Source organism: Mycobacterium sp. SMC-15 (assembly GCF_045310925.1).
Lineage (GTDB): Bacteria > Actinomycetota > Actinomycetes > Mycobacteriales > Mycobacteriaceae > Mycobacterium.
The window spans coordinates 114,657-171,375 of sequence record NZ_JBJIAJ010000012.1; the positions used below are offsets into that span (position 1 = coordinate 114,657).

At 68.0% G+C, this 56,719-nt stretch carries 55 protein-coding genes (2 of these 55 only partly in view); 38 read left to right on the forward strand and 17 right to left on the reverse strand.

The window, feature by feature from the left end; translation table 11 throughout:
• The 5 genes in view from ACJH71_RS17860 to whiA are tightly spaced (at most 10 nt apart) and all read left to right on the forward strand, a layout consistent with a single transcriptional unit that may run on beyond the window.
• Window positions 1-76: the end of a PH domain-containing protein gene (locus tag ACJH71_RS17860; protein WP_406759321.1), read on the forward strand. 347 nt of this gene lie to the left of the window's left edge; 76 of the gene's 423 nt are visible here — the last part of the coding sequence; its start codon lies off the left edge, out of view; the stop codon is at window positions 74-76.
• A gap of 10 nt (window positions 77-86) precedes the next feature.
• On the forward strand, window positions 87-2,045 hold the full coding sequence (gene uvrC / locus ACJH71_RS17865; protein WP_406759322.1) for an excinuclease ABC subunit UvrC: 1,959 nt from the start codon (window positions 87-89) through the stop codon (window positions 2,043-2,045).
• Complete coding sequence (gene rapZ / locus ACJH71_RS17870) at window positions 2,042-2,977, forward strand: RNase adapter RapZ (protein WP_406759323.1); 936 nt, start codon at window positions 2,042-2,044, stop codon at window positions 2,975-2,977. Before uvrC ends, rapZ begins: the two co-directional genes overlap by 4 nt.
• Window positions 2,974-4,053: a uridine diphosphate-N-acetylglucosamine-binding protein YvcK gene (gene yvcK / locus ACJH71_RS17875; protein WP_406759324.1), complete on the forward strand. Its 1,080-nt coding sequence runs from the start codon at window positions 2,974-2,976 to the stop codon at window positions 4,051-4,053. Before rapZ ends, yvcK begins: the two co-directional genes overlap by 4 nt.
• Window positions 4,050-5,027: a DNA-binding protein WhiA gene (gene whiA / locus ACJH71_RS17880; protein WP_024443533.1), complete on the forward strand. Its 978-nt coding sequence runs from the start codon at window positions 4,050-4,052 to the stop codon at window positions 5,025-5,027. The genes yvcK and whiA overlap by 4 nt, the downstream gene beginning before the upstream one ends.
• A 26-nt stretch (window positions 5,028-5,053) precedes the next feature.
• On the opposite strand, the gene ACJH71_RS17885 is transcribed toward whiA, so the two are convergent.
• Window positions 5,054-6,586, reverse strand: coding sequence for a glycosyltransferase family 39 protein (locus ACJH71_RS17885; protein ID WP_406759325.1), 1,533 nt, complete (start codon window positions 6,584-6,586; stop codon window positions 5,054-5,056).
• Window positions 6,587-6,791: 205 nt separating this feature from the next.
• On the opposite strand from ACJH71_RS17885, the gene ACJH71_RS17890 reads away from it, so the two are divergent.
• Entirely contained in the window at window positions 6,792-8,570 is a 1,779-nt protein-coding gene (locus ACJH71_RS17890; protein ID WP_406759326.1) for a DUF3556 domain-containing protein, read from the forward strand.
• On the opposite strand, the gene ACJH71_RS17895 is transcribed toward ACJH71_RS17890, so the two are convergent.
• Entirely contained in the window at window positions 8,514-9,017 is a 504-nt protein-coding gene (locus ACJH71_RS17895; RefSeq protein WP_406759327.1) for an STAS/SEC14 domain-containing protein, read from the reverse strand. The genes ACJH71_RS17890 and ACJH71_RS17895 overlap by 57 nt on opposite strands.
• 123 nt (window positions 9,018-9,140) lie before the next feature.
• Between ACJH71_RS17895 and gap the strand changes: the two genes are divergently transcribed.
• From gap to secG, 4 genes are read left to right on the forward strand one after another with little or no spacing between them, the layout of a single operon-like run.
• A complete protein-coding gene (gene gap / locus ACJH71_RS17900) occupies window positions 9,141-10,163 on the forward strand; it encodes a type I glyceraldehyde-3-phosphate dehydrogenase (RefSeq protein ID WP_406759328.1) in 1,023 nt (340 codons plus the stop codon).
• A 13-nt stretch (window positions 10,164-10,176) separates the two neighbouring features.
• Complete coding sequence (locus ACJH71_RS17905; protein WP_406759384.1) at window positions 10,177-11,415, forward strand: phosphoglycerate kinase; 1,239 nt, start codon at window positions 10,177-10,179, stop codon at window positions 11,413-11,415.
• Window positions 11,412-12,197, forward strand: a complete 786-nt coding sequence (tpiA, locus tag ACJH71_RS17910; protein WP_046283014.1) for a triose-phosphate isomerase — start codon at window positions 11,412-11,414, stop codon at window positions 12,195-12,197. Before ACJH71_RS17905 ends, tpiA begins: the two co-directional genes overlap by 4 nt.
• A 46-nt stretch (window positions 12,198-12,243) precedes the next feature.
• Complete coding sequence (secG, locus tag ACJH71_RS17915) at window positions 12,244-12,477, forward strand: preprotein translocase subunit SecG (RefSeq protein WP_308483296.1); 234 nt, start codon at window positions 12,244-12,246, stop codon at window positions 12,475-12,477.
• A gap of 130 nt (window positions 12,478-12,607) precedes the next feature.
• Here secG and ACJH71_RS17920 read toward each other — a convergent pair whose 3' ends face one another.
• Genes ACJH71_RS17920 through tkt form a run of 6 tightly spaced genes read right to left on the reverse strand, consistent with a single transcriptional unit; the run spans window position 12,608 to window position 19,468 of the window.
• Entirely contained in the window at window positions 12,608-13,006 is a 399-nt protein-coding gene (locus ACJH71_RS17920) for an ATPase (RefSeq protein ID WP_406759329.1), read from the reverse strand.
• A 13-nt stretch (window positions 13,007-13,019) separates the two neighbouring features.
• A complete protein-coding gene (gene pgl / locus ACJH71_RS17925; protein WP_406759330.1) occupies window positions 13,020-13,757 on the reverse strand; it encodes a 6-phosphogluconolactonase in 738 nt (245 codons plus the stop codon).
• On the reverse strand, window positions 13,754-14,665 hold the full coding sequence (gene opcA, locus ACJH71_RS17930) for a glucose-6-phosphate dehydrogenase assembly protein OpcA (protein ID WP_406759331.1): 912 nt from the start codon (window positions 14,663-14,665) through the stop codon (window positions 13,754-13,756). The genes pgl and opcA overlap by 4 nt, the downstream gene beginning before the upstream one ends.
• The gene (gene zwf, locus ACJH71_RS17935) at window positions 14,662-16,218 is read right to left on the reverse strand and encodes a glucose-6-phosphate dehydrogenase (protein ID WP_406759332.1); all 1,557 of its coding nucleotides are present in this window, start codon (window positions 16,216-16,218) and stop codon (window positions 14,662-14,664) included. The genes opcA and zwf overlap by 4 nt, the downstream gene beginning before the upstream one ends.
• 4 nt (window positions 16,219-16,222) lie before the next feature.
• The gene (gene tal, locus ACJH71_RS17940; RefSeq protein WP_406759333.1) at window positions 16,223-17,335 is read right to left on the reverse strand and encodes a transaldolase; all 1,113 of its coding nucleotides are present in this window, start codon (window positions 17,333-17,335) and stop codon (window positions 16,223-16,225) included.
• A gap of 33 nt (window positions 17,336-17,368) precedes the next feature.
• Window positions 17,369-19,468, reverse strand: a complete 2,100-nt coding sequence (gene tkt, locus ACJH71_RS17945; RefSeq protein ID WP_406759334.1) for a transketolase — start codon at window positions 19,466-19,468, stop codon at window positions 17,369-17,371.
• 206 nt (window positions 19,469-19,674) lie between these two features.
• Between tkt and ACJH71_RS17950 the strand changes: the two genes are divergently transcribed.
• Window positions 19,675-20,598, forward strand: a complete 924-nt coding sequence (locus ACJH71_RS17950) for a heme o synthase (RefSeq protein WP_406759335.1) — start codon at window positions 19,675-19,677, stop codon at window positions 20,596-20,598.
• Window positions 20,599-20,614: 16 nt separating this feature from the next.
• Here ACJH71_RS17950 and ACJH71_RS17955 read toward each other — a convergent pair whose 3' ends face one another.
• Window positions 20,615-21,013, reverse strand: a complete 399-nt coding sequence (locus tag ACJH71_RS17955) for a hypothetical protein (protein ID WP_406759336.1) — start codon at window positions 21,011-21,013, stop codon at window positions 20,615-20,617.
• Between the two features lie 366 nt (window positions 21,014-21,379).
• Here ACJH71_RS17955 and ACJH71_RS17960 point away from each other — a divergent pair, with 366 nt between their 5' ends.
• Entirely contained in the window at window positions 21,380-22,930 is a 1,551-nt protein-coding gene (locus ACJH71_RS17960; RefSeq protein ID WP_406759385.1) for a PPE domain-containing protein, read from the forward strand.
• Window positions 22,931-22,992: 62 nt separating this feature from the next.
• Window positions 22,993-24,585: a PPE family protein gene (locus ACJH71_RS17965; RefSeq protein WP_406759386.1), complete on the forward strand. Its 1,593-nt coding sequence runs from the start codon at window positions 22,993-22,995 to the stop codon at window positions 24,583-24,585.
• Between the two features lie 119 nt (window positions 24,586-24,704).
• Here ACJH71_RS17965 and ACJH71_RS17970 read toward each other — a convergent pair whose 3' ends face one another.
• Window positions 24,705-25,688, reverse strand: coding sequence for a quinone oxidoreductase family protein (locus ACJH71_RS17970; RefSeq protein WP_406759387.1), 984 nt, complete (start codon window positions 25,686-25,688; stop codon window positions 24,705-24,707).
• A 31-nt stretch (window positions 25,689-25,719) separates the two neighbouring features.
• Between ACJH71_RS17970 and ACJH71_RS17975 the strand changes: the two genes are divergently transcribed.
• Window positions 25,720-26,430, forward strand: a complete 711-nt coding sequence (locus tag ACJH71_RS17975; RefSeq protein ID WP_406759388.1) for a hypothetical protein — start codon at window positions 25,720-25,722, stop codon at window positions 26,428-26,430.
• Here the strand turns inward: ACJH71_RS17975 and ACJH71_RS17980 are convergent.
• The 4 genes from ACJH71_RS17980 to mptB are packed head-to-tail and all read right to left on the reverse strand — an operon-like array spanning window position 26,386 to window position 30,847.
• Window positions 26,386-27,321, reverse strand: a complete 936-nt coding sequence (locus ACJH71_RS17980) for a COX15/CtaA family protein (RefSeq protein ID WP_406759389.1) — start codon at window positions 27,319-27,321, stop codon at window positions 26,386-26,388. The two genes, ACJH71_RS17975 and ACJH71_RS17980, sit on opposite strands and share 45 nt — an antisense overlap.
• Window positions 27,322-27,378: 57 nt before the next feature.
• Window positions 27,379-28,167, reverse strand: coding sequence for an ABC transporter permease (locus ACJH71_RS17985; RefSeq protein ID WP_406759337.1), 789 nt, complete (start codon window positions 28,165-28,167; stop codon window positions 27,379-27,381).
• A complete protein-coding gene (locus tag ACJH71_RS17990) occupies window positions 28,164-29,102 on the reverse strand; it encodes an ABC transporter ATP-binding protein (RefSeq protein WP_406759338.1) in 939 nt (312 codons plus the stop codon). Before ACJH71_RS17990 ends, ACJH71_RS17985 begins: the two co-directional genes overlap by 4 nt.
• On the reverse strand, window positions 29,099-30,847 hold the full coding sequence (gene mptB / locus ACJH71_RS17995) for a polyprenol phosphomannose-dependent alpha 1,6 mannosyltransferase MptB (RefSeq protein WP_406759339.1): 1,749 nt from the start codon (window positions 30,845-30,847) through the stop codon (window positions 29,099-29,101). The genes ACJH71_RS17990 and mptB overlap by 4 nt, the downstream gene beginning before the upstream one ends.
• A 207-nt stretch (window positions 30,848-31,054) precedes the next feature.
• Between mptB and ACJH71_RS18000 the strand changes: the two genes are divergently transcribed.
• From ACJH71_RS18000 to ACJH71_RS18040, 9 genes are all read left to right on the forward strand, one after another.
• Window positions 31,055-31,807, forward strand: coding sequence for a helix-turn-helix transcriptional regulator (locus ACJH71_RS18000; protein ID WP_406759390.1), 753 nt, complete (start codon window positions 31,055-31,057; stop codon window positions 31,805-31,807).
• Window positions 31,808-31,874: 67 nt separating this feature from the next.
• On the forward strand, window positions 31,875-33,320 hold the full coding sequence (gene sufB / locus ACJH71_RS18005; RefSeq protein ID WP_308483282.1) for a Fe-S cluster assembly protein SufB: 1,446 nt from the start codon (window positions 31,875-31,877) through the stop codon (window positions 33,318-33,320).
• 60 nt (window positions 33,321-33,380) lie between these two features.
• A complete protein-coding gene (gene sufD, locus ACJH71_RS18010; RefSeq protein WP_406759391.1) occupies window positions 33,381-34,502 on the forward strand; it encodes a Fe-S cluster assembly protein SufD in 1,122 nt (373 codons plus the stop codon).
• A 34-nt stretch (window positions 34,503-34,536) separates the two neighbouring features.
• On the forward strand, window positions 34,537-35,319 hold the full coding sequence (gene sufC, locus ACJH71_RS18015) for a Fe-S cluster assembly ATPase SufC (RefSeq protein WP_406759340.1): 783 nt from the start codon (window positions 34,537-34,539) through the stop codon (window positions 35,317-35,319).
• A 3-nt stretch (window positions 35,320-35,322) separates the two neighbouring features.
• A complete protein-coding gene (locus tag ACJH71_RS18020; protein WP_406759341.1) occupies window positions 35,323-36,585 on the forward strand; it encodes a cysteine desulfurase in 1,263 nt (420 codons plus the stop codon).
• Window positions 36,548-37,087: a Fe-S cluster assembly sulfur transfer protein SufU gene (gene sufU / locus ACJH71_RS18025; protein WP_406759342.1), complete on the forward strand. Its 540-nt coding sequence runs from the start codon at window positions 36,548-36,550 to the stop codon at window positions 37,085-37,087. The genes ACJH71_RS18020 and sufU overlap by 38 nt, the downstream gene beginning before the upstream one ends.
• Window positions 37,084-37,425 carry a metal-sulfur cluster assembly factor gene (locus tag ACJH71_RS18030; protein ID WP_024443391.1) on the forward strand — a complete coding sequence of 114 codons (342 nt, stop codon included), beginning with the start codon at window positions 37,084-37,086 and terminating at the stop codon, window positions 37,423-37,425. The genes sufU and ACJH71_RS18030 overlap by 4 nt, the downstream gene beginning before the upstream one ends.
• Before the next feature lie 2 nt (window positions 37,426-37,427).
• The gene (locus ACJH71_RS18035) at window positions 37,428-38,252 is read left to right on the forward strand and encodes an MBL fold metallo-hydrolase (RefSeq protein WP_406759343.1); all 825 of its coding nucleotides are present in this window, start codon (window positions 37,428-37,430) and stop codon (window positions 38,250-38,252) included.
• 124 nt (window positions 38,253-38,376) lie between these two features.
• On the forward strand, window positions 38,377-40,086 hold the full coding sequence (locus ACJH71_RS18040) for an amidohydrolase (RefSeq protein WP_406759344.1): 1,710 nt from the start codon (window positions 38,377-38,379) through the stop codon (window positions 40,084-40,086).
• Window positions 40,087-40,110: 24 nt separating this feature from the next.
• Here ACJH71_RS18040 and ACJH71_RS18045 read toward each other — a convergent pair whose 3' ends face one another.
• Window positions 40,111-40,686 carry a DUF5666 domain-containing protein gene (locus tag ACJH71_RS18045; protein ID WP_406759345.1) on the reverse strand — a complete coding sequence of 192 codons (576 nt, stop codon included), beginning with the start codon at window positions 40,684-40,686 and terminating at the stop codon, window positions 40,111-40,113.
• 456 nt (window positions 40,687-41,142) lie between these two features.
• On the opposite strand from ACJH71_RS18045, the gene ACJH71_RS18050 reads away from it, so the two are divergent.
• From ACJH71_RS18050 to ACJH71_RS18075, 6 genes are all read left to right on the forward strand, one after another.
• Window positions 41,143-41,322 (forward strand): DUF6131 family protein, encoded by a 180-nt coding sequence (locus ACJH71_RS18050; protein WP_406759346.1) that lies wholly within the window; start codon window positions 41,143-41,145, stop codon window positions 41,320-41,322.
• A 171-nt stretch (window positions 41,323-41,493) separates the two neighbouring features.
• Entirely contained in the window at window positions 41,494-41,664 is a 171-nt protein-coding gene (locus tag ACJH71_RS18055; RefSeq protein ID WP_406759347.1) for a CsbD family protein, read from the forward strand.
• Window positions 41,665-41,781: 117 nt separating this feature from the next.
• A complete protein-coding gene (gene trxA, locus ACJH71_RS18060; RefSeq protein WP_406759348.1) occupies window positions 41,782-42,156 on the forward strand; it encodes a thioredoxin in 375 nt (124 codons plus the stop codon).
• A 26-nt stretch (window positions 42,157-42,182) separates the two neighbouring features.
• Entirely contained in the window at window positions 42,183-43,004 is an 822-nt protein-coding gene (locus ACJH71_RS18065; protein WP_406759349.1) for an enoyl-CoA hydratase, read from the forward strand.
• A 26-nt stretch (window positions 43,005-43,030) separates the two neighbouring features.
• Window positions 43,031-44,668 carry an ABC-F family ATP-binding cassette domain-containing protein gene (locus ACJH71_RS18070; protein WP_406759350.1) on the forward strand — a complete coding sequence of 546 codons (1,638 nt, stop codon included), beginning with the start codon at window positions 43,031-43,033 and terminating at the stop codon, window positions 44,666-44,668.
• A 130-nt stretch (window positions 44,669-44,798) separates the two neighbouring features.
• Complete coding sequence (locus tag ACJH71_RS18075) at window positions 44,799-44,999, forward strand: helix-turn-helix domain-containing protein (protein WP_046282993.1); 201 nt, start codon at window positions 44,799-44,801, stop codon at window positions 44,997-44,999.
• Window positions 45,000-45,105: 106 nt separating this feature from the next.
• On the opposite strand, the gene ACJH71_RS18080 is transcribed toward ACJH71_RS18075, so the two are convergent.
• Both ACJH71_RS18080 and acnA read right to left on the reverse strand, forming a co-directional pair.
• Window positions 45,106-45,669: a TetR/AcrR family transcriptional regulator gene (locus ACJH71_RS18080; protein ID WP_406759351.1), complete on the reverse strand. Its 564-nt coding sequence runs from the start codon at window positions 45,667-45,669 to the stop codon at window positions 45,106-45,108.
• Window positions 45,670-45,683: 14 nt separating this feature from the next.
• Window positions 45,684-48,518, reverse strand: a complete 2,835-nt coding sequence (acnA, locus tag ACJH71_RS18085; protein ID WP_406759352.1) for an aconitate hydratase AcnA — start codon at window positions 48,516-48,518, stop codon at window positions 45,684-45,686.
• Window positions 48,519-48,649: 131 nt separating this feature from the next.
• Between acnA and ACJH71_RS18090 the strand changes: the two genes are divergently transcribed.
• From ACJH71_RS18090 to ACJH71_RS18130, 9 genes are all read left to right on the forward strand, one after another.
• Window positions 48,650-49,201: a DUF6676 family protein gene (locus tag ACJH71_RS18090; protein WP_406759353.1), complete on the forward strand. Its 552-nt coding sequence runs from the start codon at window positions 48,650-48,652 to the stop codon at window positions 49,199-49,201.
• Between the two features lie 262 nt (window positions 49,202-49,463).
• A complete protein-coding gene (gene ripA / locus ACJH71_RS18095; RefSeq protein WP_406759392.1) occupies window positions 49,464-50,894 on the forward strand; it encodes an NlpC/P60 family peptidoglycan endopeptidase RipA in 1,431 nt (476 codons plus the stop codon).
• Between the two features lie 10 nt (window positions 50,895-50,904).
• On the forward strand, window positions 50,905-51,606 hold the full coding sequence (ripB, locus tag ACJH71_RS18100; RefSeq protein ID WP_406759354.1) for an NlpC/P60 family peptidoglycan endopeptidase RipB: 702 nt from the start codon (window positions 50,905-50,907) through the stop codon (window positions 51,604-51,606).
• Window positions 51,607-51,738: 132 nt separating this feature from the next.
• A complete protein-coding gene (locus ACJH71_RS18105) occupies window positions 51,739-52,857 on the forward strand; it encodes a MoxR family ATPase (protein WP_308483268.1) in 1,119 nt (372 codons plus the stop codon).
• Between the two features lie 62 nt (window positions 52,858-52,919).
• The gene (locus tag ACJH71_RS18110) at window positions 52,920-53,831 is read left to right on the forward strand and encodes a DUF58 domain-containing protein (protein WP_406759393.1); all 912 of its coding nucleotides are present in this window, start codon (window positions 52,920-52,922) and stop codon (window positions 53,829-53,831) included.
• Window positions 53,832-53,859: 28 nt separating this feature from the next.
• Complete coding sequence (locus ACJH71_RS18115; RefSeq protein ID WP_308483267.1) at window positions 53,860-54,867, forward strand: VWA domain-containing protein; 1,008 nt, start codon at window positions 53,860-53,862, stop codon at window positions 54,865-54,867.
• A gap of 93 nt (window positions 54,868-54,960) precedes the next feature.
• Entirely contained in the window at window positions 54,961-55,710 is a 750-nt protein-coding gene (fabG1, locus tag ACJH71_RS18120; protein WP_046282986.1) for a 3-oxoacyl-ACP reductase FabG1, read from the forward strand.
• Window positions 55,711-55,743: 33 nt separating this feature from the next.
• Window positions 55,744-56,553 (forward strand): NADH-dependent enoyl-ACP reductase InhA, encoded by an 810-nt coding sequence (inhA, locus tag ACJH71_RS18125; RefSeq protein ID WP_067973144.1) that lies wholly within the window; start codon window positions 55,744-55,746, stop codon window positions 56,551-56,553.
• On the forward strand, window positions 56,554-56,719 hold the 5' portion of the coding sequence (locus ACJH71_RS18130) for a ferrochelatase (RefSeq protein WP_406759355.1). 875 nt of this gene lie beyond the right edge of the window; 166 of the gene's 1,041 nt are visible here — the first part of the coding sequence; its start codon is at window positions 56,554-56,556; the stop codon falls past the right edge of the window. It abuts the gene before it with no gap.

Below are 56,719 nucleotides of genomic sequence, written 5' to 3' on the forward strand. Positions count from 1 at the left end.
GCACGCCGTGCAGGCCATGCGGGAGTTGCGGGCCCTGGTCGTGCGCTACCGGCCCGCCCCACCGCCCGCCGGTTAGCCTTGTAGTCGTGCCAGACCCCGCGACCTATCGTCCGGCGCCCGGGTCCATTCCCCTCGCGCCCGGCGTCTACCGGTTCGTCGACCCGCACGGCCGGGTCATCTATGTGGGCAAGGCGAAAAGCCTGCGGTCGCGGCTGACGTCGTACTTCGCCGACATCGCCGGCCTGCACCCGCGGACCCGCCAGATGGTGACTACCGCCGCCAAGGTGGAGTGGACGGTGGTGGGCACCGAGGTCGAGGCACTCCAGCTGGAATACAACTGGATCAAGGAGTTCGACCCGCGGTTCAACGTCCGCTACCGCGACGACAAGACCTACCCGGTGCTGGCGGTCACCAGAGGCGAGGAGTACCCGCGGCTGATGGTCTACCGCGGGCCGCGCCGCAAGGGGGTGCGCTACTTCGGGCCGTACTCGCACGCCTGGGCGATTCGCGAGACCCTGGACCTGCTGCTGCGGGTCTTTCCGGCCCGCACCTGTTCGGCCGGTGTGTTCAAGCGTCACCAGCAGATCGGCCGGCCCTGCCTGCTCGGCTACATCGGCAAGTGCTCGGCGCCGTGCATCGGCCGGGTCAGCGCGCCAGAGCACCGGCGGATCGTGGACGACTTCTGCGACTTCCTCGCCGGCAAGACCGACCGGCTGGTCCGCAGTCTCGAGCAGCAGATGCTGGCGGCCTCCGATGAACTGGACTTCGAGCGGGCCGCACGCCTGCGCGACGACGTCGCCGCGCTGAAACGCGCCCTGGAGAAGCAGGCCGTGGTGCTCGGCGACGGCACCGACGCCGACGTGGTTGCATTCGCCGACGACGAACTGGAAGCAGCCGTTCAGGTGTTTCACGTGCGCGGCGGACGGGTGCGCGGCCAACGCGGCTGGATCGTTGAGAAGCCCGGCGACCCCGGCGATGCCGAGAGCTCGCTGGAACAGCTGGTCGAGCAGTTCGTCACCCAGTTCTACGGCGACCAGGCCGAATTGGAAGGCGCGGCCGACGAGCCGACCAACCCGGTACCGCGCGAGGTGCTGGTGCCCTGCCTGCCGGCAAACGCCGACGAGCTGACCAGCTGGCTCTCTGAGCTGCGGGGCTCACGGGTCTCGCTGCGGGTGCCGCTGCGCGGCGACAAGCGGGTGCTGGCTGAGACCGTCGAGCGCAATGCCAAAGATGCGCTGCAGCAACACAAGATGAAGCGGGCCGGGGATTTCACGGCCAGATCTGCTGCACTGCAGAACATTCAGGAGTCCCTGGGCCTGCCCGACGCTCCGTTGCGCATCGAGTGCGTCGACATCAGTCATGTGCAGGGCACCGACGTGGTCGGGTCGCTGGTGGTGTTCGAGGACGGATTGCCCCGCAAGTCGGACTACCGTCATTTCGCGATTCGGGAGGCCGCCGGCGAGGGGCGCTCCGATGATGTGGCCTCGATCGCCGAAGTGACCCGTCGTCGGTTCCGTCGGCATCTGGACGCCGAAGTTCTTGCCCCGGAAGGAAAATCGCGTAAGTTCGCCTATCCGCCCAATCTCTACGTGGTGGACGGCGGCGCCCCGCAGGTCAATGCCGCAGCGGCGGTGCTGGCCGAGCTGGGCATCACCGATGTCGCGACCATCGGCCTGGCCAAACGGCTGGAGGAGGTGTGGGTGCCCTCCGAGCCGGACCCGATCATCCTGCCGAGACAGAGCGAAGGGCTCTACCTGTTGCAGCGGATTCGGGACGAGGCGCACCGGTTCGCGATCACCTACCACCGCAGTAAGCGGTCCAAGCGGATGACGGAGTCGGTGCTGGATGCGGTGCCTGGGCTCGGCGAGCATCGGCGCAAGGTGCTGATCTCCCATTTCGGTTCGGTGGCACGACTGAAAGGGGCTACCGTCGAAGAGCTCACCTCCATCCCGGGAATCGGTGCGGCGACCGCCGCCGCTGTTCTCGAGGCGCTGGGAGCTGACGGTGCGGCGGGTGCCGCTGAACAGCAACGGATGTCGGGATGACTACGGACTCACCGAACGGCGTGCGGGAGCGCGATGTTGGCGGCCCCGGAGACGGCGCCGGTATCGACGTTGTCTTGGTGACCGGACTGTCCGGAGCGGGGCGCGGCACCGCGGCGAAAGTACTGGAGGACCTCGGCTGGTACGTCGCCGACAACCTGCCACCGGACCTGATCACCCGCATGGTGGATCTGGGGCTGGCGGCCGGTTCCCGGATCACCCAGCTGGCGGTCGTGATGGATGTGCGCTCGGCCGGTTTCACCGGCGACCTGGACTCGGTGCGTACCGAACTGGCCACCCGCGGCATCAACCCGCGCGTGCTGTTCATGGAGGCCAGCGACGACGTACTGATCCGCCGCTACGAGCACAACCGCCGCAGTCACCCTCTGCAGGGTCAGCAGACCCTCACCGAGGGCATCGCGGCCGAGCGGATCATGCTGGCGCCGGTGCGCGCGGTCGCCGACCTTGTCATCGATACCTCGGTGCTCAGCGTGCGCGAACTGCGCGAGAGCATCGAGGAGATGTTCGGCGGTGACGCCGTCATCGCTCCCACGTCCATCACGGTGGAGTCCTTCGGTTTCAAGTACGGCCTACCGATGGACGCCGACATGGTCATGGACGTGCGCTTCCTGCCCAACCCGCACTGGGTCGACGAACTACGTCCACACACCGGGCAGCATCCGGCGGTGCGCGACTATGTGCTGAGCCAGCCGGGCGCCGATGAGTTCCTTGCCGGCTACCACCGGTTGCTGGCCCTGGTGGTCGGCGGCTACAGACGAGAGGGAAAGCGGTACATGACCCTGGCCATCGGGTGCACCGGCGGCAAGCACCGCAGCGTGGCCATCGCCGAGGCGTTGGCGCGGCTGTTGGATTCCCAGGACGGCAACGACGAGCTTTCGGTGCGGGTGCTGCACCGGGATCTGGGCCGCGAATGAGCGTTGAGCCCGCGAATGGCAACCCGAGCATCGTCGCGCTCGGTGGTGGGCACGGCCTGTACGCGACACTGTCGGCCGCCCGCCGGCTGACACCCCACGTCACTGCGGTGGTGACCGTTGCCGACGACGGCGGCTCCTCGGGCCGGCTGCGCGGTGAACTGGACGTGGTGCCGCCCGGGGACCTGCGCATGGCACTGGCGGCGCTGGCCTCGGACACCCCGACGGGCCAGCTGTGGGCGACCATCTTGCAGCACCGCTTCGGCGGCAGCGGCGCCCTCGCGGGGCATCCGATCGGCAACCTGCTGCTGGCCGGCCTCAACGAGGTGCTCGCCGACCCGGTCGCCGCACTCGACGAACTCGGCCGGATGCTGGGCGTCAAGGGGCGGGTGCTGCCGATGTGCCCGATCGCGCTGCAGATCGAAGCCGACGTGGCCGGGCTGGAAGCCGACCCGCGACTGTTCCGGCTGATTCGGGGGCAGGTGGCCATCGCGACCACCCCGGGGAAGGTGCGCCGGGTGCGGCTGCTGCCCGGCAATCCGCCGGCGACCCGCCAAGCGGTGGACGCCATCATGTCCGCGGACCTGGTGGTGCTCGGCCCGGGCTCGTGGTTCACCAGCGTGATCCCGCACCTGCTGGTCCCGGGATTGGCGTCGGCGCTGCAGAACACCACCGCCCGCCGCGCCCTGGTGCTCAACCTGGTGGCCGAACCGGGGGAGACCGCGGGGTTCTCCGTGGAGCGCCACCTACACGTATTGGCACAACATGCGCCCGGTTTCACCGTGGACCACATCATCATCGATGCAGGCCGGGTGCCCAGTGAGCGCGAACGCGAGCAGCTGCGGCGTGCCGCCACATTGTTCGCTGCCGAGGTTCAGTTCGTGGACGTGGCCCGACCTGGTACACCTTTACATGACCCAGGAAAGTTGGCAGCGGCGCTGGACGGGGTTCGGAGCATCGACGCATCGACGTTGACCGTTCCGACACCGGTCGCGACGCAGGCCGAGGGCGGGGGCCGGCAATCCGGCGTGAGTGGACCGAGCAGGCTCGGGCCGGGAGGTGACAAGCCGTGGCGATGACGGCCGAAGTCAAGGACGAGCTGAGCCGTCTCGTGGTCAGTTCGGTGAGCGCGCGTCGCGCCGAGGTCGCGGCACTGCTGCGATTCGCCGGCGGGCTGCACATCGTGGCCGGTCGAGTCGTGGTCGAAGCCGAGGTGGACCTGGGGGTCATTGCGCGGCGGCTGCGCAAGGACATCTTCGACCTGTACGGCTACAACGCGATCGTGCATGTGCTGACGGCCAGTGGGATGCGCAAGAGTACCCGCTATGTGCTGCGCGTGACGAAGGACGGCGAAGCGCTGGCTCGCCAGACCGGGTTGTTGGACCTGCGCGGTCGCCCGGTGCGCGGTCTGCCTGCCCAGGTCGTCGGCGGCAGTGTCGCCGACGCCGAAGCCGCCTGGCGGGGAGCGTTTTTGGCGCACGGATCCCTGACCGAGCCCGGTCGCTCGTCGGCCCTGGAGGTGGGCTGCCCGGGCCCGGAGGCTGCCCTGGCGCTGGTCGGCGCGGCGCGGCGGCTCGGGGTCAGTGCCAAGGCCCGCGAGGTGCGGGGCGCGGATCGAGTCGTGGTGCGCGATGGCGAGGCGATCGGTGCGCTGCTGACCCGGATGGGTGCTCAGGACACCCGGCTGGTCTGGGAGGAGCGCCGGATCCGCCGCGAGGTGCGGGCGACCGCCAACCGGCTGGCCAACTTTGACGACGCGAACCTGCGCCGCTCCGCGCGGGCGGCCGTGGCGGCGGCGGCGCGGGTGGAACGGGCACTGGCGATCCTCGGCGACACCGTGCCCGATCACCTGGCCTCGGCGGGAAAGCTGCGGGTCGAGCACCGGCAGGCCTCCCTGGAGGAACTGGGCCGGCTGGCTGACCCGCCGATGACTAAAGACGCGGTGGCAGGGCGCATCCGGCGGCTGTTGTCGATGGCCGACCGCAAGGCCAAGCAGGACGGAATTCCCGACACCGAGTCCGCGGTCACCCCGGAGTTATTGGAAGACGCCTAGCCAAGCTGGCGCCTCGGCGATAGCCGTCAGTGGAAATGACTGAGCGACGGCCACATTTCGGCCCAGCTACCGCGCGGCTGCTGACACAGATAGATCGTGCGGTCGGTTTCCCAGGTGTGTCTGCCGTCGTCTGCGATAACAGTCGCCAAGGGTGTGACCTGCGACCAGTAGTCCAGCAGGTAACTGCGCGGGAAGTCGCCGACGCAGACCACGGTGTCCGGGCGGCCTTTCGGCGGACCCCACAGGGCGTAGTTGTTATGTGCGCTGTAAACCGGGTGCCGAAGGTCGGCGGCGGGCCCGAGGATGGTCAATGCACCGGCTTCGGTGTAGTAACCGGTGAAGATCGGAACGCGGGCGGGCAGGGAGGACGTTGCGGCAACCACCTGTTTGGCGAACTGCGGCCAGCCGTAAGTCGAGGCAAGCCATGGGTTGATCTGGCGCAATGCCTGGGCTGTCGAGACCGGAAGCACCGGCAGGCACAGCAGCACCGCGCCCACGAAAGACACCGCGAGCGTGGCCGCCCATCGCAGTGGCGGCCAGGCGCTTTCGCCCGGCTGGTCGGGACGCGAGCGGGCCATACGTGCGGATTCGACATACACCGCCCCGGCCGCGAACAGCACCGCGAATACCGGGGCGGCGTAGTAGGGCCTGCCGCTGGTGCAGGTGAAGACGACCACGGCCACGGCGACCACCGCCAATGCCCACCGATGCTCACGCCGGGCCGGTGAAGCCAGCCACCGGATCCCCGATACCCACAGCACCACCAGCAGCGGGCCGGCCAGTCCGATGGTCAGCAGCGGCAGTTGAACCAGCGAATCCAGAGTGTCGCGCGAATGTTGCGAGATCATCCGTGCGAACTGCAGATTCGGCCACCCATGCGCGGCCATCCACCAAAGATTCGGAGCGGCCAGCAGCAACGTAACGCCGGCGGCAAGCCAGGGGCCCGGCGTACGCAGCGCCGCACGCCGAAACATCACCAGGCCCACGGCGATTCCGGCAATCAGTACTACGGCGGTGTGCTTGTTCTCCAGCCCGATGCCGGCGACCGCGCCGGCAAGCAGCCACGGGGCTGCGGTGCCCAGGCGCAGTGCTCGCGCGACCAGTGCGAGCGCGGCCAGCCAGAGCAGTTGATCGGTGACCGTCGGGCCGAAATACATGGACAGGCCGACGAATGCCGGACAGGCTGCCACCGCAGCGGCGGCGATGACCTGTGCCAGACGCCGGCCGCCGAATTCCGCCGTCAGCAGTGCCGCCGACACGATGCAACCGACGTGTGCGGCGATGGCGAACAACCGCAGCGTCAGCAGACCACCGCCCGGGACCGCTTCGGCGATGTGCGCCAGCAGGGGCACCAGCGGGGGTTGGTCGACATATCCCCACGCCAGGTGGCGACCGCAGATGACGAAATAGAACTCGTCGGGGAACCAGCCATATCTGGTCGCTACCGCTAGGTGCACTGCGGCGGCCGTGGCCGCGACGATCGCCACCGGCAGCCGGGCCATCTTCGGCACCGGCTGCTGCGTCACCGCCAGGGAACCCGCACTCGTTGAATCGCTCACTGACCTGCCGCCGTCGACTGATACAGCGCACATCAGAGGATGCCCGCGGATGGAAGAAATTCTCTGACGCCAGATCCTAAGCCGGATACCGGGGCCGATAGGCCGTGGCCGGGCGGTGCGCTTCGTCGAGCAAACCGAAACTCCCATCCCGCGGCTGCGCCGACCGCTATAACTGAACGCGGCACACGCAGGGAGTGAGGACAGTATGGGGTTCATCAAACCGTCGGTTCCCGACGTCGACCCCGAAACATGGCGCGCCACCGGTTGGGCGACCCGGATCCAGGTCTGCAGCAGGCACTGGGCCGAACAGGGCTTCGGCACCCCGTCGGGGGTCTACCTGATCTACCTGCTCAAGATCGCGGCCTACGCCGTGGGCGCCGCGGCGGTCATCGCCCTGACGCCGGGCCTGGGCGGGCTCGGCCGCATCGCCGATTGGTGGACGCAGCCGATCGTCTATCAGAAGCTTGTCGTCTTCAGCCTGCTGTTCGAGATTCTGGGCCTGGGCTGCGGCTCCGGTCCGCTGACCGCGCGGTTCTGGCCGCCGATCGGCGGCATCTTGTACTGGTTGCGGCCCAACACAATCCGGTTGCCGCCGTGGCCCGGCAAGGTCCCGTTCACCCGCGGCGACACTCGCACCGTGATCGATGTCGTGCTGTATGCCGCGGTGCTGTGCTCCGGTATCTGGGCGTTGCTGTCAGGCGGGCAGGGCGATCCCGGCCCGGTGGGTCTGCTTGACCCGATGCTGGTGGTGCCGATGATCGTCGCCCTGGTTCTGCTGGGCCTGCGGGACAAGACGATTTTCCTGGCCGCCCGCGCCGAGCACTACGGTCTGACGCTGGTCGTCTTCTTCTTTCCCTATGTCGACCAGATGGCCGCGTTCAAGCTCATCATCCTCGGGCTGTGGTGGGGTGCGGCCACATCCAAGCTCAACCATCATTTTCCCTACGTGGTCGCGGTGATGACGAGCAACAACGCCCTGCTGCGCTCGAAGATCTTCACCGGCCTCAAGCACCTGATGTACCGCGATCACATCAACGACCTGCGGCCCACCCGGATACCGCAGCTGATGGCACACGTCGGTGGCACCACGGCCGAATTCGTCGTGCCGGCGCTACTGGTGCTCGTCGCCGGAGATCACCCGTGGCGGTGGTTCCTGATCGCCTTCATGGTGATCTTCCACCTCAACATCCTGTCCAACCTCCCGATGGGAGTCCCGTTGGAATGGAACGTGTTCTTTCTCTTCTCCCTGTTCTTCCTGTTCGGACAGCACCCCGAAGTCAGCGTCTACGACCTGCGGTCGCCGCTGTTGGCGGCCATCCTGTTCGCCGGCCTGATCGCGATTCCGGTCGCCGGAAACATGTTTCCGCAGCAGATTTCGTTCCTTCCGGCCATGCGCTATTACGCCGGAAACTGGGCGGCGAGTTTCTGGTGCTTCCGCGCCGGTACCGAGGACATCGTGGAGGCCAATGTGGTCAAGAGCTCGGCACTGGTCATCAACCAGTTGGCGAAGTTCTACGACCAGGCCACCGCCGATCTGGTCGCCGACAAAGTCCCGGGGGCATTCCGTGCCATGCACCTGCAGGGCCGGGCGCTGAACGGCCTACTGCCCCGAGCGGTGGACGACGTGGCCGACTACAACATCCGCGACGGCGAGATCATCGCCGGTCCGCTGATCGGGTGGAACTTCGGTGAAGGCCACCTGCACAACGAGCAGCTGCTCGCGGCCGTGCAGCGTCGCTGCGACTTCGCCGAGGGGGACCTGCGGGTGATCGTGCTCGAAGGCCAACCCATCCATCGGAAAGAACAGGCCTATCGGATTGTCGACGCCAAATCCGGGCTGATCGAAGCCGGTTATGTGGCCGTGGCCGACATGCTCAGTCGCCAGCCGTGGCCCGAACCCGGCGACGAGCTCCCGGTCCGGATCACGTCACAGGGGGCGCCGCGGCGGCGAGCCACCGGGGTTATTGAGTCGCGAGAAAATTAGTGGGCCCAGGCTCGCGACCGCAGCTGCCACGCCACCGAGGTAGGCCTTCGTCATCGCGCCGATCGAAACAGGTGGGCACTCCGGAAGCGATGTCAGCCAAGTGACCGCAGCGTCGCGCTGCCGGTCCGGGTATACCCGGACCGGACAGGGCATGTACTCGCCGATGCGCCGGGCAGGCGTCGCGATCCAGCCGATGTCGCTGACCACCGCGCAACTGTCCAGCAGCTGCGCATAGGTCAAGCCCAGCCGGGTGTCGGCCCACAGCGCTCCCGGCGTGATGCGCGCGAAGTCCGGACCGAATTGGTAGAGCAGCCGCATTCGGCGTCCCGAAGTACGCGCCTGCTCAACCAGCGGCGCAAACACTCGTCGGTAATCGTCGGCCGTGACGGTCCCGACGGCTTCCAGAACGTCGATGGAGCCGGCGCGGACGGTGAGTTGTCTGAGCACAACAATCACCTCCCGCGCCACGCTACCTCCGGCAACTGGTCAGGGCCCGTGCGGTCGCGAAACGGTGCCCACTAGGCTGGCTGTCGGCGTACATCAAACATTGAGTGACACGAGGAGAGACCAGTGACGGTCCGGGTAGGCGTGAACGGCTTCGGCCGCATCGGGCGCAACTTCTTCAGGGCATTGGACGCACAGAAAGCCCTGGGCAACAACACCGACATCGAGATCGTCGCGGTCAACGACCTGACCGACAACGCCAGCCTGGCGCACCTGCTGAAGTTCGACTCGATCCTGGGTCGGCTGCCCCACGACGTCAGCCTCGAAGGCGACGACACGATCGTCGTCGGCAATACCAAGATCAAGGCCCTCGAGGTCAAGGAAGGCCCGGCGGCCCTGCCCTGGGGTGACCTGGGCGTCGACGTCGTCGTCGAGTCCACCGGCATCTTCACCAACGCCGCCAAGGCCAAGGGCCACCTGGACGCGGGCGCCAAGAAGGTCATCATCTCGGCGCCGGCCACCGATGAGGACATCACCATCGTGCTGGGCGTCAACGACGACAAGTACGACGGCAGCCAGAACATCATCTCCAACGCCTCGTGCACCACGAACTGCCTCGGCCCGCTGGCCAAGGTGCTCAACGACGAGTTCGGCATCGTCAAGGGCCTGATGACCACCATCCACGCCTACACCCAGGACCAGAACCTGCAGGACGGCCCGCACGGCGACCTGCGTCGCGCCCGCGCCGCCGCGGTCAACATCGTGCCCACCGGCACCGGCGCCGCCAAGGCGATCGGCCTGGTGCTTCCCGAGCTGAAGGGCAAGCTGGACGGTTACGCGCTGCGGGTGCCGATCCCCACCGGCTCGGTCACCGACCTGACCGCAGAGCTGGCCAAGTCGGCGTCGGTCGCTGACATCAACGCCGCCATGAAGGCCGCCGCCGAGGGGCCGATGAAGGGCATCCTGAAGTACTACGACGCCCCGATCGTGTCGAGCGACATCGTCACCGACCCGCACTCGTCGCTGTACGACTCCGGGCTCACCAAGGTCATCGACAACCAGGCCAAGGTGGTCTCCTGGTACGACAACGAGTGGGGTTACTCCAACCGTCTGGTCGACCTGATCGCCCTCGTCGGCAAGTCGCTGTAACGCGATCGTGGCTGTGTCTTCGGTCAAGGCTGTTTCAGAACTGATCGCCGAGGGTGTTTCGGGTCGGGGCGTGCTGGTGCGCTCCGACCTGAACGTCCCGCTCGACGATGGAAAGATCACCGACCTGGGCCGGATCACCGCATCGGTGCCCACCCTGCGTGCACTGGTCGACGCCGGCGCCAAGGTCGTGGTGACCGCCCACCTGGGCCGCCCCAAGGACGGCCCGGACCCCAAGCTGTCGCTGGCGCCGGTCGCTGCCGCGCTCGGCGAGCAGTTGGGCCGGCACGTCCAGCTGGCCGGAGACGTGGTCGGCACCGACGCCCTGGCCCGCGCCGAGGGCCTGACCGACGGCGACGTGCTGCTGCTGGAGAACATCCGCTTCGATCCGCGGGAGACCAGCAAGGACGACAACGAGCGCCTGACTCTGGCCCGGGCGCTGGCCGAGCTGGTCGCCGCGCCGGACGGTTCGCCGGGGGCGTTCGTCTCCGACGGATTCGGTGTGGTGCACCGCAAGCAGGCCTCCGTCTACGACGTCGCCACGTTGCTTCCGTCGTACGCCGGGACCCTGGTCGCGGCCGAGATCCAGGTACTGCAGCAACTGACCGAGTCCACCGAGCGGCCCTACGCCGTAGTGCTGGGCGGGTCGAAGGTCTCCGACAAGCTGGGCGTGATCAAGTCGCTGGCGACCAAGGCCGATTCCATCGTGATCGGCGGCGGCATGTGCTTCACCTTCCTGGCCGCCCAAGGCCTTCAGGTCGGGACCTCGCTGCTGGAGGCCGACATGGTGGACACCTGCCGGCAACTGCTGGATGACTACGCCGACGTGCTGCGGCTGCCGGTGGACATCGTCGTCGCCGACAAGTTCGATGCCGCCGCCACCGGCGAGACCGTCGCTGCGGACGCCATTCCGGACGGCAAGATGGGCCTGGACATCGGCCCGGGTTCGGTGGAGCGGTTCGCCGCACTGCTGTCCAACGCCAAGACCATCTTCTGGAACGGGCCGATGGGCGTGTTCGAGTTCCCGGCGTTTGCGGCCGGCACCAGGGGAGTGGCCGAGGCGATCGCGGCGGCCACGGCCAAGGGCGCGTTCAGCGTTGTCGGTGGGGGCGACTCTGCCGCGGCGGTACGGGCTCTGGGTCTGCCGGAGGACGGTTTCTCGCACATCTCCACCGGCGGCGGGGCGTCCTTGGAATACCTTGAGGGCAAAGCACTGCCGGGCCTGCAGGTCTTGGAAACCGGAGGAGCGTCATGAGTCGTAAGCCGCTGATCGCCGGCAACTGGAAGATGAACCTCAACCACTTTGAGGCCATCGCCCTGGTGCAGAAGGTGGCATTCGCGCTGCCGGACAAGTACTTCGACAAGGTCGATGTCACGGTGCTGCCACCGTTCACCGACCTGCGCAGCGTGCAGACCCTGGTCGATGGGGACAAGCTTCGGCTGACCTTCGGCGCCCAGGACGTCTCGCAGCACGACGCGGGCGCCTACACCGGCGAGGTCAGCGGGGCGTTCCTGGCCAAGCTGGGCTGCACCTTCGTCGTCGTCGGGCACTCCGAACGGCGCAGCTACCACGGTGAGGACGACGCGCTGGTCGCCGCAAAGGCCGCCGCTGCCCTCAAGCACGGCCTGACCCCGATCATCTGCATCGGCGAGCACCTGGAGATCCGGGAGGCCGGTAGCCACGTCGAGCACTGCCTGGAGCAGTTGCGCGGCTCGCTGGCCGGGCTGAGCGCCGAGCAGATCGGTGCGAGCGTCATCGCCTATGAACCGGTGTGGGCCATTGGTACCGGCCGGGTGGCCGGTGCGGCCGACGCGCAGGAGGTGTGTGCGGCCGTGCGTGCCGAGCTGGGCAAGCTCGCCTCGCCCAAGATCGCCGACACCGTCCGGGTGCTCTACGGCGGTTCGGTCAACGCCAAGAACGTCGGCGAACTGATCGGTCAGCCCGACGTGGACGGTGGCCTGGTGGGCGGAGCCTCGCTCGACGGTGAGCAGTTCGCGATGCTGGCGGCACTGGCCGCCGGCGGGCCCCTCCCTTGATGACCCGGCGCCGGGTCCGGCCCAGGGCGAACGGTAGGGTATCGACATGATCTTGACGCTGCAGATTCTCTTGGTGATCACCAGCCTACTGGTGATTCTGCTGGTGCTGCTGCACCGCGCCAAGGGCGGCGGCCTGTCGACCCTGTTCGGTGGCGGTGTGCAGTCCAGCCTCTCCGGCTCCACCGTGGTCGAGAAGAACCTGGACCGGCTGACCTATTTCGTCATCGCCATCTGGCTGATCTCGATCATCGCCGTCGGCCTGCTCATCAAATACCAGTAAGCCGGGCGAGCCGGCCCGCGAGGTTGTCCCCGAGATTGCATTGATGCAGGTTTTTCCTCGGATTTTCCTGCGTCAGTGCGATCTCGCGGCTCGACCAGCTCAACTCCGGCTCAACCAGCCCAACTTCGGCTCAGCGCACCACCCGGTTACGCATCGCGTTGAACATGCCGCGCACCGCATTCTCGGTCGCCGCCAGCGGTGACATGGCCGTCTCGCCGACTTCGACCAGGTAGTCGATCCGGTTGACGATGGCCTCCACCGGCTCGATCAGCGTGACCAGGCGACGGGCCAGATCATCCAGGCCCGCCATGGTCTCCTCAAGATGGTCCAGACCGCCGCCGAGGCGTTCGATCGTGGAGTTGAGATTCGCCAATGAGCTGTTGAGTTCATTCATGGTGTTACCCAGCCCGCCGAGCACATCCTCGAGCTGCCCGACCGTCACGTCGGCGTTCAGCGCCGCCTGAGCCAAGGTCTTGAGCCGTTTGCGTTCCGTGCCGGTGCTCGAGTTTCTGTCTGCCATAGCGCTCATTATGACGTGCGCACTAGCCGGGAAGCTGCGATGCGGCCGCTTCGTCGAGTAGCCACACCGTCTGTTCGCGCCCGGTCGCACCGGCGGCGGGCACCGCGACCGGGTCGGCGCCACCGACCGCTGCGGCGACCGCCTCGGCCTTGGACTCCCCGGCCACCACCAGCCACACCTCGCGGGAACGCCGGATAGCGGGCAGTGTCAGGGTGATTCGGCGCGGGGGCGGCTTGGGTGAATCGGGCACCCCGACCACCAGTCGGGTGCTCTCCTGGACCGCCGCGGTGTCGGGAAACAGCGAGTTGATGTGGCCCTCGGCGCCCATGCCCAGCAGGTGCACGTCGAAATCGGGCGCGGGCTGGCCCGGTTCGGCGTTAGCCGCCAGTACTTCCTGGTAGCCCTGCGCGGCGGCGTCGAGGTCGTCGCCGTATTCACCGTCGCTGGCCGGCATGGCGTGCACATTGGCGGCCGGGATCTCGATGCGGCCCAACAGCGCTTCGCGCGCCTGCTTGTCGTTGCGGTCGGCGTCGGCGGCCGGAACGAAGCGGTCGTCACCGAAGAACAGATGCACCTTTGTCCAGTCGATCCGCGCGGCATGCTCGCCGAGGCGATGCAGCAGCGCGATGCCGTTGCCACCGCCGGTCAGCACGACCAAGGCTCGCCCCCGGGCGGCGATGGCCGACTCGACGGCATCGGCCAGCCGGTCACCGGCGGCGGCGACCAGTGCGTCGGCGTCGGGGTAGGTCGCAACGATCACAGATACTCCACTTCTTCCAGGCCCGTCAGCGCGGCGCCGTATATGACGTCGGGATCCAGTCGGCGCAGATCTTCCGCCAGGCACTCCGCGGTCACCCGGCGAGGCAGCGGCACCAGGCCCGCGGGCTTCCCGGTGCGGCTCAAGGTGGCGGTGACCCCTTCCTGCGGCCGGCTCAGCGCCACGGTCTCACTGTCGCGGGTCAATTCGATCTTCAGCTCGCCGACCGCGCGCCGCACCGGACCGTCGATGCGACTGGCCAGCCAGCCGGCCAGGATGTCCAGGGCCGGCTCGGTGGCCAGCCCGGAGACCACCGCCGAGCGAACCGGCTCGTACGGCGGCTGATCCAGCGCGGAGGCGAGCAGGGCCCGCCAGTAGGTGATGCGACTCCATGACAGGTCGGTGTCGCCGGCGGTGTAGCCGTCGCGGCGGCTGTTGATCGCTGCCCGGGGATCGGGGGCGTTGGTGGCGTCGGTGATTCGCCGCAACGCCAGCGCCCCGAGCGGGTCGGTGGCCGGTGCCGCCGGTGCGACGTCGGGCCACCACGCGACCACCGGGATGTCGGGCAGCAGGAAAGGCACGACGACGGCGTCGGCGTGTCCGGCCAGCGGGCCGTAGAGCCGCAGCACCACCACCTCACTGGCGCCGGCGTCGCCGAACATCCGCACTTCGGCATCCAGGCGGGACTCACCGGCATCGGGGTCTCCGCTGACCACCGCGATCACCCGGCTCGGGTGTTCCTGGCTGGCGATGTTGGCCGCCGCGATGGATTCATCGAGCAGTGCATCGGTTTCCAATGCGATGATCAGCGTCAGCACCCGGCCCGTTGTCGCCGCGCCGACCTGCTCGCGGATCGCGTTGAGCTTCTTGTTGATCGCGGTGGTGGTGGTGTTCGGCAGCTCGATGATCATGGGCGCCGCCATTCCCGGCCGGAACGCGTGAGCATCTCGAACGCCGACTGCGGCCCCCAGCTTCCGGCCACATACGGCTCGGGCTTGCCGTGCTCGGCCCAGTTCTCGAGCACCGGATCGAGGATCTCCCAAGACAATTCGACTTCGGCGTTGACCGGGAACAGCGAGGGCTCACCCAACAGCACATCGAGGATCAGCCGTTCGTAGGCCTCGGGGGAATCCTCGGAGAACGCCGATCCGTAGGAGAAGTCCATGTTGACGTCGCGGACCTCCATCAGGTGCCCGGGCACCTTGGAGCCGAACCGCAGCGTGATCCCCTCGTCGGGCTGCACCCGGATCACCAAGGCGTTCTTGCCCAGTTCGTCGGTCATGGTGTCGTCGAAGGGCAGGTGCGGTGCGCGCTTGAATACCAGCGCGATCTCGGTCACCCGCCGCCCCAGGCGCTTGCCGGTGCGCAGGTAGAACGGCACGCCGGCCCAGCGCCTCGTGTCGACTTCCAGGGTGATCGCCGCGAAGGTCTCGGTCCGCGAATCGTGGGCGAACCCCTCCTCGTCGAGCAGTCCCACGACATGCTCGCCGCCCTGCCACCCGGCCGCGTACTGGCCGCGGGAGGTGGTCTCATCCAGCGGCTGCGCCAGCCGGGTCGCCGAGAGCACCTTGATCTTCTCGGCCTGCAGTTCGGCGGGGGAGAAGTTCACCGGCTCCTCCATCGCGGTGAGCGCCAGCAACTGCAGCAGGTGGTTCTGGATCACGTCCCGCGCCGCGCCGATGCCGTCGTAGTAGCCGGCGCGCCCGCCCAAGCCGATGTCTTCGGCCATGGTGATCTGCACATGGTCGACGTAGTGGGCGTTCCAGATCGGGTCGAACAGCTGGTTGGCGAAGCGCAGCGCCAGGATGTTCTGGACGGTCTCCTTGCCCAGGTAGTGGTCGATCCGGAACACCGACTCCTCGGGGAACACGCTGTTGACCACGCCGTTGAGTTCGACCGCACTGGTCAGGTCGTGACCGAACGGCTTCTCGATCACCACTCGGCTCCACCGGCCATCGCGCGGCCGGGCCAGTCCGGTGGAGTGCAGCTTCTCGCAGACCACCGGGAACGCACCGGGCGGGATCGACAGGTAGAAGGCGTGGTTGCCGCCGGTGCCGCGCTCGGCGTCGAGCTCCTCGAGGGTCTTTGCCAACCGGGCGAATGCCTCGTCGTCATCGAATGTGCCGGTGACGAAACGGAATCCGGACGCCAGCCGGTCCCATACCACCTGACGGAACGGGGTCCGGGCGTGCTCTTTGACGGCCTGGTAGACCACGTCGGCGAAGTCCTCGTCGGCCCAGTCCCGGCGGGCGAACCCGACCAGCGCAAAGGTCGCCGGCAGCAACCCGCGGTTGGCCAGGTCGTAGATGGCCGGCATCAGCTTGCGCCGGGCCAGGTCGCCGGTGACCCCGAAAATCACCACGCCGCAGGGGCCGGCGATGCGGGGCAGGCGTTTGTCTCGCTTGTCTCGCAGCGGGTTCTGCCACCCCGGGGGGGTGTTTCGCGCTGCCCCGGCGCCGGCCATCAGATCACTTGGCCTCTTCGAGCTGCGTTGCCGTAGCGTCCAGCAGTTCGCCCCAGGACGCTTCGAACTTCTCGACGCCCTCGTTCTCCAGCACCACGAACACGTCGGTCAGGTCGATGCCCACCGCGGCGAGTTGGTCGAACACCTGCTGGGACGCCGACGCGGTTCCGGCGATGGTGTCGCCGGTGATGTCCCCATGGTCGGCGACTGCGTCCAGCGTCGGTTCGGGCATGGTGTTCACGGTATGCGCCGCAACCAATTCGGTGACGTACAGGGTGTCCGGATAGTCCGGGTTCTTGACCCCGGTCGACGCCCACAACGGGCGCTGCACCCGGGCGCCGTCGGCCGCCAGGGCGGCGAAGCGCTGACCGCCGAAGACCTCTTCGTAGGCGGCGTAGGCCAGCCGGGCGTTGGCGAGACCGGCCTTTCCGCGCAGCGCCAGGGCCTCGGCCGAGCCGATCTGCTCCAGCCGGGCGTCGATCTCGGTGTCCACCCGGGACACGAAGAACGACGCCACCGAGTGGATCTTGGCGAGGTCATGCCCGGCGGCCTTCCCGGCCTCCAGGCCGGCCAGGTAGGCGTCCATCACCTCGCGGTGCCGCTCTACAGAGAAGATCAGCGTGACGTTGACCGAAATCCCTTCGGCCAGTACCGCCGTGATGGCCGGCAGGCCCGCTTTGGTGGCCGGAATCTTGATGAACAGGTTCGGCCGGTCGACGATCTTCCACAGTTCGACGGCCTGGGCCACGGTCTTGTCGGTGTCATGGGCCAGACGCGGATCGACCTCGATCGATACCCGTCCGTCCACGCCGTCGGTCGCCTCCCACGCCGCAGCGAGCACGTCGCAGGCGTTCCGGACGTCGTCGGTGGTGACGGTGCGGATCACCGCGTCCACGTCGGCGCCGCGAGCGGCCAGCTCGGCGAGCTGCTGGTCGTAGGCATGGCCCTTCTCCAGCGCCTTCTGGAAGATGGTCGGGTTGGTGGTAACCCCGACCACGCTGCGGGTGGCGACGAGTTCGGCCAGGTTGCCCGAGGTCAGCCGGTCACGGGACAGATCATCGAGCCACACCGACACGCCAGCGGCGCTGAGAGCGGCAAGCTTCGGGTTCTGAGTCATGTTGCGCTCCTTCTCAATCGGATTCGATTGACGTCAGTTTTCCAGGGTCCGCGTCGCGGCGGCGACGACGGCCTCCGCGGTCAGACCGAACTCACGGAACAGCGTTTGGTAGTCGGCGGATTCGCCGTAGTGCTCGATCGACACGATCTCGCCGGTGTCGCCGACGATCTTGTGCCAGCACTGTGCGATACCGGCTTCAACCGCCACCCGAGCGGACACCGACGGCGGCAACACCGCGTCGCGGTAGTCGGCCGGCTGCGATTCGAACCACTCCAGACACGTCATCGACACCACGCGGGCGTTGATGTCCTGGGCCGCCAACAGTTTCTGCGCCTCGACCGCGAGCTGGACCTCCGACCCGGTGGCGATCAGCACCACGTCGGGGTCGTCGGCACCGGCGGCGTCGAGGCCGCCCAGCACGTAGCCCCCGCGTGCGACACCTTCGGCGTCGGTGCCCTCGAGGATCGGCACGTTCTGCCGGGTCAGGATCAGTCCGACCGGCCCGCTGCTCGCCCCGCGGGCCAGCACGGTGCGCCACGCGTAGGCCGTCTCGTTGGCGTCCGCCGGACGCACCACCGACAGTCGGGGGATGGCCCGCAATGCCGCCAGGTGCTCGATCGGCTGGTGCGTCGGACCGTCTTCGCCGAGACCGATCGAGTCGTGCGTCCACACGTAGATCGGGTCGATGTCCATCAGCGCCGCCAACCGCACTGCGGGCCGCATGTAGTCGGAGAACTGCAGGAACGTGCCGCCGTAGGCGCGGGTGGGTCCGTGTAGCACGATCCCGGACAGGATCGAGCCCATGGCGTGCTCACGGATGCCGAAGTGCAGGGTGCGGCCGTACGGGTCGGCGGTGTACTCGCCGGTGGAGATCGACGCCGGTCCGAACGACTTCACGCCATCCATGGTGGTGTTGTTGCTGCCCGCCAGATCGGCTGAGCCGCCCCACAATTCGGGAAGCCTGGCGCCCACTGCGTTGAGCACCTTGCCGGAAGCGGCGCGCGTGGCCACGGCCTTGGAGCCGGGCTCCCAGTGCGGCAGCTCGGCGTCCCAGCCGTCGGGCAGTTCACCGGCGAGCAGGCGGTCCAGCAGCGCCTTGCGCTCCGGCTCGCGGGCGGCCCACGATTCGAACTGCGCCTGCCAGTCGGCGTGGGCCTGCTTGCCGCGCGCCACCAGGGCGCGGGTGTGGGTGATCACGTCTTCGCGGACGTCGAACGCCTTGTCCGGGTCGAACCCGAGCGCGGTCTTGGTGGCGGCCACCTCGTCGCCGCCGAGCGCCGAACCGTGGATGGCGCCGGTGTTCATCTTGCCCGGGGACGGGTAGCCGATGATCGTGCGCAGCGAGATGAACGACGGCTTGTCGGTGACGGCTTTCGCCGCCGCGATCGCCTCCTCGATGCCGGTCACGTTCTCGCCGCCCTCGACCTCCTGGACGTGCCAGCCGTAGGACCGGTAGCGGGCCGCGGTGTCCTCGCAGAGTGCGATCGCGGTGTCGTCCTCGATGGAGATCTTGTTGTGGTCGTAGAACACGATGAGGTTGCCCAGCTGCTGAACGCCGGCCAGCGAGGAGGCCTCACTGGTGACGCCCTCCTGGATGTCGCCGTCGGAGGCGATCACGTAGACGAAGTGGTCGAACGGGCTCTCGCCAGGCGCGGTGTCGGGGTCGAACAGCCCGCGCTCGTAGCGTGCGGCCATCGCCATGCCGACCGCCGAGGCCAGGCCCTGACCGAGCGGGCCGGTGGTGATCTCCACACCCTTGGTGTGGCGGAACTCCGGATGGCCCGGGGTCTTGGAACCCCAGGTGCGCAGTGCCTCGATGTCGGCCAGCTCCAGACCGAAACCGCCCAGGTAGAGCTGGATGTACAGGGTCAGGCTGGAGTGTCCGCAGGACAGCACGAACCGGTCGCGACCCAGCCACTCGGTGTCGGACGGGTCGTGGCGCATCACCCGCTGAAACAGCGTGTAGGCCAGTGGCGCCAGGCTCATCGCGGTTCCCGGGTGGCCGTTGCCGACCTTCTGCACCGCGTCAGCCGCCAGCACCCGGGCGGTGTCGACTGCGGTGGAGTCGATCTCGGCCCAGTCTGCGGGGTGGTGCGGTTGGGTAAGAGCGGAGATCTCTGCAGCAGTGGTCACGAACGTCGGGTCCTCATCTTCGAGATAGGTCTTCAAAACAAGCCGGGCTGATTCTCACCCTAATGCGGGCATGTGCAGTGTTGCAGGTCCGGTCGCCGTGTGGATTCGCCGTGAATTGACCCTGCGATTCGGACGACCTGGCCAGGCGGTCTACCATCGTCCGTAGTAGAAGCTGCCGTCGCAGCTGCCATCCTAGGAGTCTTCACGTGAGTATTCGCGAGCGCGCCCAGCCGCGCCGAATACGCGCTGTGCGCAACACGTTGTTGGCGTACCTGTCGCTGACCAAGCCGCGGATCATCGAGTTGCTGCTGGTCACGACCATTCCGGCGATGCTGTTGGCCGACCGCGGCACGGTGAATCCGCTGTTGATCTTCAACACGCTGATCGGCGGGATGCTGGCCGCCGCCAGCGCCAACGCGCTGAACTGCGTGGTCGACGCCGACATCGACAAGGTGATGAAGCGCACCGCGCGCCGTCCGCTGGCTCGCGACGCAGTGCCGACCCGCAACGCCCTGTTGTTCAGCCTGGCGCTCGGTGCCGGCTCATTCATGTGGCTGTGGCGTACCACGAACTTGATTTCGGGCCTGCTGGCCACGGCCACCATCGCGTTTTACGTGCTGGTCTACTCGATGATGCTCAAGCGGCGTACCTCCCAGAACGTGGTTTGGGGCGGGGCGGCCGGCTGCATGCCGGTGGTGATCGGATGGTCCGCGGTCACCGGCACCGTCGGCTGGCCCGCGCTGGTGATGTTCTTGGTGATCTTCTTCTGGACGCCGCCGCACACCTGGGCGCTGGCGATGCGCTACAAGGAGGACTACGCGGCGGCGGGGGTGCCCATGCTGCCGGTGGTCGCCAGCGAGCACGTGGTCACCCACCGGATCGTCGTCTACACCTGGGCGACGGTGCTGGCCACATTGGCGCTGGTGCCTGCCGCAGGCTGGCTGTATGCGGCGGTGGCCGTCCTGGCCGGCGCGTGGTTCCTGGCCATGGCCCACCAGCTGTACGCGGGCGTACGTCGCGGTGAGCCGGTCAAGCCGCTGCGGCTTTTCCTGCAGTCGAACAATTATCTCGCGCTGGTCTTCTGCGCGCTGGCGGTGGACTCGGTCATCGGCCTGCCCACGCTGTTCTGAGTCTGTTGTACAGCCGTCAGTAGCTGGGCGGCGGATAGGGCCACGGGACTTGAGCAGCGGTGATCCGTTGGTTGTGGTTGCTGGCCGCTGAGTAGGCCCAGATGATCCCGCCAACCCAGGTGAAGAACCCGAGCAACAGCCCAAGTCCGAGGGTGAGTACCCCGAGAACCACGATGACGAGGTTTGCGCAGAACATCGCCAACGCTCCAGGGACCGTGGCGTAGAGCATGCCGAGCGGCCCGAACAGGCCAGCTAGCAGGGCAGCTAACCCGGGGCTTTTCGCGGGGACCGCCGAAGCGTGCACAAGCTGTTGCGGAGGGTACGGATACGCGGCCGGTGCGGGCGGGGGCGCGCCCTGGGCCGCCCGCGGCGGATGCGTGGGGTGGTAGTGCGGGTGTTCGCCCGGATGCGTCATACGCCGTTCATCCCTTCGGCGGGTGGTCGGTGAGCAGGTCAGGAAGGGCAGGGTAAGCGGAATGCTAGCGCGGCGAACTGTGCTGCGCAGGCTGGCCGACGCAACGCATCGTCGTCGATCGTGCGCACAGGCCTCGCTCGTCCCGACACCAGCCACCGCGTCGTGACCGGTAACCGGCTGTCGCCCAATACGCACATGTGAATCATCGCGTGGCCTCGACTACTCGCCTCGCAGCATCAGTGCAGCTAACACAGGGGCGGAACTTCTTGTGCGGCCCGCCGCGACGGGTATTCAATCGACGATAATGACAATCATATTCAACAAGCGGCTGGGCGTCGGATCGTGACCGCCGCGTTGCCGGTGTGGATGGCATCTCCGCCGGAGGTGCACTCCGCGTTGCTGAGCGCCGGAGCGGGGCCGGGTCCGCTGCTGGCCGCCGCTTCCGCGTGGTCGGCGCTGGGAGTCCAGTACGCCGACGCCGCTGACGAACTGCGGGCGCTGCTGGGGTCCGTGCAGGCCGGGGCGTGGCAAGGTCCGAGCGCGCAGGCGTATGTCGCGGCTCATTCGCCCTACCTGACTTGGCTGACGCAGGCGAGCGCCGACAGTGCGGCGGCCGCAACCCAATACGAGACGGCCGCCGGGGCATACGTCAGCGCGCTGGGCGCCATGCCGACGTTGCCGGAGCTGGCCGCCAATCACGCCACCCACGGCGTACTGGTGGCCACGAATTTCTTTGGGATCAACACCATTCCGATTGCGCTCAATGAGGCCGACTACGTGCGGATGTGGGTGCAGGCTGCGGCGACGATGGCGACGTATCAGGCGGTCAGTGGTGCGGCGGTGGCTTCGGTGCCGCACACCGCGGCGGCACCCCCGATCCTCAAGGTCGATGCGCAACCCGCCGATGACGACGAGGGCACCGATCCCACCGTCAACGATTGGCTGGATCAGCTGATCGCCAAGATGCTGCAGACCGCTAGCAACGGGCAGATCAACTGGGGCCCCGCTCACGCGATGATGAACGGGATTCCCTATGACGAGTACGTCGATCCCAACCAGCCGATGTTCTGGCTGGTGCGGGCGCTGGAGCTGTTCGAGGACTTTCAGCAGCTCGGCGTGAATTTCCAGCAGAACCCCGCACTGGCGTTCCAGTACCTGGTCCAGCTCGCCGAGTTCGACTGGCCGACGCATCTGGCCGAGATCGGCTCCTGGCTGGCCCAGTCGCCTCAGTTGTTCGCCGCCGCGGTCGGCGTGCTGGTCGCCCCGGTGGGCGCGGTGGGAGGTTTGGCCGGGCTGGCCGGATTGGCCGGCCTTCCGCAGCCTCCCGCGCCGCTGCCGCTGGACGCCGCTCCCGATGCCTTTGCCGGTCTCGGATCGGCCTCGGCAGGGCCGCCGGCACCGGCGCTTCCGTCTGCGCCGGCCCCGGCTCCGGCTCCGGCACCGGCCCCCGCGACGGCGGGTGTCAGCGGCCCCGCCCCGGCGGCGCCGCCCCCGCCGCCGGGTGCAGCGCCGTTCTTCCCGCCCTATCTGCTCGGGCCGCCCGGCATCGGGGCGGGGTCCGGCATGCCCGCCGGCGCGGGAGCGTCGCGCAAGGCCTCCGAGCCGCGTAGTTCGGCGGCGGCCGCTGCGGCAACCGCCGCCGAGCGCGACCAGCGGCGGGCCCGGCGTCGCCGGCGCGCCACGCTGCGCCGGCCCGACGACGCCGTCATGGACCTCAACGTCGAGGTGACACCGGATTGGGCTGATCCGGCCGATCCGGGCGTGACGGCGTCGGCGCGCGGCGTGAACGGATTCGCCGGGACGCTGGCCCGCGACCAGGCACCGGCCGGGGGGCTGAGGGTGTCGTCCGGCGGCGCCTTTGACGACACGCCGCGTATGCCCTTGCTGCCGGGCGGCTGGCAGGACGAAAAAGGGTAGGAGTTCGGCAACCCGAAACTATTGATTCGCTAGAGTGAACTCTTGTGTTCGGGCCGATGTGGATGGCGTCTCCGCCTGAGGTGCATGCGACGCTGCTCAGTTCCGGTCCCGGTCCCGGACCGCTGCTCGCTGCGGCCGGCGCGTGGTCGTCGCTGAGCGCGGAATACGCCACAGCGGCGCAGGATCTGACCGCACTGCTGGCATCGGTGGCGGCCGGGCTGTGGCACGGTGTCGCCGGTGAGCAGTATCAGGCGGCGCATCTGCCGTATCTGGCGTGGCTATCTCGGGCCGGTGCCGACAGTGCCCGGATGGCGGCCGAGCATGAACAGACGGCGGCGGCCTATGCGGCCGCGCTGGCGGCGATGCCCACGTTGCCGGAGTTGGCCGCCAACCACGCCACCCACGGGGTATTGGTGGCGACGAATTTCTTTGGGATCAACACCATTCCCATCGCGCTCAATGAGGCCGACTACTTCCGGATGTGGGTGCAGGCCGCCACCACGATGGCGACCTATCAGGGGGTCAGTGAAGCCCTGGTCGCGTCGAGCCCTCGGGCCACGGCGGTGGCTCCGATTCAGAACCCGGCCGAAGACTCATCACAGCCTCCATCGTGGCAAAATCCGTTGCAAGGACTCCTGGATTTTCTCGAGCCGATTCTGAAGGCCCTGGGCATCCAAGACGGTGTGACCGCGCATGATCCGATGGTCTCCAACGCCTTGACCACGGCCGTCTCGAATTTTCTGCAGAACTTCGGGATCAATTGGAATCCCGCCGCCGGCACTCTCAACGGTCAGGTCTACGACTTCTACGTCAACGCCGCGGACCCAATATGGTACATGGCCAGATCCCTGGAGCTGTTCGAGGATTTCCTTTACATCAGCCAGGACCCCAGCCAGATCATTCCGGCGCTGCAGTACTTCGCGGCGCTGGCGCTCTTCGACTGGCCGACCCACATCGCCCAGCTAGCGACGACGATCAGCCAGTCTCCGGCGCTGTTCGTCGCCGCGGCGGGTGCCGTGGTCGCTCCCGCCGGCACACTGGGCGGCCTTGCCGGTCTGGCCGGGCTGGGTCTGCCAGCGCCCGGGCCGGCTGCGGCCCCGGCGCCGCCGGCTTTGGTCGCCGACGTGCCGGGCGCCGCGGTCGGTTCACCGGTGATGGCGCCACCGACCGGCCCGCCTGCCGGACCGCCGGCGTCCGCCCCGGCCGGTGCAAGCCCGCCGGCACCGGCACCCGCGCCACCGGCGCCCGTGCCCGCGAGCGCGCCGCTGATGCCCTACCTGATCGGCGGCGGGCCGGGGATCGATTATGGATCGGGTCTCGGCGCACACGTCGGGGCGCCGGCCGCTGCCAGCAGGAAGTCGCCCACTCCGTCCGCCGCTTCAGCGGCGGCGGCAGAGGCCGCTCGCCGGTCCAAGCGCGCGCGCCGGCGCAAGACCAGGCCGGGCCACGACGACGCGGTGATGGATCTGACGGTCGGAGTCTGCCCGGATTGGGGGCCGACACCGGCTTCGGATCACGGAGCCGGTGAGCTGGGACGCGCCGGGGTGGCCCGCACCGACTTATCCGCGCCGACCGGGCTGATCCGGTTGACGGGTGCCGAGTTCGCCGACGGTCCGCGGGAGCCGATGTTGCCCGAGACCTGGGGTGCGGGTTAGGCCGAACCGCTGGGCCGACGGCGGCGACCCGCTGCGCCCGGCTCCGCCGCGCTTGCGATCGCCGCTAGGCCAACGGCGGCGACCCGCTGCGCCCGGCTCCGCCGCGCTTGCGATCGCCGCTAGGCGTCCAGCACGATCGAGCCCACGGTGTGGCGGCCCTGCAGATCGCGGTGGGCTTGGGCCGCCTCAGCCAGCGGATAGTGCCGACTCACCGTCACCGTGATCGTGCCGTTGCCGATCGCTTCGAACAGTTCGCCCGCGCGCCAGGTGAATTCCGGTGCGGTACGGGTGAAGTGAGCCAGATTGGGGCGTGTCAGGTAAACCGAGCCCGCGGCATTGAGTCGCTGCGGGTCGACTGGCGGCACCGGACCGCTGGCCGCGCCGAACAGCGCCAGGGTGCCCCGGACAGCGAGACTGGCCAGGCTGGCGTCGAACGTCGACGCACCCACCCCGTCGTACACCGCCGCGACCCCGCCGCCGGTCAACTCCCGGACCCGGGCGCCGAAGGCCGCGGCGTCTTCAGGCGCCGAGCCGGGATAGTCGAGCACCTCGACGGCGCCGGCCTGCCGCGACAACTCGGCCTTGGACGGATTCGACACCGTGGTGATCACCCGGGCACCGAGCGCGGTGGCCCATTGCGTCAGGATCAGTCCGACCCCGCCGGCGCCGGCGTGCAACAACACGGTGTCGCCGGACTGAACGGGATACACCGACTTGATCAGGTAGTGCGCCGTCAAGCCCTTGAGCAGCGCGGCTGCGGCCACCCCGGCCTCAACGCCGTCGGGAATAGGTGCCGTCAAAGATGCTGGCGCCGTGCAGTATTGGGCGTAGGCGCCGGTCGCGGCCGCCGTCACCACGCGATCGCCCACAGCCAGTGCGGTCACACCCGCGCCCACCTCGGTGACCGTGCCCGCGGCCTCATTGCCGACCACGAACGGCAGTGCGGCGGGGTAGATCCCGGAGCGGAAATAGGTGTCGATGTAGTTGACCCCGACGGCATCAACACGGATCAGCACCTCACCGGACGCGGGGGAGGGCTGCGGTCTGTCGACAAGGTTCAAAACTTCGGGGCCGCCGGTCGCGGCCACTTCCACGGCGTACATGGTGACTATCATCTCCGAATATGAGGTCTGCATGAAGCTGGCCCGGCCCGACATCTTCCACCCGCGCATCGTGCTGGCGGTCGATCCGCGGCGCGGCCACCACCGCGGTGGGAAGGCGACCGACGCCGATGACGACGCCGGCCTGGTCGCGGCGCTGCGTCACCGTGGGCTGCACGCCCGCCAATTGCCCTGGGATGATCCGGAGACACTGGAAGCGGACCTGGTGATTCTGCGCACGGGCGGCGGTGACCCGGCCCGGCGCGCCGAATTCACGAAATGGACGACGCGGGTGGCCCATCTGCTGAACCCGCCCGAAGCGGTGGCATGGAACGCCGACGGGCGCTACCTGGCCGACCTACAGTGCGACGGGGTGCCGACGTCGGCGGGACGGCCACCGGCCGAGGTCAGCACGCTGGTGTTCTTCGGCGCCGGCCGATCGCACGCATTCGGTGCTGAAGGTTCCGATCCCGACTTCGAGCTGTGGGACGTCGGACGTGCCGCCCTGCGTTCGGCCGCCGAACGCTTGAGCATCCGGATCGAAGAGCTGCTCTACGCGCGCGCCGACGTAGCCGGAACCGGCGCCGATGCGCGCCTGGTCAGCTTGGATCTGATTGCGCCGCAACTGGGTTTCAGCGAGCTCGACGCCGACGAACGAGACCGGGCGCAGCGCCGCTTCGCCGTCGAGGTCACCGCGGCGCTAGAGCGACTCGGGTTGGGTCCGCTGGCGCAGCGACGCCCATAGTGCCGCGGTCGCGCCGGTGACCAGCACCGCGCCCGCCACGTGCAGGGTGACCAGCACGGCGGGAACGCCGGTGAAGTACTGGACGACCCCGATCAGCCCCTGAGCCAAGGTCAGCACGGTCACCACTGCCAGCCGGCGGATCACCGGCTGGGCCGCCTGTACCGCAGCCAACCCGAAGGCCAGGCCCACCAGCAGTCCAAGGAATCCGATCAGCAGCGACTCGTGCAGGTGGGCGAGTGTGGCAACCTCCACCTTGAGGCGGGCCACCGTGCGGGTCGCGCTCTTGTCGCCGGCGTGCGGTCCGGCGGCGGTCACCAGGGTGCCGGTCACCAGTACCGCGGCCAGCGTGGCGGCACACAGCGCGGTCAGCCCGCGTAACGGCGTCGGGACCCGGTAGGTCACCACCGCCGACTCGTCGTCGGTCTGGCGGACCTTCGCGTAGAACTGCACCGCCAGCCACACCATCAGCATGGAGACCAGCAGGTGCACGGCCACGGTCCACCACGCCAGCCCGGTGCGTACGGTGATCCCGCCGATCACCGCCTGCAACACCGTGGAGCCGGGCATCAGCCAGGCATAGACCAGGACTTCAGTACGCCGCCGGGCCCGAATCACGGCCAGCACGGCCAGCGCCGCCGTGATCACGACCGCGAAGGTGACCATGCGGTTGCCGAACTCGATGGCCTGATGAATCCGCGGAACTTCCGAGACCGCAACCGGGACGTAGCTGCCCGGGAAGCACTGCGGCCACGTAGGGCAGCCCAGTCCGGACGCGGTGACCCGCACGATCGCGCCGGTGACCGAGATGAATCCCTGGGTGAACACGACCGCGGCAGCCAGCCATCGCTGGGTCCGCAGGCCCGGTTCGGGCAGCAGGTCCACCAAGCGCATCAGGAACCGTCCCACGGGCCTGATCGTAGAGGATCGGTAACTACATTCCGTAGTAGGTCAGCTGAACCGGAACCACCGCACCGCGCCTATGGCGGCCAACACACCCCACACCGCCACCACCGCGATACCGAACCAATCAATCGAGACGCTCAGCGCCTGCGCCAGCGCCTCGGTGAGCGCCCCCGAAGGGGTCAGCCGGGCGAGCCAGCGGACTGTGCCGGGTACCAGGTCGGTCTCCACCGTCAGCGCGGAGAATCCACCGAACACGAACCACATCAGGTTGGCTCCGGCCAGCACGATCTCGGCGCGCAGGCTGCCACCGAGCAACAGGCCCAACGCCGCGAAACAGGCGGTTCCCAGCGCGATGACCACCGCACCCAGGCCGAGGCCGGCCAGTGTCGGCCGCCAGCCCAGCGCTGCGCCGATCGCCCCGAGCAGCACGGACTGCAGCAGAACGACCGTGGCGACCGACAGAGATTTGCCGGCGATAACGCCCCAGACCGGGAGAGCCGTGGCGCCCAGCCGTTTGAGCGCCCCGTAGCGCCGGTCGAATGCCACGGCGATCGCCTGGCCGGTGAACGCGGTGGCGATCACCGCCAGCGACATGATCACCGGCAGCACGGTGGTCGCGCGTTCGGCGTGTCCCTCGCCGAACGGTCCCAGCGGCAGCACCGTCAGGCCGATCAACAGTGTGATCGGAATGAACATCGTCAGCAGCAGCTGCTCGCCGTTGCGCAACAGCAGGGTCAGCTCCAACCGGTATTGCGCGGCGAGCATCGCCGGCACGCTGGCCGGACGAGGGTCGGGGGTGAAGGTGCCGGGAGCGAAGACCTGTTGGTTGCTCATGCGCGTAGCTCCCGTCCGGTCAGCTCCAAGAACACGTCCTCCAGGCTGCGCTGCTCGACCCGCAGTGCGGTGGCCAGCACATCCATGCGCGCGCACCAGGCGGTCACGGTCGCCAGCACCTGGGGGTCCACCGTTCCTTCGACGAGGTATTCGCCGGGCATAACCTCGCTGGCCCGATAGCCCTCCGGCAACGCCATGATCAGCAACGACAGGTCGAGTCGCGGCGGTGCGGTGAACCGCAGCTGCCCCTGGGCTCCGCTACGGGTCAACTCCGCAGGCGTGCCGGCGGCGACCACCGCGCCGTGGTCGATGATCAACAGTCGGTCTGCCAGCTCTTCGGCCTCGCGTAGGTGGTGGGTGGTGAGCACCACGGTCACGCCGTCGCGGCGCAACGCGTCGATCAGCTCCCACACCAGCAAGCGGGCGTGGGCGTCCATGCCCGCGGTCGGCTCGTCGAGGAACACCAGTTCGGGCCGGCCGACCAGGGCACAGGCCAAGGCCAGCCGCTGCTGCTGCCCGCCGGAAAGCCGCCGATAGGTGGTGCGTGCCGCGTCGGTCAGGCCCAGGGTGTCCAGCAGCCACTGCGGGTCCAGCGGGTTGGCCGAATAGGACGCCACCAGCTTGAGCATCTCCCCGGCGCGTGCGGCCGGGTAGCCGCCGCCGCCCTGCAGCATCACCCCGATGCGCTCCCGAAGCCGGTCATTGTCGGCGACCGGGTCCAAGCCGAGCACTTCGATGGTTCCGGAGTCCGGGCGGACGAAGCCCTCGCACATCTCGACCGTGGTCGTCTTCCCGGCGCCGTTGGGGCCGAGGAGGGCGAACACTTCGGCGGTCTGGACGTCGAAATCGAGGCCGGCGACCGCTTCGACCGCAGACGGACCGGTCCCGTAACGCTTGCGCACCCCGCGTAAGCGCACCGCGACAGCTGAGTTCACGGAGAATCAGCGTAAGCGTCGGTGGCGGCGGCCGGCCGTTGGGTGGGCTCCTCGGCCGGTGCACCGCCCGTCGGGTGGTCAGCTTCGGCCGGCAACTCGCGCCACGGCAGCCGTCGATAGGTCAGCAGGAACAACCCCGCCACCACCACGGCGCTCGCCAGGGTGGCGTCCACGATCTGGAACAGGGCGAAACGGTCGCCGTTGGCGGTCGGGCCGAAGATGCCCACCACCAGCGTCACCGCGATCACCGCGACCCGGAACTGCGGTCGGGTGGCCCAGGCGGCGAGCGGGATGATCGCCCACAGCAGGTACCACGGCTGGACCACCGGGAACAGCAGGACCGTGATGCCCAGTGCAACGCCGAGACCGCCGACCGGATGCAAGCGGCCGTTGAACACCACCAGCAGCAGCCACACCACCAGCACCGCGATGATCAGGACACCGATGGCGCGGGTCAGCGACAGCACCGCGGTGGTGTGATCACCCAGGCCCAGCAGGATCCCGACCTGGCCGGTGCCCAGGGCGATCAGCGTCGGGGGCGACATCCAGCTGCGCACCACGTTGGCCGTGCCCAGGGTGAAGACCCACCCGAAGCCCAGCCCGCTGGCCCACCCGATCAGGCCCGTCACAGCTGCGGCCAGAGCGGCCATGCCCGTGCCGGCCAGCAGAAATGCCCTCACATCGCCGCCCCAGCGCCAGCCCAGCGCCATGGCGACGAAACCGAGTGCCAACAGTGATGGCAGTTTGACCTGCGATGACATCGTGATCAGCACGGCGCCGGTGAGCAGCTCGGCCAGCGGTGCCCAATCCCGGCGGTTCAGCGAGGCTCGACGAAGGAGAGGTGAAGCTGGGACCGCCGCATGATCCTGCCGGTGCGGGCGCGGGCGCAGCGACGGCAGCAGGGGCTTCGCCGCGGTGACCCCGCGCAACGCGAACTCCGTGCCGGTCAGCATGAGTCCGAGCATCAGCGCCTCGTTATGGATGCCGGCGACCAGGTGCATCAGCAACAGCGGATTGGCCGCACCGAGCCACAGGGCGCTGACCTCGGCGACCCCGCAGCGCGCGGCCAGGCGCGGCACCGCCCACACGATCAATCCGACCCCAAGCAACACCACCACCCGGTGACACAGCACCGCGGTGACGATGTTTTCCCCGGTCAACGCCGAGATTCCGCGGCCGATCCACAAAAACAGCGGCCCGTAGGGGGCCGGCGTCTCCCGCCACAGGCTGGGCACCGACAGGGTGAAGACATGGTCGAGGCCCAGGGCCGGGGCCGGACCCACCCGGTAGGGGTCCAAGCCCAGCCGGGAGATCTGACTCTGCGCCAGGTAGGAGTAAACGTCCTTGCTGTACATCGGCGGGGCGACCAGCAGCGGCAGCATCCACAGCAGCAGGGTCCGGTCGAGCTGGCTGCGCGACATCCGTCGCTTGCCCAGGGCAAAGCGCCCCAGCATCAGCCAGGCCAGCGCCATCATCACCGCGCCGGTGGTGGTCATGGTCAGGGCGACGGTGGCCAGCCGCGACGGCAGATTCAGCAGCCGGACCCCGAAGGTCGGGTCTTGCACCACCGGCCGTGCGCCGGCCCCCAGGGCGCCGATGGCCATCAGCACCGTTCCGGTCGCACCAAACAGCCGGGTGCGCCGCAATGCGACCAGCTCAGCGGCATTAAGCGGGGAGCCGACGGTGCGCTCGTCGCCGTGCAGGTGCGCGATCGACGTGCTCAGCGAATGCCGGCGGAGGGCCATCCCAGCAGCGTAACGGCCGCTAGTTTTGCGGCCGGCGCACGCGCAGTGTGATCAGCGCAACGGCCGATCCGGGCTGAACTGAGGTAACCCTTTCTAGACCGTGCTCTGGAATTGCGTCACACTGGTGTTGTGAAATTCGAGGCCTCCGAAGTGGGGGAGGTGAAGGCCACCACCGAAGCCGCCGGGCAACGCCCCGGCGGTGCGGTTATGGCAGGCACCCCGCTGGCGGCCGAAGTCGGCAGCGGCCACGACACGCGTCATGCGGTGGTACGCCTGCTGATGGAATCCGGATCGATCACCGCGGGGGAGATCGGCGCCCAGTTGGGATTGTCGGCCGCCGGGGTGCGCCGCCACCTCGACGCGCTGATCGAGATGGGTGACGCCGAGGCACATGCGGCGGCATCCTGGCAGCAGGTGGGGCGTGGACGTCCGGCGAAGCGGTTCCAGCTCACCGATGCCGGCCGGGGCAAGCTCGGTCACCGCTATGACGACCTCGCGGTGGCCGCCATGCGCCAGCTGCGCGAGATCGGCGGCGAGGACGCGGTGGTCGACTTCGCGCGACAGCGCATCGACACCATCTTGGCCAAGGTCGCGGCCGTCGCCGCCGGCAGTGACACTGCCGACGACGGCGACCTGGAAGCGACCGCGCAGCGCATCGCCGGCGCGCTGTCGGAGGCCGGTTACGCCGCCACCACCGCGCGGGTGGACGGTGGCGTACCGGGGGTGCAGATACTGCAGCACCACTGCCCGGTGGCCAACGTCGCCAAGGAGTTCCCGGAGCTGTGCCGGGCCGAGCGGCAGGCGATGGCCGAAGTGCTGGGCACCCACGTGCAGCGGTTGGCGACCATCGCCGACGGCGGCTACGTCTGCACCACCCATGTGCCGCTGACCAACCGAAGCACCAAGGCCGCAAAGGCCGGCAAGTCCGGCGCCGCCGCGACCGCCAAAAAACAGCATTAGCAGCACCGACCGACCTTCGGCGCACACCCTGCGCCGAAGCCATCACGAAAACCGAAGGAGCGTCACCATGACACTCACGCCGGAGGCCACCGAAGCAACCGCGGAGCCGACCCAGGAAGAGACGATCGCGTCGCTGGGTCGGTACGAATTCGGGTGGGCCGACAGCGACGCCGCCGGTGCAGCCGCCCAGCGGGGTATCTCCGAGGCCGTGGTACGCGACATCTCGGCGAAGAAGAACGAGCCGGAGTGGATGCTCGAGGCTCGCCTGCGGGCCTACCGGACCTTCATGAAGAAGCCGATGCCCAACTGGGGCTCGGACTTGTCCGGCATCGACTTCGACAACATCAAGTACTTCGTGCGCTCCACCGAGAAGCAGGCCCAGACCTGGGACGACCTGCCCGACGACATCCGCAACACCTACGACCGTCTGGGTATCCCGGAGGCCGAAAAACAGCGCTACATCGGTGGCGTCGCCGCCCAGTACGAATCCGAAGTGGTCTACCACAAGATCCGCGAAGACCTTGAGGCACAAGGGGTCATCTTCCTTGACACCGACACCGCGCTCAAGGAGCACGAGGAGCTGTTCCGCGAGTACTTCGGCACGGTGATCCCGGCCGGAGACAACAAGTTCTCCGCGCTCAACACCGCGGTGTGGAGTGGGGGATCGTTCATCTATGTGCCCAAGGGCGTGCACGTCGACATCCCGCTGCAGGCCTACTTCCGGATCAACACCGAGAACATGGGCCAGTTCGAGCGCACGCTGATGATCATCGACGAAGACGCCTATGTGCACTACATCGAGGGCTGCACCGCGCCGGTGTACACCTCGGACTCGCTGCATTCGGCGGTGGTGGAGATCGTCGTCAAGCCGGGCGGCCGCTGCCGCTACACCACCATCCAGAACTGGTCGGTCAACGTCTACAACCTGGTCACCAAGCGGGCCCGGGCCGAGGCTGGCGCCACCATGGAGTGGGTCGACGGCAATATCGGCTCCAAGGTCACCATGAAGTACCCGGCGGTCTGGATGACCGGCGAACACGCCAAGGGCGAGGTGCTCTCGGTGGCGTTCGCCGGCGAGGACCAGCATCAGGACACCGGTGCCAAGATGCTGCACCTGGCGCCGAACACATCGTCGAACATCGTCTCCAAGTCGGTGGCGCGTGGCGGCGGCCGGTCCTCGTACCGCGGGCTGGTGGAGATCCACAAGGGTGCGCACGGCGCGAAGTCGAGCGTGAAATGCGATGCGCTGCTGGTCGACAATGTCAGCCGCAGCGACACCTACCCCTACGTCGACATCCGTGAGGATGACGTCACCGTCGGCCACGAGGCCACCGTGTCGAAGGTCAGCGAGAACCAGCTGTTCTACCTGATGAGCCGCGGCCTGACCGAGGACGAGGCGATGGCGATGGTGGTGCGCGGCTTCGTCGAGCCGATCGCCAAGGAACTGCCGATGGAGTATGCGCTGGAACTCAACAAGCTGATCCAGCTGCAGATGGAAGGCTCGGTGGGCTAGGTGACAAGCTCCATTGCCGGTACCAACCTGACCCAGGCGGCCGAAGGCTTCCACAAGGGTATGCAGTTCACCTCGTTCGACGTCGAGGCGTTCGAGGTGCCGCACGGTCGCGACGAGGTGTGGCGGTTCACCCCGCTGCGCCGGCTGCGCGGCCTGCATGACGGCTCCGCGGTCGCCGATGCGGCCGCCGCCATCGAGGTCCTTGGCTCGGATGCCGTGCGGATCGAGACGGTGGCGCGCGGTGACGACCGGCTGGGCGCCGCGGGTGTGCCCGCGGACCGCATTGCGGCCCAAGCCTTCTCGGCGTTTCGTGAGGCGACGGTGGTCACCGTGCCCAAGGAAGTGAGCGTCGAGGAGCCCATCGGGATCACTGTCACCGGCCCGGGTGCGGGAGCCACGGCCTACGGCCACCTGCAGCTGCGTGCCGAGGAACTGTCGCGGGCGACCGTCGTGATCGACGTGCGGGGCAGCGGAACCTACGCCGACAACGTCGAATTCGTGGTCGGCGACGGCGCGCAGCTGACCGTGGTCTGGATCGCCGAAGCCGACCCGGACCTGGTGCACGTCACCATGCACCACGCGGCGCTGGGCAAGGACGCGGTGCTGCGCCACAGTGCCGTGCAGCTGGGTGGTGAATTGGTACGCCTGACCGGACGGGTCCGGTTCGACCGCCCGGGTGGTGACGCCGAAATGCTCGGCCTGTACTTCGCCGACGACGGCCAGCACCTCGAATCGCGGCTGCTGGTCGACCACGCCCAGCCCAACTGCCGGTCGAACGTGCTCTACAAGGGCGCGCTGCAGGGCGACCCGGGTTCGGCGCTGCCGGACGCCCACACCGTCTGGGTCGGCGACGTGCTGATCCGCGCAACCGGCGTCGGCACCGACACCTTCGAGGTGAACCGCAACCTGGTCCTGGCCGACGGCGCCCGGGCCGACTCGATTCCCAACCTGGAGATCGAGACCGGTGAGATCGTTCAGGCCGGCCATGCCAGCGCGACTGGACGGTTCGACGATCTCCAGTTGTTCTACCTGCAGGCGCGCGGCATCCCCGAAGAGCAGGCCCGGCGCCTGATCGTGCGCGGATTCTTCGGCGAGATCATCGCCAAGATTCCCGTTGCGGCCGTACAGGAACGCCTCGCCGAGGCCGTCGAGCGTGAACTCGCGGTCACCGAGAACCGATAAAACCGAACGCATCATCTAAGGACACGAATCAGCAATGAGCACATTGGAAATCAAGGGCCTGCATGTGAGTGTGTCGCCCGCCGGCGACGACGGCACGGCCGACATCCCGATTCTGCACGGTGTCGACCTGACGGTGAACTCCGGTGAGACACATGCCCTGATGGGCCCGAACGGGTCCGGCAAGTCCACGCTGTCCTACGCGATCGCCGGGCACCCCAAGTACACCGTGACGTCCGGGTCGATCACCCTTGACGGCGAAGACGTGCTGGCGATGAGCATCGACGAGCGTGCGCGCGCGGGCCTGTTCCTGGCCATGCAATACCCGGTCGAGGTGCCGGGGGTGTCGATGTCGAACTTCCTGCGTACCGCGGTGACTGCCGTGCGCGGTGAGGCGCCGAAACTGCGGGCCTGGATCAAGGAACAACGTGCGGCGTTCGCCGACTTGGGCATCGACTCCGGATTCGCGGAACGCAACGTCAACGAGGGCTTCTCCGGCGGGGAGAAGAAGCGCCACGAGATCTTGCAGCTGAGCCTGCTCAAGCCGAAGATCGCGGTCCTCGACGAGACCGACTCCGGCCTGGATGTCGACGCACTGCGGGTGGTCAGCGAAGGGGTGAATCGCTATCAGGAGGCCGAGAACGGCGGCGTGCTGGTGATCACCCACTACACCCGCATCCTGCGCTACATCCAGCCGCAGTTCGTGCACGTCTTCGCCGGTGGGCGGATCGTCGAGTCGGGCGGGCCGGAGCTGGCCGACGAGCTGGAGGAGAACGGCTACGAGCGCTTCACCGCCGAGGCGGCAGTGGCGGAGGCCTAGAACATGACACTGTCGGTCAGTCGTCCGGCGGGGCCGGACCTCGACGCGATTCGGGCGGACTTCCCGATCCTGAACCGTGTCATGCGCGGCGGAAGCCGGCTGGCCTACCTGGATTCGGGTGCCACCTCGCAGCGTCCACTGCCGGTGCTCGACGCGGAGCGGGAGTTCCTGCTGACCTCCAACGGCGCGGTGCACCGCGGGGCGCACCAGCTGATGGAGGAGGCCACCGACGCCTACGAGGACGGCCGGTCCGCGATCGCGCGCTTCGTCGGGGCCGAACCGGACGAGCTGGAGTTCACCAAGAACGCCACCGAGTCGTTGAACCTGGTGTCCTATGTGCTCGGCGACGACCGTTTCGCGGGGGCGGTCGGGCCCGGCGACGTCATCGTCACCACCGAACTGGAACACCACGCGAACCTGATTCCCTGGCAGGAGCTGGCGCGCCGCACCGGTGCGACGTTGCAGTGGTACGAGGTGACGCCCGACGGGCGCATCGACCTGGACTCGCTGCAACTCGACGAGCGCGTCAAAGTCGTTGCGTTCACCCATCACTCGAACGTGACCGGCGCGCTGGCGCCGGTGGACGAGCTGGTGTCAAGGGCCCGCGCGGTGGGTGCGCTCACCGTGCTGGACGCCTGCCAGTCGGTGCCGCACCAGCCCGTCGACTTCCACGGATTGGGTGTGGACTTCGCGGCGTTCTCGGGTCATAAGATGCTGGGGCCCAACGGGATCGGGGTGCTGTACGGCCGGCGGGAGCTGTTGGCTACGTTGCCGCCATTCCTCACCGGCGGATCGATGATCGAGACGGTCACGATGGCTTCGAGCACCTACGCGCCGGCACCGCAACGTTTTGAGGCAGGCACGCCGATGACCTCGCAGGTCGTCGGGCTGGCCGCGGCCGCCCGCTACCTCGATGCGATCGGCATGGACGTGGTGGCAGCCCATGAGCGTGAACTGGTGGCCGCCACACTCGAGGGACTCGCCGGCATTCCCGGGGTGCACATCGTGGGGCCCACCACCATGATCGACCGGGGCTCGCCGGTGTCGTTTGTCATCGACGGGGTGCACGCGCACGACGTCGGTCAGGTGCTCGACGACGACGGTGTCGCGGTCCGGGTGGGCCACCACTGCGCAATGCCGTTGCACCGCAAGTTCAATGTGGCTGCCACCGCCCGAGCCTCGTTCGCGGTGTACAACACCCACGAGGAGGTGGAGCGCCTGCTGGCGGGTGTTCGCCGGGCCGTGGAATTCTTCGGGGGAGTGTGAGACGTTGCGTCTTGAGCAGTTCTATCAAGAGGTGATCCTCGATCACTACAAGCATCCGCAGCATCGTGGGCTGCGAGAGCCCTACGGCGCGCAGGTGCACCACGTCAACCCGACCTGCGGTGACGAACTGACCCTGCGGGTGGCGCTGTCGCCCGACGGCACGCAGATCGCCGACGTCTCCTATGACGGGCAGGGGTGCTCGATCTCGCAGGCGGCGACCTCGGTGCTGGCCACCCAGGTGATCGGCGTGTCGGTGGAGCAGGCCTTGACGACATTCGATGCATTCCACGAAATGGTCTCCTCACGCGGCACTGTGGAAGGCGACGAGGAGGTGCTCGGTGACGGCATCGCGTTCGCCGGGGTGGCCAAGTACCCGGCACGGGTGAAGTGTGCGCTGCTCGGCTGGATGGCGTTCAAGGATGCGTTGGCGCAGGCACTGGCGAAGACAGAGGAACCAACGCTGGCATCAGTCAGTGGGACAACCCAGGAGATGAATCGATGAGCGAATTGGGACCGGACGAGCTGCTCGCCGAAGTCGAGGAATCGATGCACGACGTCATCGACCCCGAGATCGGCATCAACGTGATGGACCTGGGCCTGGTGTATGACCTGTCGATCCGGCAGGACGAGGACGGCGCGGCCGCGGTCGTCACCATGACCCTCACCTCGCCGGCCTGCCCGCTGCAGGACATGATCGCCGAGCAGGTCGAGAACGCCACCGTGGGCGCCGGTCTGGTCAAGAAGGTCGACCTGTCCTGGGTCTGGGAGCCGGCCTGGGGACCGGACAAGATCACCGATGAGGGCCGCGAAATGATGCGCGCAGTCGGCTTCACGGTCTGACCGTGCCGGCATCCGAGTTCTGGCTCTGCCGGACCTGCGGTGTCGAACACGAGGCGACACCGCAGGTGTGCGCCATCTGCGCCGATGATCGGCAATGGGTGCCGCCGGACGGCCAGCACTGGGCCACCTTGGACGGCTTGGTCGCCGAAGGCATGCAGTCCTACGCCTTTGAACTGGAACCCGGGCTGATCGGGATCGGCAGCAATCCGCCGCTGGGTATCGGTCAACTGGGCAAGCTGGTGTGCACGCCCAGCGGCAACATCCTGTGGGATCCATCGGGATTCGTCGATGACGCCGCGGTCGCCGCAGCGCTCGAGCACGGTCCGGTGCTCGGCGTCGTCGCCAGCCACCCCCACATGTTCGGCGCCCAGGTGGAATGGGGCCGACGACTCGGCGGGGTACCGGTGTACGTCAACGCCGCGGACAAAGAATGGGTGATGCGTCCGGACCCGGCGATCCGGTACTGGTCCGGGCGGCTGGAGCTCGCACCCGGTTTGACCGTGATTCAGGTCGGCGGCCACTTTCCGGGCAGCTGTGTCGCGTGCTGGGACGCCGGTGCCGACGGGCGCGGGGTGCTGCTGGTCGGCGACACCGTCTTCCCGAACCCTGACCGGCGCACGGTGGCCTTCCTGCGCAGCTATCCGAATCGGATTCCGCTGTCGGCGGCTGTCGCCCAGCGGATGGCTGCAACGTTGGAGGAGTTGCGCTTCGACCGCATGTACGGGTTGCACACCAACACCATCGACACCGATGCGGTGGCCGCGGTCAGATTCTCGGCGGACCGTCACGCAGCGTGGGCGCGCGGCGACCACGACGACCTCACCTAGCGCGGGACCGGTCAGCGTTGTCATGTGTCCCGGCCGGCAGCCCGGGGGACGGGCGCTGCCATACTCGTCGCGTGACTGTGACGGAAAACGAGCGGACACGGTGACGACGAGCAGGCGACGGTTTATGGCCGGGATGGCGGCTGCGGCGGCGGGCACAGCTGTTGGCGGGCTCGCGGCGTGCGGATCGCGGGGGCCGGGGGCCGACACCATTTTCATCGGTGGCCCGGTGGTGACGGTGGCGCCGGGCGCTCCGGAGGCCGAGGCGCTCGCGGTCACCGCTGGCCGGATCAGCCGGGTCGGCACCGCCGACGAAGTGCTACGACTGCGGGGCTCGGGGACCACCGTCGTCGACCTGCGCGGCCGGGCGCTGCTGCCGGCATTCGTGGAGCCGCATGGTCATCCCTTCGAGATGGGCTCCACCCTGGCTCCGCCGGCCATCGATGTGCGTCCCTTCACCGTCCCCACCGCCAGCGGGGTGTTCGCGAAGCTGGCCGAGGCCGTGGCGGACACGCCCAAGGGGCAGCCGATTCTGCTCAACGGGGTGGATCCGCTGCTGCAGACCGGGCTGCAGCCCTTCACCCGCAACGAACTGTCCCGGCTTGCGCCGAACAACCCCGTGGTGATCATTTCCAACAGCGGCCACGCCGCCTATGGCAACACGGCCGCATTCACCGCGGCCGGCATCACCAAGACCACCCCCAACCCGGCCGGGGCGCAGTACATCCACGGGCTCGACGGCCAGCTGACCGGCGAGGTGCGCGAGGCGGCGGCGGTGATGGCGTTGGTGGCGCCCTTCTCCGGTGCGATCATGGCCAACGCCGGCGACAATCTGCGCTGGGCCTACTCCCAACTCGCCCGCGCGGGAATCGCCACTGCCACCGAACATTCCTATGATGCGCGTGCGCAATCCGAGGTGTTCGGCAAGCTCGCTCAGCAGGCCGACTGTGCGGTGCGGGTCCGTGCCTACGAGATCGGCACCGCAGACCTGGCCGCGGACACCAAGAATGTTCGTGGCAAGCGGGCCCGCGCCGACGTCCTGTTCGACAAGATCGGGATGAAGATGTGGGCGGACGGTTCGCCCTGGCAGGGCAACATCTTCACCACCTTCCCGTATCTGAGTAACGCCACCACCGCGGGCATGGGCCTGGGGCCCGACCACCGCGGCCGGATGAACTACTCGCCCGAACAGATCCAGGAACTGACCAAGGCCTTCGTCGATCAGCATTGGCAGGTCTCCTGCCACGTCCACGGTGATGCCGCGATCGACGTGGTGCTGGACGCCTTCGAACAGGCGCGCACGCCCCCGGCGCTGCGACCCCGGATCGAACACGTCGGAGCCATGCGACCCGATCAATTCGCGCGGGCCGCGCAGCTGGGAATCACCCCCAGCCTGTTCATCGAACACATCTATTACTGGGGAGATGTGTTGGTGGACAAGCTGTTCGGTGCGGACCACGGCTCGCACTGGATGTCGGCGCGTTCGGCTCTGGACGCCGGGCTGCGGCTGTCGTTCCACAATGACGGCACCGTCACCCCGCCCAACCCGATCGGCAACATCGCCACCGCGGTGAACCGCATCGCCAAGGGCAGCGGCCGGGCGCTGGCACCCGAACAGCGCATCGGCGTGGATGCGGCGATCAAGGCGCAGACACTCAACGCCGCCTGGCAACTGCGGCTGGACACCGAGATCGGCAGCCTGGAGCCCGGCAAGTACGCCGATCTGGTCGTACTGTCCCACAACCCTCGCCGCGTGCCGCCTGCGGAGCTGCGTGACGTGGCCGTGGAGGCCACCTACCTGATGGGCCGGCAGACCTACGGAAAGGTGCTGGGGTAGCGGTTGCGGTGCCGCCGAGGCCCGCTACGCGGGCGGCTCGGGGCAGTTGCCGTCGCCGGCCCACACGGTGACCCGGGCCGCCTGCAGCACGCCGTCGCCGTCCGTGGTTCCACCGGCAGCGACGCACTTGCCAGCGCTGATCGACGGTGCGCTGACGGTGACCATCCGGCGGAAGTGGGTGCTGTCGTTGACCGTGACCGTGGTCGGCCCGGACGGGCCACTGATGGTGAGGGTGTCACCGGAGACCGACTCGACCACGCCGCGCACGCCACGGTGCGGCTTCGGGGGAGCCGGGGCGTCGGCCGCGGCGGGTCGCTGCGGGCACTTGCCGTCGACGGTGGTGCTGATCGCCACGAACTTCGCGGTGATGGCGCCGCTGTCGGCGGGGGCGCTGTCGCCAGTGGCGCCGACCTTGATGCAGGTGCCGGCGGTGATCTCGGCGCGTTGTGCGGGTACCGACTCGAAGATCCGCGTGCCGTCGGTCAAGGCCACCGTGGTGGTGCCGGACGAGCGGGCCACCTCAAAGATGTTACCCGACACCGAGGAGACCGAACCCATCACGTGGTCGCCCTGGGCGTGTGCCAATGCGGGGAAAATCATTGCGGTGGTTCCGGTTACCGTGAAAACAGCGAGAGCTGTGCGACAACGGGCAGACATCAACATGCTCCAATCGTGGACTTAGCTGGTGCGCTTGTCCTGGTTTTAGGTCATCTCACCGTCGGCGGTACAGCTGTCCACGACCTTGCTCTGAGCTGTGTGTGGGCTGTGTATGCGCCGGAACCCTGCCGCAGAGGGTCCGAGCCCCTCTTACGACTCGCCGCCGGTGTTGGTTTCCGGCACCTGTCTCTGCTGCCGGCGTGGCGAGATGCCAACTGCCGGAGTGCATCTACGGGGCGGCAAGGTTCCAGAAATGAGCGGCGTGTCGGCCGGGCGGATTGAAATCGGTTTGCCAGTGCCGCAAAGCGGGCATACCTCCTGCCAGCACGACTCACGAGTCAGACCATCGCCACCAGGCTGAGGCTGGCGTGGGCGTCGCCAGGAAGACGGGTAACCGCCATGATCACCCTCGGAGTCATCCTTATCGTTCTCGGGCTCGTCCTGCCCGCCCTGGCCCCAGCCTTCGTTTACGCGAACGTCTTGTTTTCCATCGGTGTCGTCCTCTTGGTTGTCGGCCTGATCCTGATGTTCGCCGGTAGAGCGGGCCACGCGGTCGGCGGTCGTCGCCACTACTACTAGCAGCGGCGGCGCCGCCGGAAACTCGTCGCTGCCAATTCCGCCGCAATCGGCATGAATCTATGACTTCCTGCACCCGGAAACGGGTGCAGGCTGACGGCAACGCCGACGGCGCAGTCGTAACACGGTCGGCTGCAGTGTGCAGTTGACCACCAATTGAAGGGACAACTCCCCATGGGAATCGTCGACAAGGCTAAGAATGCCGTGCAGAACGCGAGCGGCAAGGTCAAGGAACAAGCCGGCAAGGTCACCGGTGACACGGACACCGAAGCTGAAGGCAAGAAGGATCAGCTGAAGGCCAACGTCAAGAAGACCGGCGAGAGCATCAAGGACACGTTCCGCTGACCTCTGCCGTGAGAGAGAGTCGCCGCCGTAGCTACGGCGGCGACTTTCGTTTCGCGGCCACACCAGCGCGGGTGCCCAGCCGGGAACACCGCGGCGTATCCGGGCGTTAGGCCAATCATGGCAACTCAAGACCTCACCGCAGCGAAATTCGAAGAAACCATCGCCGACAACGACATCGTGCTCGTCGACTTCTGGGCGTCCTGGTGCGGGCCGTGCCGATCGTTCGCGCCGACGTTCGCGGCAGCCTCCGAGAAACACCCTGACGTGGTGTTCGCCAAGGTCGACACCGAAGCCGAGCAGCAGTTGGCCGCTGCCGCCCAGATCCGTTCCATTCCCACCCTGATGGCGTTCAAGAAGGGCACGCTGGTGTTCAACCAGGCCGGTGCGCTGCCCGCTCCGGCGTTGGAGAACCTGGTCCAGCAGGTCAAGGACCTCGATGTCGAGGCGGCGTTGGCCGAGCAGGCCGCTGCAGGCAAGCCCGACCAGGTCTGAGGGCACGCACGCGATAGCGTGCATCCGTGTCTTCCGAATCCGAATTCATCCTGGTCGAACGTCCCCGTCCGCACGTCGCACTGATCACGCTGAACCGCCCGGAGCGGATGAACTCCATGGCGTTCGACGTCATGGTTCCGCTACGCGATGCGCTGGCCGAGATCAGCTACGACAACTCGGTGCGGGTGGTGGTGCTCACCGGGGCGGGCCGAGGGTTCTCCTCGGGCGCCGACCACAAGTCCGCGGGTTCGGTGCCGCACGTGGCCGGGCTGACCCGCCCCACCTTCGGCCTGCGCTCGATGGAACTGCTCGACGACATCATCCTGGGGCTGCGGCGGCTGCACCAGCCGGTGATCGCCGCCGTCAACGGGGCGGCCATCGGTGGCGGACTGTGCCTGGCGCTGGCGGCCGACATCCGGGTCGCCGCGTCCGGGGCCTACTTTCGGGCGGCCGGCATCAACAACGGGCTGACCGCCAGTGAGCTGGGGCTGAGCTATCTGTTGCCCCGGGCGATCGGGGCGTCGCGAGCGTTCGAGATCATGCTCACGGGCCGGGACGTCGATGCCACCGAGGCCGAGCGAATTGGCCTGGTCTCGCGGGTCGTGGAGCAGCCGGACCTGCTGGACACCTGCTACGACATGGCCGAGCGGATCGCCGGTTTCTCTCGCCCCGGGGCCGAATTGACCAAGCGGACGCTCTGGAGCGGACTTGACGCCGGTAGTCTGGAGGGGCACATGCAGGCCGAGGGGCTCGGGCAGCTCTACGTGCGCCTGCTGACCAGCAACTTCGAGGAAGCCGTCGCTGCGCGCGCCGAGAAGCGCCCACCGGCCTTTACTGACGATAAGTAGCAATAACACGACAGGAGTACGCGCGCGTGATTACCGCAACGGGCCTGGAGGTCCGCGCCGGAGCGCGCACCCTGCTCGACTCGGTGGACTCGGTGCTGCGGATACAGCCCGGAGACCGGATCGGACTGGTCGGCCGCAACGGCGCCGGCAAGACCACCACGCTGCGCATCCTGGCCGGTGAAGGTGAGCCGTACGCGGGCACCATCACCCGCACCGGCGAGGTCGGCTACCTGCCGCAGGACCCCCGGGAAGGCAACCTCGACGTGCTGGCTCGCGACCGGGTGCTCTCGGCGCGTGGCCTGGACACGATCCTGACCGACCTGGAGAAGCAGCAGGTGCTGATGGCCGAGGTCGTCGACGACACCGAGCGCGACCGGGCCATCCGTCGCTACGGCCAGCTCGAAGAGCGATTCGCTGCGTTGGGTGGCTACGCCGCCGAGAGTGAGGCGGGCCGGATCTGCACCAGCCTGGGTCTGCCCGATCGGGTGCTGACGCAGCCGCTGCGGACCCTGTCCGGCGGGCAGCGCCGCCGGGTGGAGCTGGCCCGGATCCTGTTCGCCGCTGGCGAGGGCGGCGCTGGAGGCGCCGGTTCGGGTACCACCCTGCTGCTCGACGAACCGACCAACCACCTCGACGCGGATTCGATCGGCTGGCTGCGTGACTTCCTGAAGAACCACAGCGGGGGACTGGTCCTGATCAGCCACGACGTGGACCTGTTGGCCGACGTGGTCAATCGGGTGTGGTTCCTGGACGCGGTGCGCGGCGAGGCCGATGTCTACAACATGGGCTGGAAGAAATACCTCGACGCCCGTGCCACCGATGAACAGCGTCGCCGCCGGGAGCGCGCCAATGCCGAACGCAAAGCTGGAGCGCTGCGCGCCCAGGCCGCGAAGATGGGTGCCAAGGCGACCAAAGCCGTTGCGGCGCAGAACATGCTGCGTCGCGCTGAGCGGATGATGGCCGAACTCGACGACGAGCGGGTCGCCGACAAGGTCGCCAAGATCAAGTTCCCGACCCCGTCGGCGTGCGGGAAAACCCCGCTGATGGCCAGCGGGCTGACCAAGGTGTATGGCTCGCTGGAGATCTTCACCGGCGTCGACCTGGCCATCGACCGGGGCTCACGCGTGGTGGTGCTGGGCCTCAACGGCGCCGGCAAGACCACCCTGCTGCGGCTGCTCGCCGGAGTCGAGACCCCCGACGCCGGTCAGCTGGAGCCCGGCCACGGTTGCAAGATCGGCTATTTCGCCCAGGAACACGACACCATCGACAACGCTGCGACGGTGTGGGAGAACATCGTTCATGCGGCCCCCGACACCTCCGAGCAGGATCTGCGCGGGCTGCTGGGCGCCTTCATGTTCACCGGGCCGCAGCTGGAGCAACCGGCCGGCACGCTGTCCGGCGGTGAGAAGACCCGGCTGGCGCTGGCCGGCCTGGTGGCATCCACCGCGAATGTGTTGTTGCTCGACGAACCGACCAACAACCTCGACCCGGCCTCGCGTGAGCAGGTCCTCGACGCGCTGCGCAGCTATGCCGGCGCGGTGGTGCTGGTCACCCACGACCCGGGCGCGGCCGAGGCACTTGATCCCCAGCGCGTGGTGTTGCTGCCCGACGGCACCGAAGACCACTGGTCGGCGGACTACCGCGACCTGATCGAGCTGGCCTAGCAAGCGAGGCTGAGCCGGGCCCGGCGGCCCCGCTGTCCCGATTCCCCTGTATTTCAGCCAAACCCGCCCGATCGCCACGTCGGCTTCCTACGCTGAAGCCGTCAAGGCGGCGAGGGGATGGTGAGGGGACGTGGCGACGACGACGAAACCGAACAAGCAACGCGATCGTCAACTGGTCGAGTTGCGCAGCGCCTATGAGGGCGGGGCGAGTATCCGGACTTTGGCGGCGTCGACCGGCCGATCGTACGGATCCGTGCACAGCATGCTGCGGGAGTCGGGCGCGGCGATGCGCAGCCGCGGTGGGCCCAACCACCGCACCCGATCGCGTTAGCGCAACTCCGTGCATCTCGCCGAGCGTGTACGCAGGGCGAGATTTCGGCAAGATATCCGTCCTGAGTGCACGCTCGGTACCAAAATTGCCCTCTAGTGCGGCGAAATCAGCTGTGCCGCACCGAATCCTCGACCAGGTCGAGGACCGCAGACAATCGCTGCGGGTCTTCTCCTGAGGCCAGTCGCGCGACCAGGCCGTCGAGCACCAGATCCAGGTAGCAGTGCAACACCTCAGCGGGGACGTCATCGCGCAGCCGGCCGGCCCGCTTCTGGCGGCGCAGCCGATCCACTGTGGCAGCGGTCAATTCGGCTGAGCGTTCCGCCCAGCCGCGGCTGAATTCCGGGTCGTGGCGCAGTTTGCGGGCGATCTCCAGCCGGGTGGCCAGCCAGTCGAACTGCTCCGGGGCCGCCAGCATGTCGCGCATCACGCCGATCAGGCCCTCGCGCGAGGCGACATCAGCCATCCGCTGCGCGTCTTCGCGTGCCAACTCGAAGAACAGCGTGTCCTTATCGCGGAAGTGATGGAAGATCGCCCCGCGCGACAGCCCGATCATCTGCTCCAGTCGCCGCACTGTCGCCTGGTCGTAGCCGTAGGCGGCGAAGCAGCGCCGCGCGCCATCGAGGATCTGGCGGCGCCGGGCCGCCAGGTGATCCTCGCTGACCCTGGGCATCAGGTGATCGCTGTCTACGCGGTCTTGGACGACTTCAGCATGTTGCGCAGCACGTACTGCAGGATGCCGCCGTTGCGGTAGTAGTCGGCCTCGCCGGGGGTGTCGATGCGCACCACCGCGTCGAACTCGACCTTCTCTCCACTTTCCTTGGTGGCGGTGACCTTGACCGTCTTCGGCGTCTTGCCAGCGTTGAGTTCTTCGATACCGACGATGTCGAAGGTCTCGGTGCCGTCCAGGCCCAGCGTCTTGGCGGTCTCGCCGGCCGGGAACTGCAGCGGGATCACGCCCATGCCGATCAGGTTCGAACGGTGGATGCGCTCGAAGGACTCGGTGATGACGGCCTTGACGCCCAGCAGCGTGGTGCCCTTGGCCGCCCAGTCACGCGACGAGCCCGAGCCGTATTCCTTGCCGCCCAGCACGACCAGCGGGATGCCGGCCTTCTGGTAGTTCATGCAGGCGTTGTAGATGAACTCCTGCGGGCCACCCTCCTGGGTGAAGTCCCGGGTGTAGCCGCCCTGGGTGCCTTCGAGGCCGATGGTGTCGAGCACCCGATTCTGCAGGCGGATGTTGGCGAAGGTGCCGCGGACCATGACCTCGTGGTTGCCGCGACGGCTGCCCAGCGAGTTGTAGTCCTTGCGCGCCACACCGTGGGCGTCCAGGTAGTCCGCCGCCGGGGTGCCGGGCTTGATCGGGCCGGCCGGGCTGATGTGGTCGGTGGTGACCGAGTCGCCCAGCAGCGCCATCACCCGAGCGCCCTTGATGTCGGAGACCGGCTCGGGCTCCATTCCCATGCCGTCGAAGTACGGGGCCTTGCGCACGTAGGTCGACGCCTCGTCCCAGGCGAAGGTGTCACCGTCCGGGGTCGGCAGGTTGCGCCAGTTGTCGTCGCCCTTGAACACGTCGGCGTAGGACTTGCGGAACATGTCCTGGTTGATCGCGGACTTGATGGTGTCGTCGATCTCCTGGGCCGACGGCCAGATGTCGCGCAGGAAGACGTCGTTGCCGTCGGTGTCCTTGCCCAGGGAATCGGTTTCGAAGTCGAAGTCCATGGTGCCGGCCAGTGCGTAGGCGATCACCAGCGGCGGGGATGCCAGGTAGTTCATCTTGACGTCGGGGGAGATGCGGCCCTCGAAGTTGCGGTTACCCGAGAGCACCGCGGTGACGGTCAGGTCTTCCTCGTTGACCGCCTTGGAGATCTCCTCGGGCAGCGGGCCGGTGTTACCGATACAGGTGGTGCAGCCGTAACCGCCCAGGTAGAAGCCGAGCTTCTCCAGGTAGGGCCACAGGCCGGCCTTCTCGTAGTAGTCGGTGACGACCTGGCTGCCCGGGGCCATGTTGGTCTTCACCCACGGCTTGGACGACAGGCCCTTCTCGACGGCGTTGCGCGCCAGCAGGGCCGCGCCGATCATCACCGACGGGTTGGACGTGTTGGTGCACGAGGTGATACCCGCGACGGCGACGGCGCCGTGGTCGAGGATGAATTCGCCGCGCTCGCCCTTGACGCGGATCGGCTTGCTCGGCCGGCCGTCGGAGCCGTTGGCGGCGGACTGCACGTCCACCGCACCGTCGTCGGCGAAGCTCAGCTTGGCCGGGTCGGAGGCCGGGAAGGACTCCTCGATGGCCTCGTCGAGCTGGGTGTGCGGCGTCGGGAGCTGCTCTTCGACGTAGTTGTGGATGTCCTTGCGGAAGGCGATCTTGCTCTCCGACAACAGGATCCGGTCCTGCGGACGCTTCGGTCCGGCGATCGACGGGACCACGGTGGACAGGTCCAGCTCCAGGTACTCGGAGAAGGCCGGCTCGCGGTCCGGGTTGTGCCACATGCCCTGGGTCTTGGCGTAGGCCTCGACCAGCGCGAGCTGCTCGTCGGTGCGGCCGGTCAGGCGCAGGTAGTTGATGGTCTCTTCGTCGATCGGGAAGATCGCGCAGGTCGAGCCGAACTCGGGGCTCATGTTGCCCAGGGTGGCGCGGTTGGCCAGCGGCACCTCGGCCACGCCCTTGCCGTAGAACTCGACGAACTTGCCGACCACGCCGTGCTTGCGCAGCATGTCGGTGACGGTGAGCACCACGTCGGTGGCGGTGACGCCCGGCTGGATCTCGCCGGTCAGCTTGAAGCCGACGACCCGGGGGATCAGCATCGACACCGGCTGGCCCAGCATGGCCGCCTCGGCCTCGATACCGCCGACGCCCCAGCCCAGCACACCCAGGCCGTTCTGCATGGTGGTGTGGCTGTCGGTGCCCACACAGGTGTCGGGGTAGGCCTGGCCGTTGCGCACCATCACGGTGCGGGCCAGGTACTCGATGTTGACCTGGTGCACGATGCCGGTGCCCGGCGGGACGACCTTGAAGTCGTCGAAAGCGCCTTGGCCCCAACGCAGGAACTGGTAGCGCTCGGCGTTGCGCTGGTACTCCAGCTCGACGTTGCGCTCGAAGGCGTCGGCGGTGCCGAAAACGTCGAGGATCACGGAGTGGTCGATGACCATCTCGGCGGGCGAGAGCGGGTTGACCTTGTTGGGGTCGCCGCCCAGGGCGGTGACGGCCTCACGCATGGTGGCCAGGTCGACGACGCAGGGCACACCGGTGAAGTCCTGCATGATCACCCGCGCCGGGGTGAACTGGATCTCGATGCTCGGCTCGGCGGACGGGTCCCAGTTGGCGATCGCGTTGATGTGATCTTTGGTGATGTTCGCGCCGTCCTCGGTGCGCAGCAGGTTCTCGGCCAGCACCTTGAGGCTGTAGGGGAGTTTCTCGGTGCCGGGGACGGCATCGAGGCGGAAGATCTCATAGTTCGTGTCACCCACGGTCAGGGTGTCGCGGGCTCCGAACGAATTCACCGAATCTGTGCTGGTCACTTCAACTCCCGAGATCGAGTTCTCATCCATCGACGGGTCCGCGCCGACGGGCGACATAACCCTAACAGTACGATTGTCCTGTATAAAGTAAGGTTCACCTCACTTGGCCGGGGTTGATACCGTCATCAACCGTGACGATCCAGCACCCGCCGGCCTACATTCCTGGCGAGCTCTGCATCACCGTCGGCCTCGACCCGGCCACTCCGCCCGACGACTGCATGGCGCTGGTCAAGGTTGCCGTCGCCGCCGACGGGGTGAGCGCACCGGCGGCCGATGTGCCGGCGCTGCGCGAGGTGGTGGCCCAGGCGGGCCGCGACGGCATCGACCTCAAGATCGTCGAGGTCGCCCGAAACCCCGGGATGGACACCGCGCTGCGTGACGTCGCCACCGTGGTCGGCTACGACTATCCGGATTCGACCGTCCTGGTCGTCAGTAGTAACTATGTCGGCAGCTATAGCGGCCAGTTTCACCGGTCCAAGCTGGAGGCTGCCGAGGATCACGCCAAAACCGGCGATCCGGTGACCTCGGCGCAGAATTTCCTGCATGAATTGACCACCCCGGATCTGCCCTGGACGGGCCTGACGGTGGTGCTGCTGGTCGGGGTGGCGGCGGCGGCCGTCGGCACCCGCTTCCTGCAGCGACGCAGCAAACGGGCTGCCGAGCGCTCCGACGTCGCGAACTAGCGGCCTTACCTCCGAAAACCCGGAAACTGGGCGATCAATTGTCGCCCAGTTGTGGGCTGCCGCAAATAATTAGGTCACCGAATGGTCACAACCGGCTTAATTACACAAACGTAGTTTGTTACGAACGTTTCTCCAGTGACTGATGTGACGTATGGTCTCAAAAGGCGCAGCTGTTGTAACTGTTGTTTCTGTGCTTTTGCCACCGGCCGAAGCGCGGCGCCGCCTGCTGAGAGTCCGAGGAGATCCAAGCCGAATGAGACGCATGCGCTGTGGCTCCGATGGCTCTGTTTTCCGACTGGCGACCCGGTTGGCCCAACCCGCGACGGTGTCGGTGCTCAGCGCCGCGATGCTGCTGGGCACCCCGGGACTGGCGACGGCCCTACCCGGGCAGGACCCCGACGGCATCGCCGCGCTGATCGCCGACGTCGCCGACGCCAACCAGCAGCTGCAGAACCTGGGCGCGCAGATCGCCGAGGAGAAGGAAGGGGTCAACAAGGCCCTGGTGGATCTGCAGACTGCCCGCGAGGACGCGGCCGCCGCCCAGCACGAGGTGGAGGCCGGTCGGCAGGCGATCGTCGACGCCGATGCCGCGATCGCCGTCGCACAGCGCCGGTTCAACACGTTCGCCGCGTCGACCTACGTCAACGGGCCCTCGGACAGTTACCTGACCGCGGCAAACCCCTCGGACATGATCGCCACGGCTGCGGCCGGGCAAACCTTGGCGCTCTCCTCCCAGCAGGCGCTGGACGGCCTCAAGCGAGCCCGCACCGAACAGCTGAACAAGGAGTCGGCCGCCCGGTGGGCCAAGCAGAAGGCCGACCAGGCCGTCGCCGACGCACAGTCCAGCCAGGACGCCGCGGTGGCCGCGCTCACCGATACCCAGCGCAAGTTCGGCGAACAGCAGGGCGAGATCGACAGGCTGGCCGCACGACGCAACGAGGCGCAGGCCAAACTCGCCGCCGCCCGCGGCCACGATCAGCCCCAGCAGGGGCCAGCGCCGGCCGGTCCCGCAGGCGGTGATCGGTGGGGGAACCCCACCGGACCCGCCGCCGGTCCGGTGGCCGCCAAGGAGCCCGCGAAGTGGGACGGTCCCTGGGACCCGACCCTGCCGATGATCCCCAGCGCCGACGTGCCCGGTGACCCGATCGCCGTCATCAACCAGGTGCTCGGGATTTCCCAGACCTCGGCGCAGGTGACGGCGAATCTCGGCCAGAAGTTCCTGCAGTCGATCGGGCTGGCCCGCCCCGACGACACCGGCATCAACAACGGCAAGATTCCGCGGGTCTACGGCAGGCAGGCCTCCGAATACGTGATCCGGCGTGCCCTTTCGCAGCGCGGCGTGCCCTACTCCTGGGGTGGGGGCACCGCTGCGGGGCCCGGCCGCGGGATCGGCTCCGGTTCGGGCACCGTCGGATTCGACTGCTCCGGGCTGATCCTCTACGCCTTCGCCGGGGTCGGCATCAAGCTGCCGCACTACTCGGGTTCGCAGTACAAGATGGGGCGCCAGATCCCGTCGGCAATGGCGCGTCGCGGCGACGTCATCTTCTACGGACCCGGTGGTAGCCAGCACGTGACGCTCTACCTCGGCAACGGTCTGATGCTGGAGGCCCCGGACGTGGGCCAAACGGTGAAGGTGTCACCGGTACGCAAGAGCGGCATGACGCCTTACGTAGTCCGATACATCGAATACTGACGGCGGTGCAATGCAACTGAGTTCATTACGTCTTTCGCGCCTCATCGGGTCGCTGCTGGTGGCGATCCCGGTGATGGTGGGCCTGGCCGGACCGGCCGAGGCGGACCCGGGGTGGGACCCCACCCTGCCTGCGACGATCAGCGCCGGGGCGCCCGGTGACCCGTTGGCGATCGCCAACGCGTCGCTGCAGGCCACCGCCAATGCCACCCAGACCACGATGGACCTGGGCCGCAAGTTCCTGTCCGGCCTCGGGTTCAACGTGGGCGATGAAGCCGCCGGCAACGTGTCACCCGGCCAGCGGGTGCACGGCAAGCAGGCCATCGAGTACGTGATCCGCCGCGGTGGCGCGCAGATGGGCGTGCCCTACTCCTGGGGCGGCGGTTCGCTGACCGGTCCCAGCAAGGGTGTCGACTCCGGGGCGGGCACGGTCGGTTTCGACTGCTCGGGCCTGATGCGTTACGCCTTCGCCGGCGTCGGCGTGCTCATCCCGCGATTCTCCGGTGACCAGTACAACGCCGGCCGGCACATTCCGCCCAATCAGGCCCGCCGCGGCGACCTGATGTTCTACGGCCCCGGCGGTGGCCAGCACGTCACCATGTACCTGGGCGGCGGCAAGATGCTGGAGGCCTCGGGCAGCGCCGGGAAGGTAGTCGTCAGCCCGGTGCGGACGTCGGGGATGACGCCGTATCTGACCCGGATCATTGAGTACTGACGCATTCGGGACGGGCCTTACGTCGACGGATGCTGCTAACCCTGGAATAGTGAAACGAGGGCACAACGCTGCCCCTCGGCCGTGCGCCGTGCAAGCAGTTGTGTCTGACCGACCTTTGTGGAGGATTTGTCGATGACGTCATCGGATGGGACGCCCGCGGGCGCCAGCGGTTTCCCCGGCTCGGCCGGTGCCGAGACAGGCACAGTCGGCGGTAGCGGGCTCGCCGCCGACGTACACGCGCTGGAGCGGGCCATCTTTGAGGTCAAGCGCGTCATCGTCGGCCAGGACCAGCTCGTCGAGCGCATCCTGGTCGGCCTGCTGGCCAAGGGCCACGTGCTGCTCGAAGGCGTGCCCGGCGTCGCCAAGACCCTGGCCGTGGAGACCTTCGCCAAGGTGGTCGGCGGGTCCTTCGCGCGCATCCAGTTCACCCCGGACCTGGTGCCGACGGACATCATCGGTACCCGCATCTACCGGCAGGGCCGCGAGGAGTTCGACACCGAGCTCGGTCCGGTGATGACCAACTTCCTGCTGGCCGACGAGATCAACCGTGCACCGGCCAAGGTGCAGTCGGCGCTGCTGGAGGTCATGCAGGAGCGCAAGGTCTCCATCGGTGGCAAGAGCTTCGCGCTGCCCAACCCGTTCCTGGTGATGGCCACCCAGAACCCGATTGAGCACGAGGGCGTCTACCCGCTGCCCGAGGCGCAGCGCGACCGCTTCCTGTTCAAGATCAACGTCAGCTACCCCTCGCCCGAAGAAGAGCGCGAGATCATCTACCGGATGGGCGTCACCCCGCCGGAGCCCAAGCAGATCCTCGGCACCGGCGACCTGGTGCGACTGCAGACGCTGGCGGCCAACAACTTCGTGCACCACGCCCTGGTGGACTACGTCGTCCGGGTGATCACGGCCACGCGCCACCCCGAACAGTTCGGCATGCCGGACGTGAAGAACTGGCTGTCGTTCGGTGCGTCGCCGCGTGCCTCGCTGGGCATCATCTCCGCGTCCCGGGCGCTGGCCCTGGTGCGGGGTCGCGACTATGTGATCCCGCAGGACGTCATCGAGGTGATCCCGGACGTGCTGCGCCACCGCCTGGTGCTGTCCTACGACGCCCTCGCCGACGAGATCACCTCGGAGATCGTCATCAACCGGGTGCTGCAGACGGTGCCGCTGCCCCAGGTGAACGCCGTTCCGCAGCAACAGCATTCGTCGGCACCGGGTGCCCCGACCGCGGCGGCAGTGGCCGGCGGTCGGTGAGCGACCCCGACACCGGGGCTGAAACGTCTCAGGCGCCCGGAACCAGTACCGCACCGCCGTCGATGCTGCGCGGAGGAATCCGCGACCCCAAGCTGGCCGCGGCGCTGCGGACCCTGGAGCTGACGGTCAAGCGCAAGCTCGACGGGGTGCTGCACGGGGACCATCTCGGCTTGATCCCCGGCCCGGGCTCCGAGCCCGGCGAGTCCCGGCTGTACCAGCCCGGCGATGACGTGCGCCGGATGGACTGGTCGGTCACGGCCCGCACCACCCATCCGCACGTCCGCCAGATGATCGCCGACCGCGAGCTGGAGACCTGGCTGGTGGTCGACATGTCGGCCAGCATGGATTTCGGCACCGCCACCTGCGAGAAGCGTGACCTGGCGGTGGCGGCGGCCTCGGCCATCGTCTACCTCAACAGCGGCGGCGGGAACCGGCTGGGCGCACTGGTGGCCAACGGTGAGCGCGTCGTGCGGGTCCCGGCCCGCTCCGGGCGCAACCATGAGCAGACCCTGCTGCGCACCATCGCCACCATTCCGCGGGCCCCCGTCGGGGTGCGGGGCGACCTGGCGGCGGCCATCGACGCGCTGCGCAGGCCCGAACGCCGGCGGGGGATGGCGGTCATCATCAGCGACTTCCTCGGACCGATCAACTGGATGCGCCCGCTGCGAGCGATCGCCGCCCGCCATGAGGTGCTGGGCATCGAGATCCTCGACCCGCGTGACGTCGAGTTGCCCGACGTCGGCGACGTGGTGCTGCAGGACACCGAATCCGGGATCACCCGCGAATTCACCATCGACGCCAAGCTGCGCGACGATTTCGCCCGGGCCGCGGTGGCCCACCGCGCCGACGTCGCGCGCGCGTTGCGCAGCTGCGGTGCGCCGATGCTGGGATTGCGGACCGACCGGGACTGGATCGCCGACATCGTCCGATTCGTCGAGTCACGCCGGCGCGGCGCGCTGGCGGGGATGCCGTGAACTCGACCCGTAAACAGACAGGTCTGCTATGACATTGCCGCTGCTTGGGCCGATGACGCTGACGGGCTTCGCGCACCCGTGGTTCTTTCTGTTCCTGTTCGTGATCCTGGGCCTGGTCGCGCTCTACATCCTCATGCAGGTGGCGCGGCATCGGCGGATCCTGCGGTTCGCCAATATGGAGCTGCTGGAGAGCGTGGCGCCCAAATCGCCGACGCGCTGGCGGCACCTGTCGGCGATCCTGCTGATCACCTCGTTGCTGCTGTTCACCGTCGCGATGGCCGGCCCCACCCACGATGTCCGGATCCCGCGCAACCGCGCGGTGGTGATGCTGGTGATCGACGTCTCCCAGTCGATGCGGGCCACCGATGTGGCGCCCAGCCGGCTGGCGGCCGCGCAGGAAGCCGGCAAGCAGTTCGCCGACGAACTGACCGCGGGCATCAACCTGGGCCTGATCGCCTACGCCGGCACCGCGACAGTGCTGACCTCGCCGACCACCAACCGCGACGCGACCAAGGCCGCGATCGACAAGCTGCAACTGGCGGACCGCACCGCCACCGGTGAGGGCATCTTCACCGCATTGCAGGCGATCGCCACCGTGGGCGCCGTCATCGGCGGCGGCGACACCCCGCCACCGGCCCGCATTGTGCTGCTCTCCGACGGTAAGGAGACGGTGCCGTCCAACCCCGACAATCCCAAGGGGGCGTTCACCGCGGCTCGCACCGCCAAGGACCAGGGCGTGCCGGTCTCGACGATCTCGTTCGGCACGGCCTACGGCTACGTCGAGATCAACGAGCAGCGTCAGCCGGTGCCGGTCGACGACGATTCGCTGAAGAAGATCGCCGATCTGTCCGGCGGCAGCGCCTACACCGCGTCCAGCCTGCAGCAGCTCAAAGAGGTGTACTCCACGCTGCAGGACCAGATCGGCTTCGAGACCATTCGCGGCGACGCGAGCACCGGCTGGCTGCGGCTGGGAGCGTTCATCCTGGCGCTGGCGGGGTTGGCGGCGCTGCTGCTGAACCGCCGTCTACCCGCGTAGGTCCCACCCCACCCGTTGACTCTGCGCTCACGGCGCAAAAGTGCGAGTAGCCCGCGCCCTCAGCGCAGAGTCAACGTGTCGATTCGATAGGTTATGCCGGTGACAGACAGCGAAGCCCCCGCAGGAAAGCCCGCATTTGTGTCCCGTTCGGTCCTCGTCACCGGTGGAAACCGGGGCATCGGGCTGGCGATCGCACAGCGACTGGCCGCCGACGGCCACAAGGTGGCGGTGACGCACCGCGGATCCGGTGCCCCCGAGGGACTGTTCGGGGTGGTGTGCGATGTCACCGACAACGACGCCGTCGACCGGGCGTTCAAAGAGGTCGAAGAGCACCAGGGCCCGGTGGAGGTGCTGGTGGCTAACGCCGGTATCTCCAAAGACGCGTTCTTGATGCGGATGACCGAGGAGCGTTTCGAAGAGGTCATCAACGCCAACCTGACCGGCGCTTTCCGGGTCACCCAGCGGGCGTCGCGCAGCATGCAGCGCAAGCGCTTCGGCCGGATCATCTACATCGGATCGGTCTCGGGCATGTGGGGGATCGGCAACCAGGCCAACTATGCGGCGGCCAAGGCGGGGCTGATCGGCATGGCCCGCTCGATCTCTCGTGAGTTGTCCAAGGCCGGTGTCACCGCGAACGTCGTTGCGCCGGGCTACATCGACACCGAGATGACCCGGGCCCTCGATGAGCGGATCCAGGAGGGCGCGCTGGACTTCATCCCGGCCAAGCGGGTAGGTACCGCCGAGGAGGTCGCCGGTGCGGTCAGCTTCCTGGCGTCTGAGGACGCGAGCTACATCGCCGGCGCGGTCATCCCCGTCGACGGCGGCATGGGCATGGGCCACTAGCGACTCGTTCAGTTTCAAGATAGGGGACTTTTCATGGCAGGCATTCTCGAAGGCAAGCGGATCCTGGTCACCGGGATCATCACCGACTCCTCGATCGCGTTCCACATCGCCAAGGTGGCGCAGGAGGCCGGCGCGCAGCTGGTGTGTACCGGCTTCGACCGGCTGCGGCTGATCCAGCGCATCATCGACCGGCTGCCGGAGCCGGCGCCGCTGCTCGAACTCGACGTGCAGAACGAGGAGCACCTGGGCTCGCTGGCCGAGCGTGTCACCGAGGTGATCGGCGAGGGCAACAAGCTCGACGGCGTGGTGCACTCCATCGGCTTCATGCCGCAGACCGGCATGGGCATCAACCCGTTCTTCGACGCCCCCTACGAAGACGTCGCCAAGGGCATCCACATCTCGGCGTACTCCTACGCCTCGCTGGCCAAAGCGGTGCTGCCGATCATGAACCCCGGCGGCGGAATCGTCGGCATGGACTTCGACCCGACGCGGGCGATGCCCGCCTACAACTGGATGACGGTGGCCAAGAGTGCCCTGGAATCGGTGAACCGGTTCGTGGCGCGCGAGGCCGGAAAGGTCGGTGTGCGGTCGAATCTGGTTGCGGCCGGCCCGATCCGGACCCTGGCGATGAGTGCCATCGTGGGCGGTGCCCTGGGCGAGGGCGCCGGCGAGCAGATCCGGCTGCTGGAGGAGGGCTGGGATCAGCGGGCCCCGATCGGCTGGGACATGAAGGACCCGACGCCGGTGGCCAAGACCGTCTGTGCGCTGATGTCCGACTGGCTGCCGTCCACCACCGGAACGGTCGTCTACGCCGACGGTGGCGCTCACACCCAGTTGCTCTAAATGGAGCTAGACGCCGTCCTGCTGCTGTCTTTCGGGGGACCCGAAGGCCCGGAGCAGGTTCGGCCGTTCCTGGAGAACGTCACCCGGGGACGTGGGGTGCCGGCGGCCCGGCTCGACGCGGTCGCCGAGCACTACCTGCATTTCGGTGGCGTGTCGCCGATCAACG

What these genes read in the sequence shown, in the direction of transcription:
- ACJH71_RS17920 (WP_406759329.1), bottom strand. Translation starts at nt 13,006, where the DNA reads ATGAGCGCTATGGCAGACAGAAACTCGAGCACCGGCACGGAACGCAAA.
- rapZ (WP_406759323.1), top strand. Translation starts at nt 2,042, where the DNA reads ATGACTACGGACTCACCGAACGGCGTGCGGGAGCGCGATGTTGGCGGC.
- opcA (WP_406759331.1), bottom strand. Translation starts at nt 14,665, where the DNA reads ATGATCATCGAGCTGCCGAACACCACCACCACCGCGATCAACAAGAAG.
- ACJH71_RS17955 (WP_406759336.1), bottom strand. Translation starts at nt 21,013, where the DNA reads ATGACGCATCCGGGCGAACACCCGCACTACCACCCCACGCATCCGCCG.
- ACJH71_RS17985 (WP_406759337.1), bottom strand. Translation starts at nt 28,167, where the DNA reads ATGAGCAACCAACAGGTCTTCGCTCCCGGCACCTTCACCCCCGACCCT.
- ripA (WP_406759392.1), top strand. Translation starts at nt 49,464, where the DNA reads ATGCGCTGTGGCTCCGATGGCTCTGTTTTCCGACTGGCGACCCGGTTG.
- ACJH71_RS17975 (WP_406759388.1), top strand. Translation starts at nt 25,720, where the DNA reads ATGAAGCTGGCCCGGCCCGACATCTTCCACCCGCGCATCGTGCTGGCG.
- ACJH71_RS17965 (WP_406759386.1), top strand. Translation starts at nt 22,993, where the DNA reads ATGGCGTCTCCGCCTGAGGTGCATGCGACGCTGCTCAGTTCCGGTCCC.
- ACJH71_RS17890 (WP_406759326.1), top strand. Translation starts at nt 6,792, where the DNA reads ATGGGGTTCATCAAACCGTCGGTTCCCGACGTCGACCCCGAAACATGG.
- ACJH71_RS17980 (WP_406759389.1), bottom strand. Translation starts at nt 27,321, where the DNA reads ATGCGCTTGGTGGACCTGCTGCCCGAACCGGGCCTGCGGACCCAGCGA.
- inhA (WP_067973144.1), top strand. Translation starts at nt 55,744, where the DNA reads ATGGCAGGCATTCTCGAAGGCAAGCGGATCCTGGTCACCGGGATCATC.
- secG (WP_308483296.1), top strand. Translation starts at nt 12,244, where the DNA reads ATGATCTTGACGCTGCAGATTCTCTTGGTGATCACCAGCCTACTGGTG.
- ACJH71_RS18110 (WP_406759393.1), top strand. Translation starts at nt 52,920, where the DNA reads ATGCTGCGCGGAGGAATCCGCGACCCCAAGCTGGCCGCGGCGCTGCGG.
- whiA (WP_024443533.1), top strand. Translation starts at nt 4,050, where the DNA reads ATGACGGCCGAAGTCAAGGACGAGCTGAGCCGTCTCGTGGTCAGTTCG.
- ACJH71_RS18030 (WP_024443391.1), top strand. Translation starts at nt 37,084, where the DNA reads ATGAGCGAATTGGGACCGGACGAGCTGCTCGCCGAAGTCGAGGAATCG.
- ACJH71_RS18000 (WP_406759390.1), top strand. Translation starts at nt 31,055, where the DNA reads ATGGCAGGCACCCCGCTGGCGGCCGAAGTCGGCAGCGGCCACGACACG.
- ACJH71_RS18020 (WP_406759341.1), top strand. Translation starts at nt 35,323, where the DNA reads ATGACACTGTCGGTCAGTCGTCCGGCGGGGCCGGACCTCGACGCGATT.
- ACJH71_RS18080 (WP_406759351.1), bottom strand. Translation starts at nt 45,669, where the DNA reads ATGCCCAGGGTCAGCGAGGATCACCTGGCGGCCCGGCGCCGCCAGATC.
- mptB (WP_406759339.1), bottom strand. Translation starts at nt 30,847, where the DNA reads ATGGCCCTCCGCCGGCATTCGCTGAGCACGTCGATCGCGCACCTGCAC.
- ACJH71_RS18105 (WP_308483268.1), top strand. Translation starts at nt 51,739, where the DNA reads ATGACGTCATCGGATGGGACGCCCGCGGGCGCCAGCGGTTTCCCCGGC.
- ACJH71_RS18040 (WP_406759344.1), top strand. Translation starts at nt 38,377, where the DNA reads ATGGCCGGGATGGCGGCTGCGGCGGCGGGCACAGCTGTTGGCGGGCTC.
- sufB (WP_308483282.1), top strand. Translation starts at nt 31,875, where the DNA reads ATGACACTCACGCCGGAGGCCACCGAAGCAACCGCGGAGCCGACCCAG.
- ACJH71_RS18050 (WP_406759346.1), top strand. Translation starts at nt 41,143, where the DNA reads ATGATCACCCTCGGAGTCATCCTTATCGTTCTCGGGCTCGTCCTGCCC.
- ACJH71_RS18115 (WP_308483267.1), top strand. Translation starts at nt 53,860, where the DNA reads ATGACATTGCCGCTGCTTGGGCCGATGACGCTGACGGGCTTCGCGCAC.
- ripB (WP_406759354.1), top strand. Translation starts at nt 50,905, where the DNA reads ATGCAACTGAGTTCATTACGTCTTTCGCGCCTCATCGGGTCGCTGCTG.
- zwf (WP_406759332.1), bottom strand. Translation starts at nt 16,218, where the DNA reads ATGGCCGGCGCCGGGGCAGCGCGAAACACCCCCCCGGGGTGGCAGAAC.
- ACJH71_RS17960 (WP_406759385.1), top strand. Translation starts at nt 21,380, where the DNA reads ATGGCATCTCCGCCGGAGGTGCACTCCGCGTTGCTGAGCGCCGGAGCG.
- ACJH71_RS18045 (WP_406759345.1), bottom strand. Translation starts at nt 40,686, where the DNA reads ATGATTTTCCCCGCATTGGCACACGCCCAGGGCGACCACGTGATGGGT.
- fabG1 (WP_046282986.1), top strand. Translation starts at nt 54,961, where the DNA reads ATGCCGGTGACAGACAGCGAAGCCCCCGCAGGAAAGCCCGCATTTGTG.
- trxA (WP_406759348.1), top strand. Translation starts at nt 41,782, where the DNA reads ATGGCAACTCAAGACCTCACCGCAGCGAAATTCGAAGAAACCATCGCC.
- sufD (WP_406759391.1), top strand. Translation starts at nt 33,381, where the DNA reads ATGCAGTTCACCTCGTTCGACGTCGAGGCGTTCGAGGTGCCGCACGGT.
- ACJH71_RS17970 (WP_406759387.1), bottom strand. Translation starts at nt 25,688, where the DNA reads ATGTACGCCGTGGAAGTGGCCGCGACCGGCGGCCCCGAAGTTTTGAAC.
- yvcK (WP_406759324.1), top strand. Translation starts at nt 2,974, where the DNA reads ATGAGCGTTGAGCCCGCGAATGGCAACCCGAGCATCGTCGCGCTCGGT.
- sufC (WP_406759340.1), top strand. Translation starts at nt 34,537, where the DNA reads ATGAGCACATTGGAAATCAAGGGCCTGCATGTGAGTGTGTCGCCCGCC.
- tal (WP_406759333.1), bottom strand. Translation starts at nt 17,335, where the DNA reads ATGACTCAGAACCCGAAGCTTGCCGCTCTCAGCGCCGCTGGCGTGTCG.
- tpiA (WP_046283014.1), top strand. Translation starts at nt 11,412, where the DNA reads ATGAGTCGTAAGCCGCTGATCGCCGGCAACTGGAAGATGAACCTCAAC.
- ACJH71_RS18055 (WP_406759347.1), top strand. Translation starts at nt 41,494, where the DNA reads ATGGGAATCGTCGACAAGGCTAAGAATGCCGTGCAGAACGCGAGCGGC.